This is a genomic window from Selenomonas sp. WCT3, assembly GCA_900100835.1.
Classification (GTDB): Bacteria; Bacillota; Negativicutes; order Selenomonadales; family Selenomonadaceae; genus Selenomonas_A; species Selenomonas_A ruminantium_E.
Genome location: FNCM01000004.1, coordinates 173,014 through 230,684, shown reverse-complemented (window position 1 = coordinate 230,684; position 57,671 = coordinate 173,014). Strand labels below are relative to the sequence as shown.

At 49.6% G+C, this 57,671-nt stretch carries 62 protein-coding genes and 2 tRNA genes (2 of these 64 only partly in view); 2 read left to right on the top strand and 62 right to left on the bottom strand.

Annotation, left to right across the window (positions count from 1 at the left end):
* The 4 genes from BLQ36_RS05610 to BLQ36_RS05595 form a co-directional block, all read right to left on the bottom strand.
* Positions 1-17, bottom strand: partial view of a cell division protein FtsL gene (locus BLQ36_RS05610; protein ID WP_074514485.1) — the 5' end (the start) only. It extends 358 nt beyond the left edge of the window; the window shows 17 of its 375 coding nt (coding positions 1-17); its start codon is at positions 15-17; the stop codon falls past the left edge of the window.
* The gene (rsmH, locus tag BLQ36_RS05605; protein WP_074514483.1) at positions 17-979 is read right to left on the bottom strand and encodes a 16S rRNA (cytosine(1402)-N(4))-methyltransferase RsmH; all 963 of its coding nucleotides are present in this window, start codon (positions 977-979) and stop codon (positions 17-19) included. Before rsmH ends, BLQ36_RS05610 begins: the two co-directional genes overlap by 1 nt.
* A gap of 42 nt (positions 980-1,021) precedes the next feature.
* A complete protein-coding gene (gene mraZ / locus BLQ36_RS05600) occupies positions 1,022-1,459 on the bottom strand; it encodes a division/cell wall cluster transcriptional repressor MraZ (RefSeq protein ID WP_074514482.1) in 438 nt (145 codons plus the stop codon).
* Positions 1,460-1,693: 234 nt separating this feature from the next.
* Entirely contained in the window at positions 1,694-2,521 is an 828-nt protein-coding gene (locus tag BLQ36_RS05595) for a polysaccharide deacetylase family protein (protein WP_074514521.1), read from the bottom strand.
* Positions 2,522-2,723: 202 nt separating this feature from the next.
* On the opposite strand from BLQ36_RS05595, the gene BLQ36_RS05590 reads away from it, so the two are divergent.
* Complete coding sequence (locus BLQ36_RS05590; protein WP_074514480.1) at positions 2,724-2,927, top strand: DUF1858 domain-containing protein; 204 nt, start codon at positions 2,724-2,726, stop codon at positions 2,925-2,927.
* 60 nt (positions 2,928-2,987) lie between these two features.
* Here BLQ36_RS05590 and BLQ36_RS05585 read toward each other — a convergent pair whose 3' ends face one another.
* From BLQ36_RS05585 to BLQ36_RS05440, 30 genes are all read right to left on the bottom strand, one after another.
* Positions 2,988-4,703 (bottom strand): proline--tRNA ligase, encoded by a 1,716-nt coding sequence (locus BLQ36_RS05585; protein ID WP_074514479.1) that lies wholly within the window; start codon positions 4,701-4,703, stop codon positions 2,988-2,990.
* Positions 4,700-5,773, bottom strand: coding sequence for a flavodoxin-dependent (E)-4-hydroxy-3-methylbut-2-enyl-diphosphate synthase (gene ispG, locus BLQ36_RS05580; protein ID WP_074514477.1), 1,074 nt, complete (start codon positions 5,771-5,773; stop codon positions 4,700-4,702). The genes BLQ36_RS05585 and ispG overlap by 4 nt, the downstream gene beginning before the upstream one ends.
* 3 nt (positions 5,774-5,776) lie before the next feature.
* A complete protein-coding gene (rseP, locus tag BLQ36_RS05575; protein WP_074514475.1) occupies positions 5,777-6,814 on the bottom strand; it encodes an RIP metalloprotease RseP in 1,038 nt (345 codons plus the stop codon).
* Between the two features lie 15 nt (positions 6,815-6,829).
* The gene (locus BLQ36_RS05570; RefSeq protein ID WP_074514473.1) at positions 6,830-7,978 is read right to left on the bottom strand and encodes a 1-deoxy-D-xylulose-5-phosphate reductoisomerase; all 1,149 of its coding nucleotides are present in this window, start codon (positions 7,976-7,978) and stop codon (positions 6,830-6,832) included.
* Positions 7,979-8,000: 22 nt separating this feature from the next.
* Positions 8,001-8,828, bottom strand: a complete 828-nt coding sequence (locus BLQ36_RS05565) for a phosphatidate cytidylyltransferase (RefSeq protein ID WP_074514472.1) — start codon at positions 8,826-8,828, stop codon at positions 8,001-8,003.
* Between the two features lie 14 nt (positions 8,829-8,842).
* Positions 8,843-9,661 carry an isoprenyl transferase gene (locus BLQ36_RS05560; protein ID WP_074514470.1) on the bottom strand — a complete coding sequence of 273 codons (819 nt, stop codon included), beginning with the start codon at positions 9,659-9,661 and terminating at the stop codon, positions 8,843-8,845.
* 117 nt (positions 9,662-9,778) lie between these two features.
* Entirely contained in the window at positions 9,779-9,949 is a 171-nt protein-coding gene (locus BLQ36_RS05555) for a DUF362 domain-containing protein (protein WP_005842915.1), read from the bottom strand.
* 1 nt (position 9,950) lies between these two features.
* On the bottom strand, positions 9,951-10,169 hold the full coding sequence (locus BLQ36_RS05550; protein ID WP_074514469.1) for a PASTA domain-containing protein: 219 nt from the start codon (positions 10,167-10,169) through the stop codon (positions 9,951-9,953).
* Position 10,170: 1 nt separating this feature from the next.
* A complete protein-coding gene (gene frr, locus BLQ36_RS05545; RefSeq protein WP_074514467.1) occupies positions 10,171-10,728 on the bottom strand; it encodes a ribosome recycling factor in 558 nt (185 codons plus the stop codon).
* Positions 10,728-11,477: a UMP kinase gene (gene pyrH, locus BLQ36_RS05540; protein ID WP_074514466.1), complete on the bottom strand. Its 750-nt coding sequence runs from the start codon at positions 11,475-11,477 to the stop codon at positions 10,728-10,730. The genes frr and pyrH overlap by 1 nt, the downstream gene beginning before the upstream one ends.
* Positions 11,478-11,636: 159 nt before the next feature.
* Complete coding sequence (gene tsf / locus BLQ36_RS05535) at positions 11,637-12,503, bottom strand: translation elongation factor Ts (protein ID WP_074514464.1); 867 nt, start codon at positions 12,501-12,503, stop codon at positions 11,637-11,639.
* Between the two features lie 101 nt (positions 12,504-12,604).
* Positions 12,605-13,324, bottom strand: coding sequence for a 30S ribosomal protein S2 (gene rpsB / locus BLQ36_RS05530; protein ID WP_074514463.1), 720 nt, complete (start codon positions 13,322-13,324; stop codon positions 12,605-12,607).
* A gap of 186 nt (positions 13,325-13,510) precedes the next feature.
* Positions 13,511-14,716, bottom strand: a complete 1,206-nt coding sequence (locus BLQ36_RS05525; protein WP_033169909.1) for a dicarboxylate/amino acid:cation symporter — start codon at positions 14,714-14,716, stop codon at positions 13,511-13,513.
* 192 nt (positions 14,717-14,908) lie between these two features.
* Positions 14,909-16,351: an Rne/Rng family ribonuclease gene (locus tag BLQ36_RS05520; RefSeq protein ID WP_074514461.1), complete on the bottom strand. Its 1,443-nt coding sequence runs from the start codon at positions 16,349-16,351 to the stop codon at positions 14,909-14,911.
* A 36-nt stretch (positions 16,352-16,387) separates the two neighbouring features.
* A complete protein-coding gene (locus BLQ36_RS05515) occupies positions 16,388-19,006 on the bottom strand; it encodes a TIGR03960 family B12-binding radical SAM protein (RefSeq protein ID WP_074514460.1) in 2,619 nt (872 codons plus the stop codon).
* A 99-nt stretch (positions 19,007-19,105) separates the two neighbouring features.
* A complete protein-coding gene (gene rodA, locus BLQ36_RS05510) occupies positions 19,106-20,209 on the bottom strand; it encodes a rod shape-determining protein RodA (RefSeq protein ID WP_074514458.1) in 1,104 nt (367 codons plus the stop codon).
* A gap of 17 nt (positions 20,210-20,226) precedes the next feature.
* Positions 20,227-20,499: a cell division topological specificity factor MinE gene (gene minE, locus BLQ36_RS05505; protein ID WP_033169905.1), complete on the bottom strand. Its 273-nt coding sequence runs from the start codon at positions 20,497-20,499 to the stop codon at positions 20,227-20,229.
* Between the two features lie 11 nt (positions 20,500-20,510).
* Complete coding sequence (minD, locus tag BLQ36_RS05500; protein WP_074514457.1) at positions 20,511-21,299, bottom strand: septum site-determining protein MinD; 789 nt, start codon at positions 21,297-21,299, stop codon at positions 20,511-20,513.
* 11 nt (positions 21,300-21,310) lie between these two features.
* Positions 21,311-21,967, bottom strand: coding sequence for a septum site-determining protein MinC (gene minC, locus BLQ36_RS05495; RefSeq protein WP_074514455.1), 657 nt, complete (start codon positions 21,965-21,967; stop codon positions 21,311-21,313).
* 74 nt (positions 21,968-22,041) lie between these two features.
* Positions 22,042-23,823 (bottom strand): penicillin-binding protein 2, encoded by a 1,782-nt coding sequence (gene mrdA / locus BLQ36_RS05490; protein WP_074514454.1) that lies wholly within the window; start codon positions 23,821-23,823, stop codon positions 22,042-22,044.
* A gap of 45 nt (positions 23,824-23,868) precedes the next feature.
* Positions 23,869-24,369 (bottom strand): rod shape-determining protein MreD, encoded by a 501-nt coding sequence (mreD, locus tag BLQ36_RS05485; protein WP_074514452.1) that lies wholly within the window; start codon positions 24,367-24,369, stop codon positions 23,869-23,871.
* On the bottom strand, positions 24,366-25,322 hold the full coding sequence (mreC, locus tag BLQ36_RS05480; RefSeq protein ID WP_074514451.1) for a rod shape-determining protein MreC: 957 nt from the start codon (positions 25,320-25,322) through the stop codon (positions 24,366-24,368). The genes mreD and mreC overlap by 4 nt, the downstream gene beginning before the upstream one ends.
* Complete coding sequence (locus BLQ36_RS05475; protein ID WP_074514449.1) at positions 25,319-26,359, bottom strand: rod shape-determining protein; 1,041 nt, start codon at positions 26,357-26,359, stop codon at positions 25,319-25,321. The genes mreC and BLQ36_RS05475 overlap by 4 nt, the downstream gene beginning before the upstream one ends.
* Positions 26,360-26,503: 144 nt before the next feature.
* The gene (gene radC, locus BLQ36_RS05470; RefSeq protein ID WP_074514448.1) at positions 26,504-27,193 is read right to left on the bottom strand and encodes a RadC family protein; all 690 of its coding nucleotides are present in this window, start codon (positions 27,191-27,193) and stop codon (positions 26,504-26,506) included.
* Positions 27,162-27,752, bottom strand: coding sequence for a Maf family protein (locus BLQ36_RS05465; RefSeq protein WP_074514446.1), 591 nt, complete (start codon positions 27,750-27,752; stop codon positions 27,162-27,164). Before BLQ36_RS05465 ends, radC begins: the two co-directional genes overlap by 32 nt.
* Before the next feature lie 12 nt (positions 27,753-27,764).
* Positions 27,765-28,037, bottom strand: a complete 273-nt coding sequence (locus tag BLQ36_RS05460) for a DUF4321 domain-containing protein (protein WP_074514445.1) — start codon at positions 28,035-28,037, stop codon at positions 27,765-27,767.
* A gap of 125 nt (positions 28,038-28,162) precedes the next feature.
* Positions 28,163-29,440 (bottom strand): SLC13 family permease, encoded by a 1,278-nt coding sequence (locus BLQ36_RS05455; RefSeq protein ID WP_074514443.1) that lies wholly within the window; start codon positions 29,438-29,440, stop codon positions 28,163-28,165.
* 150 nt (positions 29,441-29,590) lie between these two features.
* The gene (locus BLQ36_RS05450) at positions 29,591-31,345 is read right to left on the bottom strand and encodes a diguanylate cyclase (RefSeq protein WP_074514442.1); all 1,755 of its coding nucleotides are present in this window, start codon (positions 31,343-31,345) and stop codon (positions 29,591-29,593) included.
* Positions 31,346-31,600: 255 nt separating this feature from the next.
* Positions 31,601-31,677, bottom strand: a tRNA-Arg gene (locus tag BLQ36_RS05445).
* An 11-nt stretch (positions 31,678-31,688) separates the two neighbouring features.
* Positions 31,689-31,765 (bottom strand) — tRNA-Pro (locus BLQ36_RS05440).
* Between the two features lie 153 nt (positions 31,766-31,918).
* Here BLQ36_RS05440 and trpD point away from each other — a divergent pair.
* Positions 31,919-32,935, top strand: coding sequence for an anthranilate phosphoribosyltransferase (gene trpD, locus BLQ36_RS05435; protein WP_074514440.1), 1,017 nt, complete (start codon positions 31,919-31,921; stop codon positions 32,933-32,935).
* Between the two features lie 46 nt (positions 32,936-32,981).
* Here trpD and BLQ36_RS05430 read toward each other — a convergent pair whose 3' ends face one another.
* From BLQ36_RS05430 to BLQ36_RS05295, 28 genes are all read right to left on the bottom strand, one after another.
* Positions 32,982-33,767 (bottom strand): hypothetical protein, encoded by a 786-nt coding sequence (locus BLQ36_RS05430; RefSeq protein WP_074514439.1) that lies wholly within the window; start codon positions 33,765-33,767, stop codon positions 32,982-32,984.
* A gap of 18 nt (positions 33,768-33,785) precedes the next feature.
* Positions 33,786-34,121: a hypothetical protein gene (locus BLQ36_RS05425; RefSeq protein WP_074514437.1), complete on the bottom strand. Its 336-nt coding sequence runs from the start codon at positions 34,119-34,121 to the stop codon at positions 33,786-33,788.
* A 38-nt stretch (positions 34,122-34,159) separates the two neighbouring features.
* Positions 34,160-35,827: a DUF342 domain-containing protein gene (locus BLQ36_RS05420; RefSeq protein WP_074514436.1), complete on the bottom strand. Its 1,668-nt coding sequence runs from the start codon at positions 35,825-35,827 to the stop codon at positions 34,160-34,162.
* Positions 35,828-35,854: 27 nt separating this feature from the next.
* Positions 35,855-36,622, bottom strand: coding sequence for a FliA/WhiG family RNA polymerase sigma factor (locus BLQ36_RS05415; protein ID WP_074514434.1), 768 nt, complete (start codon positions 36,620-36,622; stop codon positions 35,855-35,857).
* A gap of 70 nt (positions 36,623-36,692) precedes the next feature.
* Positions 36,693-37,088 (bottom strand): hypothetical protein, encoded by a 396-nt coding sequence (locus tag BLQ36_RS05410; RefSeq protein ID WP_074514433.1) that lies wholly within the window; start codon positions 37,086-37,088, stop codon positions 36,693-36,695.
* Between the two features lie 31 nt (positions 37,089-37,119).
* The gene (locus BLQ36_RS05405) at positions 37,120-37,605 is read right to left on the bottom strand and encodes a chemotaxis protein CheD (protein ID WP_033169890.1); all 486 of its coding nucleotides are present in this window, start codon (positions 37,603-37,605) and stop codon (positions 37,120-37,122) included.
* Position 37,606: 1 nt separating this feature from the next.
* Positions 37,607-38,221 carry a chemotaxis protein CheC gene (locus BLQ36_RS05400; protein ID WP_033169889.1) on the bottom strand — a complete coding sequence of 205 codons (615 nt, stop codon included), beginning with the start codon at positions 38,219-38,221 and terminating at the stop codon, positions 37,607-37,609.
* A 68-nt stretch (positions 38,222-38,289) separates the two neighbouring features.
* Positions 38,290-38,757, bottom strand: a complete 468-nt coding sequence (locus tag BLQ36_RS05395) for a chemotaxis protein CheW (RefSeq protein ID WP_033169888.1) — start codon at positions 38,755-38,757, stop codon at positions 38,290-38,292.
* A gap of 15 nt (positions 38,758-38,772) precedes the next feature.
* Positions 38,773-40,827 (bottom strand): chemotaxis protein CheA, encoded by a 2,055-nt coding sequence (locus tag BLQ36_RS05390; protein WP_074514432.1) that lies wholly within the window; start codon positions 40,825-40,827, stop codon positions 38,773-38,775.
* Between the two features lie 22 nt (positions 40,828-40,849).
* The gene (locus BLQ36_RS05385) at positions 40,850-42,061 is read right to left on the bottom strand and encodes a protein-glutamate methylesterase/protein-glutamine glutaminase (RefSeq protein ID WP_074514430.1); all 1,212 of its coding nucleotides are present in this window, start codon (positions 42,059-42,061) and stop codon (positions 40,850-40,852) included.
* 25 nt (positions 42,062-42,086) lie between these two features.
* Positions 42,087-42,779 carry a flagellar brake protein gene (locus BLQ36_RS05380; RefSeq protein WP_074514429.1) on the bottom strand — a complete coding sequence of 231 codons (693 nt, stop codon included), beginning with the start codon at positions 42,777-42,779 and terminating at the stop codon, positions 42,087-42,089.
* Positions 42,780-42,797: 18 nt separating this feature from the next.
* Positions 42,798-43,703, bottom strand: a complete 906-nt coding sequence (locus BLQ36_RS05375) for a MinD/ParA family protein (RefSeq protein WP_074514427.1) — start codon at positions 43,701-43,703, stop codon at positions 42,798-42,800.
* A gap of 1 nt (position 43,704) precedes the next feature.
* The gene (gene flhF, locus BLQ36_RS05370) at positions 43,705-45,093 is read right to left on the bottom strand and encodes a flagellar biosynthesis protein FlhF (protein ID WP_074514425.1); all 1,389 of its coding nucleotides are present in this window, start codon (positions 45,091-45,093) and stop codon (positions 43,705-43,707) included.
* The gene (gene flhA, locus BLQ36_RS05365) at positions 45,094-47,181 is read right to left on the bottom strand and encodes a flagellar biosynthesis protein FlhA (RefSeq protein ID WP_074514424.1); all 2,088 of its coding nucleotides are present in this window, start codon (positions 47,179-47,181) and stop codon (positions 45,094-45,096) included.
* Between the two features lie 47 nt (positions 47,182-47,228).
* Positions 47,229-48,347: a flagellar biosynthesis protein FlhB gene (gene flhB, locus BLQ36_RS05360; protein WP_074514519.1), complete on the bottom strand. Its 1,119-nt coding sequence runs from the start codon at positions 48,345-48,347 to the stop codon at positions 47,229-47,231.
* On the bottom strand, positions 48,310-49,092 hold the full coding sequence (gene fliR / locus BLQ36_RS05355) for a flagellar biosynthetic protein FliR (RefSeq protein ID WP_074514422.1): 783 nt from the start codon (positions 49,090-49,092) through the stop codon (positions 48,310-48,312). Before fliR ends, flhB begins: the two co-directional genes overlap by 38 nt.
* Before the next feature lie 11 nt (positions 49,093-49,103).
* Positions 49,104-49,373, bottom strand: coding sequence for a flagellar biosynthesis protein FliQ (gene fliQ / locus BLQ36_RS05350; protein ID WP_033169880.1), 270 nt, complete (start codon positions 49,371-49,373; stop codon positions 49,104-49,106).
* A 30-nt stretch (positions 49,374-49,403) separates the two neighbouring features.
* The gene (gene fliP, locus BLQ36_RS05345) at positions 49,404-50,105 is read right to left on the bottom strand and encodes a flagellar type III secretion system pore protein FliP (RefSeq protein ID WP_051635210.1); all 702 of its coding nucleotides are present in this window, start codon (positions 50,103-50,105) and stop codon (positions 49,404-49,406) included.
* Positions 50,106-50,212: 107 nt separating this feature from the next.
* Positions 50,213-50,737, bottom strand: coding sequence for a flagellar biosynthetic protein FliO (gene fliO, locus BLQ36_RS05340; protein WP_074514420.1), 525 nt, complete (start codon positions 50,735-50,737; stop codon positions 50,213-50,215).
* Positions 50,737-51,099: a response regulator gene (locus BLQ36_RS05335; RefSeq protein WP_014423701.1), complete on the bottom strand. Its 363-nt coding sequence runs from the start codon at positions 51,097-51,099 to the stop codon at positions 50,737-50,739. Before BLQ36_RS05335 ends, fliO begins: the two co-directional genes overlap by 1 nt.
* Before the next feature lie 121 nt (positions 51,100-51,220).
* Positions 51,221-52,441: a flagellar motor switch phosphatase FliY gene (gene fliY, locus BLQ36_RS05330; protein ID WP_074514418.1), complete on the bottom strand. Its 1,221-nt coding sequence runs from the start codon at positions 52,439-52,441 to the stop codon at positions 51,221-51,223.
* The gene (gene fliM, locus BLQ36_RS05325; protein WP_074514417.1) at positions 52,434-53,438 is read right to left on the bottom strand and encodes a flagellar motor switch protein FliM; all 1,005 of its coding nucleotides are present in this window, start codon (positions 53,436-53,438) and stop codon (positions 52,434-52,436) included. Before fliM ends, fliY begins: the two co-directional genes overlap by 8 nt.
* Positions 53,439-53,472: 34 nt before the next feature.
* Entirely contained in the window at positions 53,473-53,979 is a 507-nt protein-coding gene (fliL, locus tag BLQ36_RS05320; RefSeq protein ID WP_074514415.1) for a flagellar basal body-associated FliL family protein, read from the bottom strand.
* Positions 53,980-54,041: 62 nt separating this feature from the next.
* Entirely contained in the window at positions 54,042-54,242 is a 201-nt protein-coding gene (locus BLQ36_RS05315) for a flagellar FlbD family protein (RefSeq protein WP_033169874.1), read from the bottom strand.
* 188 nt (positions 54,243-54,430) lie between these two features.
* Positions 54,431-56,170: a flagellar hook protein FlgE gene (locus BLQ36_RS05310; RefSeq protein ID WP_074514412.1), complete on the bottom strand. Its 1,740-nt coding sequence runs from the start codon at positions 56,168-56,170 to the stop codon at positions 54,431-54,433.
* Between the two features lie 108 nt (positions 56,171-56,278).
* Positions 56,279-56,662, bottom strand: coding sequence for a TIGR02530 family flagellar biosynthesis protein (locus tag BLQ36_RS05305; protein ID WP_074514411.1), 384 nt, complete (start codon positions 56,660-56,662; stop codon positions 56,279-56,281).
* Positions 56,663-56,694: 32 nt separating this feature from the next.
* Positions 56,695-57,216 carry a flagellar hook capping FlgD N-terminal domain-containing protein gene (locus BLQ36_RS05300; RefSeq protein ID WP_074514409.1) on the bottom strand — a complete coding sequence of 174 codons (522 nt, stop codon included), beginning with the start codon at positions 57,214-57,216 and terminating at the stop codon, positions 56,695-56,697.
* Between the two features lie 20 nt (positions 57,217-57,236).
* On the bottom strand, positions 57,237-57,671 hold the 3' end of the coding sequence (locus BLQ36_RS05295; protein ID WP_074514408.1) for a flagellar hook-length control protein FliK. Its footprint extends 1,116 nt past the window's final position; only the last 435 of its 1,551 coding nucleotides appear in the window; its start codon lies off the right edge, out of view; its stop codon occupies positions 57,237-57,239.

Genomic DNA, 57,671 nt, shown 5'->3' with positions numbered 1-57,671 from the left:
TCCTGTCTTGCGAGCATCAGCGATCCCCTCCTTTCTCTTGTTGCGGTAATTTCTCTGCGATTCTTAGCTTAGCGCTCTTCGAACGGGAATTGTTGGCCAATTCCTCACTGGTTGCCTGGATTGGCTTGCCAATCATGCGAATTTCTGGCTTATGGTTGCACATGCAGACGGGAAGCTCTGGCGGGCAAATGCAGCCACGGGCCATTTCCTTCAAGGTCGTCTTGGCAATGCGATCTTCCAGGGAATGGAAGGTGATGATGGCAATACGCCCCCCAGGCTTCAAATGCTTGACGGCCGTGCGGAAGGCATTCTCCAAAATGCCCAGTTCATCGTTGACTTCAATGCGAATGGCCTGAAAGATGCGCTTGGCCGGATGACCGTTTGCCGCTTGACGAACCGCTTTCGGCACGGCCTTGCAGATGATATCCACCAGCTCTCCAGTCGTCTCAACCGGTTTTGCCGCCCGCTCCTTGACGATAAACTGCGCGATGCGGCGTCCCCAGCGTTCCTCACCGTAATCATGGAAAATGCGGTCCAGATCTTTCTCACTATAGGTATTGACCACATCGTAAGCCGAAAATCCTGCTTCCGGGTCCATGCGCATATCAAGAGGCGCATCCTGCATATACGAAAACCCACGCTCCGCCGTATCAATCTGATGGGACGAAACACCAAGGTCGAACACCACACCATCCACCAGTGGAGCATTCTCTTCCTCAAGAATCGACTCCAGATTGCGGAAGTTGCTATGAACAATATCCACCTGACAGGGCGCGTCCTTCAACCGTTCCGTTGCCGCCGCAATGGCCTCTTCGTCTTGATCAATACCAATGAGACGCCCCTCCGGTTCCAACAATTCCGTAATCCTGCGGGAATGACCAGCTCCACCCAGGGTACAATCCACATAAGTTCCCTTTTTATTTGTCACGAGACCTTTTACCGTCTCCTCCAGCATCACGCTGATATGATGAAACTCCATGTTTCCTGCTCCTGACTTTTCTCTAACTTCATGAAAAATGGGTTATATTCCCAATTCCGAAAGGGAATCGGCAATCGCCGTCACATCCGGCTCCACCTCTTCATTATATTTCTGCCATTGCTCCTGACTCCATACTTCAATGCGATTATCGACACCGGTAAGCACAACATCCTGCTTTAAGGCAATCCCCGCATGGGAACGAAGATTAGCCGGAACCAGAAAACGGCCCTGCTTATCGCATTCCAGGGTTCTAGCACCAGCAAAGAAGAATCGATTGAGAGCACGGGCAGCCGGTTTCGCCATGGGCAAAGCGCGAAGTTTCGCCGCCCATTCTTCCCAGGCCTGCTGTCCATATAGGAACAAGCAGTTATCGAGACCACGGGTGATTACAAAGGTAACGCCAAGTTCCTGACGGAAATCAGCCGGCAGAATGATACGCCCTTTGGCATCGATGGAATGTACGTATTCCCCCATGAACATTCTGCCTCACCACCTTTCTGGTCTTTTAAACCACTTTCCCCCACAATTCACCACTTTTCTTCTCTCATTTATATCAAAAATCCGCCACTTTTGCAAGTCCTAGTTCACCGCCACCAGGATTTTTCCACAATTTTTTCCACAATTAATAAAAAAAACCTGTGAATAAACAGATTGATTTCACTGTTTATTCACAGGTTCTTCGTTGCCCAGCCAGTAGCCCCGCAACCATTTCTATTAGTTTTTCGTCCAGCCAAAGCGTTCAAATATGGGGGTATAACGGATGCGCTCCAGAAAATCCTTGCGCGTATCTTCGGTATGGAATATCGGCACACGCTCCAATGCATAGATATTGCTGGCTTTATCCACATTTCCATATTTGATGGTAAAGGCCGCTTTATAGCCTGCTTCCTTCACCATCTCCGCAATGTGAAGGTTATAGGTGCCCGTGGGATAAGCCATATAATCTACCGAATGGCCCAGCTCCTTTTCGGCCTTCTTCTTGGAGTCGACCAACTCCATACGAAGCTGTTCGTCCGTAAGGTCCGTCATGGATTTATGGTCAACGGTATGGGATTCGATGCTGATGCCATGCGCATCCATCTCTCTAGCCTGATCCCACGTCAAATAGTTCTTATCCTTTCCCAGGAAGCTCGTTATAACAAATATAGTTGCCTTAAACCCATATTTCTTCAAAATGGGGTACGCGTTGGTATAATTGTCTTCATAGCCATCATCAAAGGTAATCAGCACCGGATTTTCCGGAAGTTCCCCGTTTCCTGCTATGCTGTCATACAGTTCATCCGGGGAAATCGTATGATAGCCATTATCCCGAAGGTAACGCATCTGTTCATCGAAATCATCCGGGCGTACAGCCAGCGAGATAAAGGTATTGTCGATTTTATGATAATTGAGTACCATCACCTTGGTGCCCGTCTCACTGTCTGCCACCATAGTCGCCGTCATCGGCTTCTGGCCGGATATCAACACAGGAACCAGCAGCAAAAGCAAGATTGCCACCGCCCGCAGCCACCATTTTCCAGGAATTTTTCTTCTATGTTCCAACGACATCTTTCGATTCCTCACTTTCAAAGTCCTATTCATTTTAACCCGATTCAAAAGAAAATTCCAGTCCCCTTTCGATTTTTTGATGAATGTGGTTCATTATTCCTTGTATCGCCGAACCCATCTGTGCTATAATTCGGGTAATGGAAATTTCCCATCCTTGATGGGTTTTTACTAGGCTATATATAGGAGGTTATATATTATGGCAATTACCAAAGACATGAGCATTCTCGAAGTTGTTCAGAAGTACCCGGACACGGTTGATGTATTCGTTAACGCTGGTATGGGCTGCCTTGGCTGCGCTGCCGCTCATTTCGAAAACATCGAGCAGGGTGCTATGGCTCATGGCATCGATGTTGACGCTCTGGTTGAAGGTCTCAACGAGGCAGTCGGCTCTGCTGAATAATCATTCATAGCACAAAAAGCTCCATCTTACGATGGAGCTTTTTTATATGCTCGTATAACCTTAAAGGGTCTGCAAAAGTTCCTGAACTTTTGCCAGATACTCTTCCCGGCTGAAGGTAAATACTTCCCCGGTCTTACGTACCTTGACCTCAATCAAGCCTTCTTCCACAGCCTTCGGACCAACCACTACCCGCACCGGGTAGCCAATCAAATCGCAGTCTTTGAATTTGACGCCAGCGCGCTCTTTGCGGTCATCCAACAGCGTATCCATGCCAGCTTTGCGGCATTCTGCATAGATTTCTTCGGCATAGGCCAGCTGGTCATCTTTTTTCGCATTGACGGCAACGACAACCACTTCAAAGGGAGCAATGGCTCTTGGCCAAATGATGCCCTGCTCATCGTTGTTCTGCTCGATTGCCGCAGCCATGGTACGGCCAACGCCTATACCGTAGCAACCCATGTAGAGGGGCTGGGATTTCCCCTGCTCGTCCAAGAAAGTTGCCCCCATTGCTTTGGAATACTTCGTTCCCAGCGTAAATACCTGGCCAGCTTCGATACCACGAGTCATGGTCATCGGGGCTCCGCAGCGCGGGCACAGGTCGCCTTCTTTGACCATGCGCAAATCCGTAACCACTAGGCTCTGCTGCGTGAAATCCCGCTTCGGATTTACATTCTTGTAGTGGTAATCCGCTTCATTAGCACCAGCCACTGCATTGTACATGTTCATGACGGTCGGGTCCACCAGAATCAACGTGCCTTCTTTGATACCAATGGGGCTCATGAAGCCCGGGCATCCGCCCACAGCCTCGATGGCTTCGTCCTCAGCCATCCGGAGTTCCAGCGCACCTTCCACCTGATTGATGACCTTAACTTCGTTGACTTCATGGTCACCGCGAACAAAAGCCAATACCAGCTGGTCCGTATCCGTCTGATAGGCTACGGCCTTGATGGTTTTCTCCACCGGAACATTTAGATACTCCGCTACACTCTCGATGGTAGCAGCTGCCGGAGTTTCAACTTTTTCCAGCGCCAACGCTTCCTCAGAAGCGGCCTCAATCGGAGCCAGTTCAGCCTTTTCATCACTGGCGGCATAATCGCACTTCGTACAGTAGGCAATGTTGGACTCACCCGCCTCAGCCAATACGGTAAATTCATGGGAATGACCACCACCGATAGCACCGTTATCGGCTTCAACCGGACGGAATTTGAGTCCCATGCGGTTGTAGATGTTCGTATAGGCATCGTACATCTTCTGATAGGACACATTCATGCCCTCTACGTCCTTATCAAAAGAATACAAATCCTTCATGATAAATTCGCGGCTGCGCATAAGACCAAAACGCGGACGGCGTTCATCGCGGAATTTATCCTGAATCTGATAGAGCAGCAGCGGCAGCTGTTTATAACTGCTAACCTCATCCCGGACGAGGTCGGTAATCATTTCCTCATGAGTCGGGCCAAGGCAAAAATTACGGCCATGGCGGTCCTTGATGCGCATCATCTCATCGCCATAGGCAGCCCAACGGCCACTTTCTTCCCAAAGCTCCGAAGGCTGCAGAATCGGCATAGCTACTTCCTGACCGCCAGCTTCATCCATCTCCTCACGGATGATTTCCTCAATTTTGCGGATAACCCGCCAGCCCAAGGGCAGGAAAGTGTACATACCACCGGCAACCTTGCGGATCATCCCCGCACGGTACATCAGCTGATGGCTGACAATCTCGGCCTCAGCCGGCGTATTGCGAAGTGTTGGTGCATATAAATTACTTGCTCTCATTTCTGTTTACGCTCCTCCAATATTGCATCGATTTCCTTGAACAGTTCCTCCACCAGTATTTCTTCTGGTACCTTGCGGATGATTTCCCCCTTGCGGAAAATCAGGCCCTCGCCATTGCCGCCGGCAATGCCTACATCCGCTCCCCGTGCCTCGCCGGGGCCATTGACCACACAGCCCATAACAGCCACATCGATGGGATCTTTGATGGTTTCCAGCTTCTTTTCCACCTGGGCAGCAATAGCCGGCAAATCGATGCTAGTCCGGCCGCAGGTGGGGCAAGCTACCAGCGTGGGGCCATATTCTTTAAGCCCTAAGGATTTTAAAATCTCATTGGCCACCTTTACCTCAACCACCGGGTCTCCCGTCAGAGAAATCCGGAAGGTATCGCCGATGCCTTCCGCCAATAGTGCACCGATTCCTACCGCCGATTTGATAATCCCCGTATTGACCGTTCCCGCCTCGGTGATACCAAGATGCAACGGATAATCCACCGTCTCGCTCATCAAGCGATAAGCCGCTAAGGTAAGGGGCACATCGTGGGCTTTGAGGGATATTTTCATATCGTGGAAATCCAGGTCCTCCAGGATGCGAATATGCTGCATTGCCGATTCTACCAAGGCTTCTGGCGTAACCGCGCCGTACTTGGCCAGAATTTTCTTATCCAAGGAACCAGCATTGACGCCTATGCGAATGGGGATATGTTTGTTTTTGGCCGCCTGCACCACAGCCCTTACCTTCTCCTCACCGCCAATATTTCCTGGATTCAAACGCAAAGCTGAAATTCCCTGATTAATAGCCTCCAAGGCCAGCTTGTAATCAAAATGGATATCGGCTACCAGTGGCACATCAACCTGAGCAATGATATTCCCCAAATTCTTGGCCGCTTCCATATCTGGCACAGCCAGACGGACAATATCACAGCCCGCAGCCTGCAAAGCCTTAATCTGCGCCACCGTGGCCTCGGTATCCGTCGTCTTCGTATTGCACATGGACTGCACCGAAATCGGTGCGCCGCCGCCAATGGCCACGGGCCCAATATGAATCTGCCGGGTCTTTTTTCGTTTTATCATTTCTTAGCCTCCCGTAAAGACGCGTACGATATCATTCTTTGTCGCCAGCACCATAAGCAAGATCAGCAGGAAAATGCCAATCTTCTGGGTGTATTCCAGTGCCTTCGGACTCATGGGCTTCCCCCGTACTGCCTCAACGACCAGGCCAGCAAAATGGCCGCCATCCAGAGCCGGAATCGGGAACAGATTCACGATGCCAAGGTTGAGGCTCAAAAAAGCAGCAAAATTGAGCAACGGTACAAAGCCCATTTGCGCCACCTCGCCAGCCATCTGGGCTACGCCAATGGGGCCAGCCAATTCCGCCCCGGAAAGCTCCAGGATAATCTTATAGAGGGCATCCAGCATCATCAGGATAATCGCCACGGTCTTGCTTACAGCCAGCTGAGCTGCTTCCAAGACACCGGGGTGATGGGTCTCCACCGAACTCATTACTCCAACTACAGCCTTCTTCGCCTGATTATCATAAACCGGCGTCATGACCGTGGTAACTCTCTCGTCGCCACGCTGAACCACAACGGTAATCGGTTCTCCCGTATTGTCCTTCACGCCATTGACAAAATCGGCCCAAGAATTCGTGCCCACACCGTCAAGGCTGAGAACCCGGTCGCCATTTTTAAGGCCTGCTTCCGCCGCTGGCTTGCCTTCCATAACCGTTCCAAGGATTGGCTCGGGATTTGGGGTGCTGACACCAGCAAAGAAAAAGATGCCAAAGAACAGGAACACCGGCAAGATAAAATTCATAATGGACCCCGCCAGAATGACCACCATTCGGGAAAGAACCGGTTTGGCACAATAACCGCGCTCACCAGCATCGTTATCACTAGGGTCCATGCCCGCTATGTCGTTGAAACCGCCAAGGGGTATGGCACGAATCGAATAAACGGTTTCGCCCCACTGATGGCTTATGAGCTTCGGCCCAAAGCCGATGGCAAATTCATCCACGCGCATACCCGTTAGTTTTGCCGTAATAAAATGCCCCAGTTCATGAACCAGCACCAAAAGACCAAAAACAAAAATAGCTGCTGCTATCGTCAAAACCATAAAAACACCTGCCTGTTATTTCGTCAGCAGGGACGCCGCGAAGTCGCGGGCCCAGCGATCCTCCTCAAACAATTCCTCCAGCGTCGGTTCCATGATGCATTCACGTTTCAGCATCGTCTGCTCGATAATGTCATAAATATCGAGGAACTTGATGCCCCCCTTCAAGAAGGCACCAACAGCAATCTCATTGGCCGCATTGAAAATGCAAGGCATGCTGCCCCCCATCTCACCGGCCTCATAGGCAAATTTAAGTCCCTTGAAGGTATCCGTATCCGGTCTAGAAAAGGTTAAGTCCTTCATCTTCCAGAAATCCAGGCGCTCAAATTCCGAATCCGTACGGTCCGGATAGGTAAGGGCATACTGAATCGGCAGCTTCATATCCGTGGAACCCAATTGAGCAATAACCGCACCATCATGGAACTGTACCATGGAATGAACGATGCTCTGGGGGTGCACCACTACCTGAATCTGGTCATAGCGAACGCCATAGAGCCATTTGGCCTCGATGACTTCCAGCCCCTTATTGACTAGCGAGGCCGAATCAACGGTAATCTTTTTGCCCATATTCCAGGTCGGATGAGCTAGTACCTGCTCCACCGTCGCATCTTTCAAATCTTCGCGTTTTTTCCCGCGGAAAGGCCCTCCCGAACAAGTCAGCAGAAGCTTTTCGATGCTGGCCAGCTTTTCTCCCTGCAAGCACTGGAAAAACGCACAATGCTCACTATCCACCGGCAAAATCGCTACGCCCTGCTCCCTAGCCCGGCGGGTTACAATTTCACCAGCCACTACCAAGGTTTCCTTATTCGCCAACGCAATGTCTTTCTTGGCATCCAGAGCTTTCATCGTTGGTTCCAAACCAGCAAAGCCCATCATCGACGTAACCACCGTATCGACTTCATCCACGGCAGCTGCATCGATAAAAGCCTGGCGGCCTCCCGCCAGTTTTGTGGGACCACTATACCGGCTCTTCAGCCGGCTATAAGCAGCCTCATCCGAAAGAACTGCCAGCTCCGGTTCAAACTCGCGAATCTGCTGTTCCAAAAGTTCATCACTGGCATTAGCTGCCAGCACCGAAATATGAAATAAATCCGGATGACTGCGTACTACCTCTAAAGTCTGAGTCCCGATAGACCCCGTAGAGCCCAATACTGCTATATTTTTCATCGCCGCTTCACCTTACTTCCTTTTACATCGCCAATCCGACGAATTTTACAAAATAATACACCAACGGTGCTGTAAACAGGACACTGTCAAAGCGGTCCCAAACGCCACCATGTCCCGGAATAATATTTCCCGAGTCCTTGATGCCCGTGTAACGCTTCGCCACCGACTCAACCAAGTCGCCCAGCGTTGCCAGAATGGAAATTGCCAATCCCAACAGCGCCAGCTCCTTGACCGGCAACGAAAAGAATATTCCCAGGCCAGCTACGGACGCCGTCGTGCCCACTACCGAGCCTAAGAAGCCCTCTACCGTCTTGTTCGGGCTGATGCTGGGGCAGAGCTTATGCCGGCCAATTGCCGAACCGGTAAAATACGCAAAGGTATCACTGGCCCAAGTGCCGATAAACATAATCCAAATCAGGGCTGCACCGAACTCAAATGCCCCCAGTGACGTAAAAATCGTTACCCCCGGCTGCATATCCCGCAGCATAACCATATAGGCAAAAGGAAAACCAAAATAAAAAACCCCGGCGATGGAGGTCACCGCATCCATGATGCTGGTTGCGCTATGGCGCAGTACCGTTTCCAAGAGGATTACCAACAGGATAAGCGTACTAGCTGCCATCATCAATTCGGCATTGCCAAAGCGGCCTGCATACCAGAGCAGCGTAATGCCAGCTAATCCCGTGGCAAAGGTCAACCCCATGCCACGCTCTGAAAAGGCCCGGACATACTCAAACCATGCCAGCAGCGCCAGCACCAAGGCAAAACCGGCAAACAACATACCGCCGGTCTGGATTACCAGAGCCGCCAAGGCAATCCCGATAATCCCCGTAATAATTCTTGTAATCAATGAAAACGCCCCTATTATTTTTTTTCTTCCTTCGTAAGTCCACCAAATCGGCGGTCACGGCCGGCATAATCAATCATGGCCTTGACAAAACACTCCGGCGTGAAATCCGGCCAATTCGTATCCGTAAACCAAAATTCAGCATAAGCCGACTGCCAAAGCAAAAAGTTCGACAAACGCTGGTCGCCACTGGTACGAATCATCAGGTCAACGGGCAGATTCCCCTTCGTGTCCAGAGCCTCCTCAATCACTGAGGAATCAATATCCGCCACGGACAATTCCCCAGCATTAACCCGCTTGGACACCGTCTGCACAGCACGAATCAATTCATCCTGACCACCGTAGTTTGCCGCCACGTTAAATTTAACACCGGTATTATTCTTCATCAGTTCTTCGGCATCCCGCATCTGCTTTTGCAGCGATTCTGGCAACCCATCGATTCGCCCGATGAAATGAATCTGCACATTGTCCTCGTGCATTTCCTGAACTTCTTTCTTCAGATATTCCGAGAAGAGATTCATCAAGAAATCCACTTCCGCATGAGGGCGCTTCCAGTTCTCCGTCGAAAAGGCATAAACCGTAAGCGCATCGAGTTTTAAGCCGATTGCCGTTTTTAAAATGTTCTTGAGCGTCTTGACACCAGCGGTATGACCAGCCGTGCGAATCATTCCCTGGCCCTTCGCCCAGCGCCCATTGCCATCCATGATAATTGCTACATGACGAGGCAGTTTCTCCCAGTCAATTTTAGCAAAAAGCGGCGAATCGTGCTCCGGAATCTCAAAATTTCCACCTGACACCACCGATTTGCCAATGCTGCCTAAAATCTTCTTAATCATATCGAAATCCCTCGTTTACAGGATATTGTATGCTTCAATAATACAAGAACAAGCCCCTCTTCCGTCAAGCCGTAAGAGGGGCCTGTTCCCAAAGGAATCCTAGGATTCCCTCATGCGTCAGGGAGCCTCGATAGCAGATACCGGGCAGCCAGCAGCGCAAGCGCCGCACTCTACGCATTTGTCTGCATCAATTTCATAATGCTCAGCACCTTCGCTGATTGCCTCAACCGGGCAAGTAGCAGCACAGGAACCGCAAGAAATGCAGTCATCATTGATTTTGTAAGCCATGTCAGAACACCTCCTTCTCGAGTTTCTTCTGCTTCGCAACCAGCGTAATCAGCAGAGTGCCGTCGGCGATTCTACGTTCGCGAACGACATAAAGACAGTTGCTGTCTGTCTTGAAAAAATCACGCGAAGGGCGCGATATTTCCGTCTGAAACCCAATCCCTGCCGATTCCAGCAATGCTTTTGCTTCCTCCCAGGGACGGCCAACTACGTCATGAGCCATATCAGACTTCCATGACCTCTTTCTCTTTGGCTTCCTTCGTCGTATCAACCAGCTTGATATACTTATCTACCAGCTTCTGGACACTTTCCTGACCACGTTTGGACTCGTCCTCCGTGATTTCCTTAGCCTTTTCGAGTTTCTTCACCGCATCATTGCCGTCACGGCGAACATTGCGGATCGCCACTTTTGCCTCCTCGGCCTTTTTGTTGACCTGTTTTACGATTTCCTGGCGGCGCTCCTGGGTCAGAGCCGGAATAGCCAGGCGGATTGCCGTGCCATCCGAGTTCGGGGAAAGTCCGAGGTCCGACTTCATGATGGCAACCTCAATCTCATGGAGCATGGATTTCTCATAGGGCTGAATCAAAATCATGCGCGGCTCTGGAACAGCAACTTTGGCAATCTGGTTAACCGGCGTCGGTGAACCATAATAATCAACCATTACCTTATCCAGCAGAGCCGGCGTAGCCCGACCAGCACGCAGGGATGCGAACTCACGCTTCAGGGCCTCAATGGATTTCTGCATGCGTTCCTCATGGGAAGCAAGGATGTCTTTAATCATTATTCTTTACCTCCTACCGTCGTACCGATCTCTTCACCGAGAGCAGCCTTGACGATGTTTTTGTGATCATCGATATTGAATACAACCAAGGGAATCTTGTTATCCATGCAAAGGCTCGTTGCCGTAGTATCCATGACCTGCAAGCCCTTGTTCAGGATTTCAATATACGTCAGCGTATCGAACTTCTTAGCATCCGGATTTTTATTCGGGTCCGAATCATAGATACCGTCCGTTCCCTTCTTGGCCATGAGAATAACATCGGCTTCCGTCTCAGCGGCACGAAGTGCTGCCGTCGTATCCGTCGAGAAATACGGATTGCCAGTGCCGGCACCAAAGATGACAACACGGCCCTTTTCCATATGACGGATGGCCTTACGGCGGATGTAAGGTTCAGCAACCTGGCGCATTTCGATAGCCGTCTGTACACGGGTATCCACATCGAGCTTCTCCAGTGCATCCTGAAGAGCCAACGCATTCATAACCGTAGCCATCATGCCCATGTAGTCCGCGGTAGCCCGCTCCATGCCCTTTGCCGAACCAGAAAGTCCACGCCAGATATTTCCGCCACCAACGACAACGGCAACATCAACGCCATGATCACGAACCTTCTTAATCTGAGCAGCAATATCCTCGACAACGGCTGGGTTGATACCAAATCCCTGGTCACCAGCCAGCGACTCACCGCTAAGTTTAAGGACTACACGTTTATACTTTGCTGTTTCCAAAACTATTACCCTCCATCCAGGCATCACTGTACCCGATTCAAACTCATACTTAGTATATTATACCTTAAAACGCAGCGCGAAACAACGCTTCCAAGGCTATTTCCTCGTTTCATCGGCACATCTATGGGATAAATCAAAAAAATCCGTTGACTCATCTTGAGTCAACGGACCTTTTGAAAAATCTTATTTCATCTGTGCAGCAACTTCAGCAGCGAAGTTTTCTTCTTTCTTCTCGATACCTTCGCCGAGCTGGAAGCGCGTGAATGCCGTAACTTTGACATCGCCGAGAACGTCAGCAACCGTCTTCTCGGAATCTTTAACGAAAATCTGCTCGTTGAGGCAAACTTCTTTGTAGAATTTGTTGATACGGCCTTCTACCATACGCTCGATGATGTTAGCCGGTTTGCCCTCTTCCTCAGCCTGTTTGCGGAGAACTTCCTTCTCATGCTCGAGGTCAGCAGCGTCAACGCCAGCACGGTCAATAGCCGTCGGAGCAGCAGCAGCAATCTGCATAGCAACATCTTTGCCCAGAGCCTCGTCACCAGCCGTCATGTCAACGAGGACACCGATCTTGCCGCCCATGTGGATGTAGGTAGCAACGCGGCCAGCGGACTCATAGCAAGCGAAACGGCGCAGGGAGATTTTCTCACCAATCGTTGCCGTAGCTTCCGTAATGAGGTCGGAAACTTTTTTGCCATCGATAACGCTGTCATTGAGTGCATCGAGGTCAGCCGGTTTCGTGTCAGCGATGTGCTTAGCGATTTTAGCCGTCAGCTCTTTGAACTGGTCATTGCCAGCAGCGAAGTCCGTCTCGCAGTTGATTTCAACAACAACACCAACTTTTGCATCGTCGCTGACGTAAGCAGCAACTGCACCCTCAGCAGCAACACGGCCAGCTTTTTTCTCAGCTTTAGCGATGCCCTTCTCGCGCAGGAAATCGATTGCTTTTTCCATGTCACCATCGACAGCCGTCAGTGCTTTTTTGCAGTCCATCATGCCTGCGCCCGTCTTTTCGCGCAGCTCTTTTACCAGTGCAGCAGTAATTGCCATTTACTTCTTCCTCCTAAAAATCGTTTTGATTTTCATAATAAATAACGGGGTAAGGGATAATTATTCCCTTACCCCGTCATGACTTTCTTGTGTGAGTACTATTACTCAGCAGCTTTCGTATCAGCTGCCTCGCCATCCTGGCCCTGACGGCCTTCGAGGACAGCATCAGCCATACGGCCCGTCAGCAGTTTGACGGCACGGATAGCATCATCATTGCCCGGAATGACATAATCGATCTCGTCCGGATCGCAGTTCGTATCAACGATAGCAACGATAGGAATGTTGAGTTTGCGTGCCTCAGCAACAGCAATGCGCTCTTTGCGCGGATCAACGATGAACAGTGCGCCCGGAAGCTTGTTCATTTCTTTGATACCGCCGAGGTACTTCTCGAGTTTCTCCATCTCATGACGGAGCCCCTGAACCTCTTTCTTCGTGAGGACTTCGAACGTGCCATCAGCTTCCATAGCCTCGAGCTCTTTCAGGCGAGCAACGCGCTTCTGGATCGTCTGGAAGTTCGTCATCATACCACCGAGCCAACGCTCGTTGATGTAGAACATGTTAGCACGCAGAGCCTCTTCTTTGATAGCTTCCTGTGCCTGTTTCTTCGTACCAACGAAGAGAATGCTCTTGCCTTCTTCAGCAACGCTGCGAAGGAATGCATAAGCCTCGTCAACTTTCTTGACGGTCTTCTGCAGGTCGATGATGTAGATGCCATTGCGCTCCGTGAAGATGTATTTAGCCATCTTCGGGTTCCAACGGCGGGTCTGATGTCCGAAGTGGACACCTGCTTCAAGTAACTGTTTCATGGAAATAACTGCCATGTTGGTGCACCTCCTGTTTTTTCTTCTGAGCTCCTCATCTTCTGCACCACCCCATACCGGGGCACAGGGCAGATATCGGATACTCATGCTTTTTATTACACCGTCAAGTATTATAGCATAGAAATACCGGGAAACGCAATCCATAAATTGCAATTTCCCGGTATTTTTTTTGCGATATTTTAACCTTTATGCCGCAGCGTGTTTTTTCTCTTCCTGGTCCATGACAATGGTCACGGCACCATCACCCGTGATATTCAGGCAGGTACGGAACATGTCGAGGACACGGTCGATACCAGCGACAAGTGCCAGTCCCTCGATGGGAAGGCCAACAGCCTGCAGTACCATAGCCAGCATGATAAGGCCAGCGCCCGGTACACCTGCCGTACCAATGGATGCCAACGTACCAGTCAGGATAACCATCATCATCTGTCCCATGGTCAGGTCAACGCCAAAGACGTTGGCAATGAACAGCGTGCAGACACCCATATAAAGTGCTGTACCATCCATATTGATGGTTGCGCCAAGTGGCAGTACGAAAGAGGAAACCTCACGCGATACACCAAGTTTCTCCTGGCAGTTCTTCATATTGACCGGCAGGGAAGCTGCACTAGAGCAAGTCGTGAACGCGATGAGCATCTGCTCACTCATACCACGGAAGAACTGCATCGGCGTATGACCACCCCAGAGTTTTGCCAGCGTAGAATATACTGCCACTGCATGGATTGCACAGCCAACAGCTACGCAGGCAATGACCGACATCAAAGGCAGCAGAACTTTCGGGCCGTTCTTAGCAACGACCGGCAGCAGGAGCGCAAATACACCATAAGGAGCAAAGCTCATAACGATACCAATGATTTTATAGGATACTTCCGCAGCAGCATCAAAGAATTTGACGAGAAGTTCCGCCCGCTCGCCGCCTACCTGAAGGATGCCGACACCTACAAACAACGAGAAGATGATAACTGGCAAAATCTGCGCTTTGGCCATGGCCTCAATCGGATTTGCCGGAACCATTGCCACGAATACCTGCATGATAGAAGGTGCTTCTTTTACCTTCACCGCTGCATCACTGGCAATCTGCAGGCCAACGCCCGGATGGATAAGGCCAGCAATGCCAAAGCCGATGACGATGGCAATTGCCGTCGTAAACAGATACAGGACAATGGTTTTTAAGCCAATGCGTCCCAGTTTCTTCGTATCGCCAAGACTGGTCATACCGACTACGAGGGAGAAGAATACCACCGGTACGATCATCATCTTGATGAGATTGATGAAAATGGTGCCAATCGGGGCAATCCACCAGTTGATGAACGGCAGTGCCGGTTCACCAGCTATAAGCCCCACAACAACGGAGAGGATCAGTGCAATAAAGATCTTGATTGAGAGGTTCATAACAATCACTCCTTTTTTAATAAATTTTAATAATAATTACGGTATCCCTCGTTTACATATATTATACTTTAAATTTTCAGACACGTCTACAATCTGTATACATAACTCCGCAATGTGTACTGTATACATAAATAAAGCGCCCTCATAACAGACATTTGTCCTCATGAAGACGCTTTATACTTTATCGGATTGTTAATTTTGCTGCAAAATGGAATAATTCTCCGGGTGCATTCCTGACTTCACCGTCACTTTAATATCCGTCCCGAACTCAGCAGCCAGATTCATCATCAGTTGATTCTGGCGCAGCTCCTCGGCTACGGTTTCATGGACTTCAATCTCATAGCCTTCACTGGCATGAGATGAATGTTCCATGCGGCGTATGGCGGTGGCAATGCGAATGCTGACCGTCTCCGGGGATTCTACCCGTCCGCGGCCATGACAGACTGGACATTCACTGTAGATAATGCTGTCGAGATTCTGGCGGGATTTTTTGCGGGTGATTTCCACAAGTCCCAAACTGGTAATATCCACGATATTCGTCTTGGTGCGATCGTGTTTGACATTTTCCCGCATGAAGTTCAGCAGGTGTTCCTTCTGCTCTTCTTTCTCCATGTCGATGAAATCAACAACGATGATACCGCCGATATCACGCAGGCGTAATTGACGCAGGATTTCCCTGGCCGCCTCTAGATTCGTCTGGTACACCGTATCCCCCAGATTGGATTTGCCCACGTATTTTCCGGTGTTGACATCAATGACCGTCAAAGCCTCCGTCTTATCGATGACGAGGAATCCACCAGATTTTAGTTCTACCTCCCGGGCTCCTAGCTTTTCCAGCTCCTCTTCAATGCCGTATTTGCGGAATAAGGGCTCTTTGCCTTCATAGAATTTTACCCGATCCAGCAGCTCCGGCGACAGGAACTGTACCAATTCCCTAACCCGCTGCCAAACCTCGTGGTCATCGATGACCATCTCATCGATTTCCTCAGTCAGCGAATCCCGAACAATCCGGATGATGAGGTCCGCATCCCGAAACAAGAGATTCGTTCCCTTACTCTTGAGCTTGAACCGCGCCATGATGGACTGCCAAAGTTTCACCAGATAATCCACGTCTGCTTTGAGCACCGCTTCGCTCTGGCCAGCAGCTGCCGTCCGAATGATAAGCCCCATTCCTTCCGGGCATATCTGGCTGGCAATCTCATGAAGACGATTCCGTTCCTCCTCATCTTCAATCCGCCTTGACATCCCAATATAAGCGGCAGTGGGCATCAAGACCACATTGCGCCCCGGTAAGGAAATGTGGGTAGTAGCCCGCGGCCCCTTGGTGCCAATCGCATCTTTTATGATTTGCACCGGCAATCGCTGGCCAATGTGGATATGCTGGGCTTTCGGCAGCGCCTTTACCATATCCTGGGGCATGCCATCGCCGATATAGAGAAAGGCGTTTTTCTCCGTTCCAATATCCACAAAAGCCGCCTGCATTCCCGGCAGGACATTCTGTATCTGTCCCTTGTAGATGTTGCCCACCAGATGTGAGTGGGATGAGCGCTCCATCTCTATGGTCTCAAGCACACCATCCTCTATCATTGCCACCCGATTTTCCTCAGGCGTACTGGTTACCAATATGGATTTCATAAGCTCCCCCCTTCCCTATCTTATTTCTAATAGTTATTATACCAGTTCAATCAGCCGCTTGCCATGCCCGAAAAGCCCATTGCGGGTAATCAAGGCCTTTCCCGCATCTACCGGCAGGGCAAACTGCTCGGCAATGGCCCGCAGTACCTCCACTGGCTTGACACTGCCCGACTGGGTAATGACGATATCCATGACCAATTTCAGGCCATCCTTTGTCACTTCCGCCTTCACAGGCTGTTTCATATACTGTTTCGTTTCAATTTCCCGTTTTTTCTTCGGCGTAACCCGATGGAAGATGACCTCAGCAGCATCGTTATAAGCCTTCACCGCCCGCTGGGCCGAAGCCTCATCTCCCTCATAGGGAACCAGCAAAGTATAGCGGGCTTCATCCGCCTGGGCCATCAATGCCGGCTGTTTACCATGAACCTCGCGCAGCTCCTTAAGTTTTGCCCCCGGTGGCAGCTGTGCATTCAGCCGGTCAAAGACCTCAGGCTGACACACGGGCTTTAACAGTTCAAAGTCCATATACTCCGCGTCACTAGTAACGCCCAAGGACAGGGCCGAAGCAAAGGCCACCTTCATATGGGGATTGAACCCCTCGGAATAGGCCATGGGCAATTTTGCCCGGTCAAAGGCCCGCAGGAAAAGATTCGCATAATCCAAATGGGATACATAGCGAAGTTCTTCCCCCTTGGTGATTTCGGCACGGTATTTGTACAACGTGCGCGGCTTTCCAGGGCCCTTCGGGTCCTTTTCCGGATTTTTCGGGGCTGAAACTTTGGCAATCTGCTCAGCAACGGTGGGATTTTCCTTTGCATAATCGATAACATGAACCCCAAGGTTCGGACAAATTCCGCAGGCACTGCATTTACCACGGCGGCAGTCTTCCGTCAAGGCTCCTTCCATGGCCTTTTTCCACTCCCGGAGCAAAAATTCCTTATTTACTCCGGGCGAAGTAATCTCCCAGGGCAGAGGCTCATTGAAATCACGCGTACGCTCGTTGTAAACCTTCATGTCGACACCGCATTTTTCAAAGGCCTGGAGCCAGGTGTCGTGCTGGTAGAGATCCGACCAGCCGTCAAACTTTGCACCGTCCTGCCACGCCTGATACAAAACTTTTCCCAACCGGCGGTCACCCCGGGCAAAAACGCCCTCGATAACCGAGAGCCGGGCATCGTGGTAGTTAAAGGTAATCGCCCGATCGGTGATATTTTCCTTCAGCAGCTGCTGGCGGCGTTCAAATTCAGCAATGGGAAGCTGACCAAACCATTGGAAGGGCGTATAGGGTTTCGGCACAAAGCAGGCAACAGAAATCGTCACCTTAACGCCACGGCGTCCCTTGATTTCCGTGTAAAGGTCAACGACCTTCTTTGCCAGTTTAGCGATGCCGATGATGTCTTCATCCGTTTCCGTCGGCAGCCCCATCATGAAGTACAGTTTAACCTGTTTCCATCCCTGACGGAAAGCCGAGCCGCAGGCATTCATAAGATTTTCTTCGGTAACTCCCTTATTGATGACATCGCGAAGACGCTGGGTACCAGCCTCCGGGGCAAAGGTCAGGCCAGATTTTCTCACCTGCTGCATTTTATGGGCCAACTCAATGGAGAAACTGTCAATACGCAGCGAAGGCAGCGAGAAACTTACCTTTTCATTTTTGAAATCCTCCATCAAATCATTGACCAAATTGCCAAGACACGAATAATCCGCCGAGGACAGCGAAGTAAGACTCATTTCATCGTAACCGGATTTATCCACCAGCTGCCGTGCCATCGCCTTGAGGTTCTTCTCCGTACGCTCACGCGCCGGCCGATAGCAGATACCAGCCTGGCAGAACCGGCAGCCCCGGGAACAGCCACGGAACAATTCCAGCATGATGCGGTTATGAACGATGTCCATGAAGGGAACAATTGGATTCTCCACAGATGGGATTTCATCCATATCGCGGCAAACCCGTTTGAAAATAAGAGGCTTTGCCTTTTCATCCAGCGCCTTAAGGCTCAGATAATTTCCCGCCCCGTCGTACTGCGGTTCGTAAAAGGAAGGTACATAAATTCCGTCCATGGTGAGCAGCCGTTTCAAGAAACCACGGCGTCCCCCCTGGCGGCCGGCTTTTTTCCATTCCGCCATTGCCTGGGCGATTTCCACCACGGCCTCCTCAGCTTCGCCCACAATGAAGAAGTCAAAGAAGTCCGCAATAGGCTCCACATTGTAAACACAGGGGCCGCCACCGACGATAAAGGGCATGGTATCGTCACGGTCTTTGGCGAAAAGCGGGATGCCTGCCAAATCCAACATATTGAGCACGTTGGAATAAATCATCTCATACTGCAGCGAAAAGCCCCACAAGTCAAAGGCCGAAAGCTCGGTATGGGTCTCCAGGGAAAACAGGGGGATGTTCCGCTGGCGCATTTCCTTTTCCATATCGGTCCAAGGCGCATATACTCGTTCTGCCGCCACATTTTCCTGGCGGTTTAAGGCATCATAAAGAATGGCCAAGCCCAAATTGCTCATACCTACTTCATAGACATCCGGCAAGGACAAGGCAAAGGTGCAACCTACATTATCCCAATCTTTTTTCACGGCATTCCACTCACCGCCAGTATAGCGGGACGGCTTCAAGACGTTCTGAAGCACTTCGTGGTCAAGTCGTATCATTTGTTCATTCCTCCATCATTTCATTCCGAATCATTGTTTAGATAGAAATAGCCCTCCCCATAAATGGGGAGGAGCCACTTCAATTTCGCGTGAAACCTGCTAAAACAGCAGCTTTTGCTTTCGTAATTGGATATTCATCAATATCGTAATCGACAAGATATTGGTAGTCAGGGAGCTGACACCATAACTCATCAGCGGCAGCGGTATACCGGTAACCGGCATAATGCCAAGGGTCATGCCCACGTTGACCAGCACATGGAAAGCCAGCATGGAAGTGATGCCTACCGCCAGCAGGCGGCCGAACATATCACTGGCATCCCGGGCAATGCACATCCCGCGCCATAGTACCACCAGGTAAAGCAGCAGCAGGAAGGTGACGCCGATAAAACCCAGTTCTTCGCCCACCACGGCAAAAATAAAGTCCGTGTGATTCTCAGGCAAAAAGTTCAGCTGGCTCTGGGTGCCTTCGAAAAGCCCCTTGCCAAAGAGCAGCCCCGAACCGATGGCAATCTTCGACTGGATGATATGATAACCAGACCCCAACGGATCCACATTCGGATCCATAAAGACCATGATGCGCATCTTTTGGTAATCCTTGAGCACATGCCATAAAATCGGCATCATGGCGATTCCCGTGGCAAATATTCCCCCGAGTATCCGCAAATTGATACCGCAGGCAAAAACCATGCCGAAAAAGATGGCCATGAATACCAGCGAAGTTCCCAAGTCCGGCTGCTTCATGACCAGCAGGAAGGGCAAGCCCACATAGGCAGCCACCGGCAATAAATCATGGAGTGTATTTAGCTTGCCCACCCGGTCTTCCAACATGGTTGCCAAGGACACAATCATGATAATCTTGGAAAACTCCGATGGCTGGATGCTGATTGGTCCAATGGAAATCCAGCGCTGGGCTCCCAATGCCGACTGCCCCACAAACATGACGGCCAGCAGCATAATGAGATTAAACACGTAGAGCTTGTTGCCATATCCCTGCAGCAGTTTATAGTCAAAGTTCAGCAGGAAGGCGGCAAAGCCAACATTTACCAGAGCAAAGATGCCCTGCCGGGCAACGAACCAATAGCGATCATCGCTGGGCGTATTGATATGGGTGGCACTGCCGATGATGACAAGACTCATGAGGACAATCCCCACCGTTGCCGCCAGCAGCGCCAAATCCATACGCCGTAATATACTTTTCGTCATTTCTTCTTATTCATCTCTCAGTGATTTCCCTTATCATGCTTCATGCGAGCGACGGGGATATTGGCAACCAGCGCAACGGAATCATCATCGTTAGCCAGGGAAATTTCCATATCCGTCTGGTTGATTTCCATGTAGTTGGAAATCACTTTGATGATATCGTTTTTGAGGTTATCCATGACTTCAGGAGAAATGTTGGCACGGTCATGGATGAGCACAACCTTCAGGCGGTCGCGGGCAATCTTACCAGACTGCTCTTTCTTGCCGAAAATCTTCATCAATGCGTCTAACATAAAACCCCTCCTTACTTACGGAAAACGTGCTTCAGACGAGTCCAGAAGCCTTCTTTTTCAAAGGTCATGAACGGAATATCTTCGCCACACATACGTCCAACGATGTTGCGGTAAGCAGTACCAGCCTGAGAGTCATCCATCGTAATGCAAGGCTCACCCTTATTGGTGCTGGTAACGACTTTAATGTCATCCGGAACCTGACCGATGCATTCCAGGGAAAGAATGTCGTCAATATCTTCCATATCGAGCATGTCGCCGTTTTCCACCATCTGCGGACGAATACGGTTTACAATCAGTTTGATGTTATCCTTGTCCGCCCGACCGAGCTCACCGATGATCTTATCGGCATCGCGGACAGCCGAGATCTCCGGCATCGTCACAACCAGTGCCGTATCCGCAGCAGCGATTGCCGTTTTAAAGCCCTGCTCAATACCTGCGGGGCAGTCAATCAGGATGTAGTCAAATTCCTTGCGAAGTTCGTCACATAACGTGATGAGCTGTTCCGGGTTGACTGCCATCTTGTCCTTTACCTGGGAAGTCGGCAGCAGGAACAGGGAATCATATTTCTTATGACGAACCAATGCTTTCTTGTAAGGAACCCGGCCTTCGGTAACGTCAATCAAATCGTACATGATACGGTTCTCAAGGCCCAGCAGCAGATCCAGATTCCGAAGCCCGGTATCCGTATCCACCAATACAACTTTCTTGCCACGCATGGCAAGGCCCACACCAAGATTTGCCGTCGTTGTGGTCTTACCAACGCCGCCTTTACCGGAGGTAATTACATAGATTTCACTCATGTTTTCAGTTCCTACCTTTCTATTGGTTCAATCACAATACGGCCTTCTTTGATGGAAGCCCGTTCTGCACGCTCAGTTTTCTCCATCTCATCCGGCGACCGGGCAATGAGATTGGAGATGCGAATCTGCGTCGGCATCAGATGGTCAGCAATGATAAAAGCTGTACTGTCCCCAAATGCGCCTGCATGTACCATGCCACGGCAAGTACCGCGGATGTCGATACTGCCCCCCGCAATTATCTGGGCACCGGGATTTACATTGCCACAGACCATGACCGAGCTTTCCGTCCGAATTTCCTGGCCCCCCCGCAAGGTGCGGTTGACCACCACCATCTCCTGGACTTTCTCTTTCTCAGCCTTTGCCTTTTTCACTGCTTCCTGATGCTGTTTGCTTTCCTCCCGCACCTTTTCCGACGGAGTCTGCTGCTCCGCCTTCATGGTGCGGCAAATCAAGCCATGCTCATGGAATAGCTTCTGGAGCTTTCCACGTTCCCCTTCGGTAAACGCATCATTAGGAAGAAGTACCAGTGTTCCACGCAGGAAAAAACCTGTCCCGGAGACGAGTTTCTCTTCGATATCCTGGCGAACATCATCAAAGGTAGCACCATCTGCGAAACTAAGCTGCAGACCGGACTTACTGCCCTTGATCTTTACAATTTCTTCACTCATGGCTGCCCTCACTTCTTAAAAATTTTATCTTCATCTGCCGCTATATGTGGCGGCAGAATGGATTACGGATTTTGCTACTGTGCAGCTTTTTGCTGATTGATACCAAAGGCCGCTTCCAAAATCTTACGGCCGATCGGTACCGCCGACTGGGCACCAAAACCACCCTGCTCGACGATGACTGCTACCACGATATTGGGATTATTAAAAGGCCCATAGGCAACGAACCAACCATGGTCTCTACCATGGGAGTTCTCCGCCGTACCGGTCTTACCCGCAATATCGATGGTAAATCCCTGGAAGGCCGAAGCCGCCGTACCGTATTTCGTAACATCGTGCAGACCATCCTGAACCAGCTTGATGACGTTGGGGTCAACGTCCAAAGTCGACAGGAGTTCCGGCTGGAAGTCCTTGATGACCTTGCCATCCGGCCCCACAATGCGCTTGACTACATGCGGGCGATACCGTTTTCCATCGGCAGCGATTTCTCCCATTACCATGGCAGCCTGCAAGGGTGTCACCAGATTGAATCCCTGACCAATTGCTGCATCAAAGGTCTCGGACAAGTACCATTCGCCGTCCTCGAAGTTCAGTTCCTTATAGCGGCGGTTGGCCACCAGTCCCGATGCTTCATAGGGAAGGTCGATGCCCGTCCGCTTGCCCAAGCCAAACATCCGGGCGTATTTCTCCAGTCGGTCAATGCCCAGGCGATTGCCCATCTCATAGAAGTAGACGTTATCCGAATGAGCCATTGCCTGACGGAAGTTAATGAGTCCCAAGGCCTCCCCCTCCGAGTTCCCCTTCGGAATAATCCAATGGCGGCCAGTATCGTTAATGAGTTCCTCCGGCGATACTACCCCTTCCGTCAGAGCTGCCGTACCAGTAACAATCTTAAAGGTGGACCCCGGCGGATATTCACCGGAAATGGCCTTGTTATCCATGGGATGATAAGGATTGTTGTTCAGGGCATTCCAATCCTTCGTGGAAATGCCATGAGCAAACAAATTCGGGTCAAAAGCCGGACGGCTTACGATGGCCAATATCTCCCCCGTCTGTGGATTAAGGGCGACAGCAGCTGCCGCATGGGCGTTGATGGCCTTGAGCTGTTCATCCACGGCCTTTTCCGCAGCTGCCTGCAGGTTTTTATCGATAGTAAGGTAGAGGTCATCACCAGGAACCGGGTCCTTTTTGCCAAGGATTTCTACCGGACGTCCGGATACATCTACTTCCACCTGCTGGCCGCCATTTTCGCCCCGCAGTTCCTTATCATAGATTTTTTCCAAGCCGAACTTGCCGATGATGTCGCCGGTCTTATAGCCGTCGTCCTTCATCTTCTCCAATTCCATGTCATTGATTTCACTGACATAGCCATAAGTATGTGCAGCTTCCTGCTTATTCATGTAATCGCGAATCGGCAGGACTTCGATAACAACCCCCGGATAATTTTCCTTCTGCTCTTCAATGATGGTAACGATATCCGGAGTGACATCCGCCTTGATGCGAATGGGATCAAACCCGCTATGCATGGCGATTTTTTTCTTGATGTCCTCCACCGGCACCTTTATAAGTTCTGACAAGCGCTCAATGACATCCTCCGAAATCGGCGCCGTCAACGGCAACAAGGACACCGTAAAGCCCGGGCGATTCTGTACCAAAAGTTCCCCATTGCAGTCATAAAACGTTCCCCGAGGAGCCATTGAGGGAATGATGCGGATGCGATTGCCTTCGGCCAGCTCCGAATAGTATTCCCCCTGATAGATTTGCAGGTAACCTGCCCGCCCGATGAGTACGGCAATGACTAGCACGCAAAGCCAGCCCAGGACTTTTAATCTGCCGCCAAATTCATCATTTTCGACCAAGAATTATCTCTCCCATAACGAAAGGCACCCCGGAAGGTGCCTTAATCAGTGTTTTTCTTTTTTGCTGAGTTTCTTATCCAAGGCATAGGTAAGACGATGCACCGGATAGGCAAAAGCCAGCTGATAGATGAGCATGGGAACCAGCATGGATTCCATATTGCCCACCAGATTAAAGCGATAACCTAATAATACCATAAGCAACGCCAAAATAAAATAGTTTGCCACAATTGCTGCCACCGATGCAAATACCGGCAGGAAAAACTGCTCCTTAAATACCCGATCGGAAAAGCGGCCAAAGAACATACCAATAAGCAGCTGCGAAAAGGCATGAATTCCCAGGAACGTTCCCATCGCCAAGTCTTGCAGCAGGCCAGTGCTAAATCCCATCAGCCCACCGTGCCGCATCCCCCGCAAAAATGCATAAGAAACGGTAAGCAGCAGCATGAGGTCTGGACCGATTCCACGATAAGCAATAAGGGTCAGTAACGACGATTGCATCACATAAAGCAGAATGACAAAAAGCGCCAGTTTTCCAAACTTATTCATTTCTGATTCTCCCCAGCTGCCGCAGCTTTTGCCTCAGCAGCCTGTGCAGCCGGATCCGTCTCCGTCCCCGGGGTCTGCACCGGCGGTTTAATCGGTTCCGGAGGAGCCTCACGGGAAGCTGTGATTACCATGACATCTTCTAATTTCTGGAAATCCACCGCCGTCTCTAACAGGCCGATTTTCAGCAGACCGCCAGCATCATTTTCGATGGAAGAAATCCGTCCTACCACAATTCCCTTGGGATAGATACCGCCAAATCCTGACGTTACGATAACATCGTCTTCCACCACATCCGCATTCTTCGCAATATTTACCATTTGCGGCATCATGGGGTTGTTCATGTCCCCCTGGACGATTCCGGCCACCCGGGACTCAGCCCGCTGAACGATGGTTCCCACCGAGGAACGCGGGTCCAAAATCAGCTGAACCTTTGAGGTATTCCAGCCAGCCTCAACGATATGGCCTACCAACCCTTCGGAGGTTACGACAACCATGTCCACATCCACGCCGTCCTTCTGGCCCCGATTGATGACAATCATCCGTGACCAAGTAGCCGACTCACGGCCAATAACCCGGGCAGCGACCATATCAAACTGCGTGGTCATCTGACGATAGCCCAGAAGCGTCCGCAGTCTCTCATTCTCCGCCATTGCCTCGCTTGCCTCAAGATTCTGTATGCGAAGCTGCTCCACCTCATTGCGCAGCAACTTATTCTGCTCGTGGGCCGTAGCGATGTCCCAAACCGTACTGGTCACATAATCCAACTGTCCGCCAATCCACGACACTGCCTGCTGGAACGGCGACAGCACCAGCGCCACAGCCTGGCTGTTTGCTGGTGCCTGAAAGCGCCCCTTGGCAGCAAAGAAAATGATGCAGAACAAGCTCACAATGACAAACAGCACAGCCCATGTCTTGCGATGCGGATTCTTATCTTTTCTTACTCTGCTGCTCATTGTCTCAACTTCTTCGAGGTCATTACTACACGTTTCAAGAGCTCAATATTCTCCAGGGATTTGCCGGTACCTTCGCCGACACAGGAGAGTGCATCTTCCGATACCAGAACCGGCATACCCGTTTCCTGGGATAAGAGCTTATCCAGGTTCGTCAGCAGTGCGCCGCCGCCCGTCATCATAATGCCGTGATCCATAACATCTGCTGCCAGCTCTGGCGGGGTCTTCTCCAAGGTTCCCTTAACCGCATCGATAATCTTATAAATCGGTTCATTGAGGGCATCGCGAATTTCACGAGCCTGGATGTTCAGGGTTTTCGGCAAACCGCTGACCAGATCACGGCCACGGATATCCATGGTCTTGTCCGTCTCCGGAGTGACAATAGCCGTACCGATGTTGATCTTAATTTCCTCAGCGGTGCGCTCGCCAATCATGAGATTGTACATGCGTTTGATATACTGCACGATAGCCGAATCCATCTCATCGCCACCGATGCGAATGGAACGGCTCGTAACGATACCACCCAAAGAGATGACAGCGATTTCCGTCGTACCACCGCCGATATCGACCACCATGCTGCCCGTTGCTTCCTCAACCGGCAGACCGGCACCAATTGCCGCTGCCATCGGCTCCTCAATAAGGTAAGCCTCGCGGGCGCCAGCCTGCTGGGCTGCATCGATAACTGCACGCTTCTCCACTTCCGTAACCCCAGAAGGAACGCCGACGACAACGCGGGGACGAACAAAGGACTTCGAATTCATGGCCTTGCGAATGAAGTATTTCAGCATGGCCTGGGTTACATCAAAGTCAGCAATAACGCCGTCTTTCATCGGGCGGATAGCTACGATGTTGCCCGGCGTACGGCCAATCATCTGCTTAGCTTCCTCACCAACAGCCAGTACATCGCCCGTATCACTCTTAATGGCAACAACCGACGGCTCACGCAGGACAATACCTCTGCCTTTTACATGCACCAGGGTATTTGCCGTACCAAGGTCAATGCCCATATCGTGAGATAAACCACCAAAAAGACTCCACATTTTACCGAAAAACTCCCTTCGAAATAAAACAAGCCAATACGATATCGCACCGGCGAAATTTACCATAAAATAAAACAGTACTCTTATTGTAGCACAAATCCTAGCTGTTTGTAACGGAAAAATTCCAGAAATAACAATTTTCTCCTAGGACATCAGCCCTTTGTCCTTGAGGCTGACATACCGGTTGCGCCCAATAATGACATGGTCTAACACTGGTATATCCATAATTTTTCCCGCTTTGACCAGCCGGGTCGTCACTGTGATATCCTCGTGACTAGGTGTCGGGTCGCCACTGGGGTGATTGTGCAACAAAATCATGGAAGCTGCTGCATAGTCCACCGCCGTCCGGAACACCTCCCGGGGATGTACCACGGCAGCCTGCAGGCTTCCCACTGATACATCGTGCAGTCCCAAAATGTGATTCTTGGTATCCAGCAGCATGACCGCAAAATGTTCCCGCTGTTCAAACCGGAACCGCGGCATGGCAAAATGCGCCACATCCTCAGGGCCATTTACCACCTCCGCGCTTTCGGCCTCCGCTATTGCCAGCCGACGGCCCAGCTCCACCGCCGCTAGGATAGTGGCGGCTTTCGCCTGCCCTACACCATGAATTGCCGCCAGCTCCGCAGCGGGAATGTGGGCAATGGCCAAAAGCCCCCGCTCTTTGTAATAAGCCAAGACTTCCTCGGCAATCCGCAGAGCTGACTTCTCATGGGTTCCCGTGCGAAGCAGCACCGCCAAGAGCTCCGTATTGCTTAGCCCCGCTGCACCAGCCGCCAATAATTTCTCCCGAGGACGTTCGTTAATCGGTAAATCCCTCACCATGATTGTCATACAAATCGACGCCTGCCTTTCTTGCAAGCTGTGTGACTGCATGCAGCGGCAACCCCACCACGTTGGAGTAGGAACCATCGATTTTCTCGATAAAGCGCGCCGCTATTCCCTGCACCGCATAAGCTCCCGCCTTATCTAGCGGCTCTCCGGTCTCTACGTAACGGGAAATCTCTGCTTTGGACATGGGCCCGAAGGTGACTTTTGTCGTCACAACATCCGTGTAAATCTTTCCCTTTACCGCAAACGCTATGCCCGTAGATACCTGATGGGTACGGCCAGAAAAGGTCTCCAACATGCGGCAAGCCTCCGCCGCATCACACGGCTTCCCATATGTATGCCCGTCAAGCGAAACCACCGTATCTGCTCCCAGCACCGGGCTGTCCGGATGCTCGGACGCCACGGCCTTTGCTTTCGCCACAGCATTTATTCTCACCAGTTCTTCCGGCTCGAGCAAGTCGCTGCTTTCCTCCGAAGCCTCGCTTACCAAGACCTTAAAACTGGCTCCGATCTGTTCTAAGAGTTCTTTTCGGCGTGGTGAACCAGACGCTAAAATAATCATGACTTCCCCCTCTCAATACCGGCGGAACAAGATAATTGCCAGCACAATCCCGAAAATGCTCATGAGATTGGGGGCAAAGGCCAGTCCCAGCGTCAGCTGAATCACATAAAGATTAATCGTAAAAGGCTGCACGTCAAACACCGGGTACGTCGCCACCAAATAGGGCATCAACCCCGAAAGGGCATCCACATTCATCAACAGCTGACCAATAATTCCGCCCAGGATTGCACCTACCACCACAAATAGGAAACATATCCCCGTACTGCGTCCACTAAACTTTGCCAAAAGAACCCCTCCAAACCATTATCATCCTTACTATTCTTGTCCTGCTCCCGGATTCCTGCCGGCAAAAGCAAAATCCAGACAAAAAAACAGCTGCGGAATTTGATTCCGCAGCTGTCATCAGCAGATTAAATCAAGTACCGGATATAAACATACACCGTTGACAGTATAATCGTCAAGAGCATGACAGGAAATCCGATTTTAAAATAATTGATAAAGGTAATTTTAACGCCGCGTTCCGCTGCCAAGCCAGCTACAATGAGGTTAGCCGAAGCACCGACCAGCGTTCCGTTGCCGCCCAGGCAGGCCCCTAGTGCCAAACTCCACCAAATAGGTTCCAGGTTGCTGACTCCCATATTTCCCATATCCTGAATCAGCGGAATCATGGTAGCGACAAAGGGGATATTATCCAGTACTGAAGAGACCAAGGCACTGAGCCACAGCACCAGCAGCGAAGTTTTCGTCACATCGCCCCCCGTAAGTTCCACAGCCTGTTTGGCCAGGCTGCCGATAATGCCCGTCTCGATGAGACCGCCAACGGCGATAAAGAGACCAATGAAGAAGAAGATGGTCGCCCACTCTACCGATTTCATCGTCTTCTCTACCAGATGGTGGCTGCCACCTGCCAACAGCAGCAGCAGGAAACCGCCAGCCAAGGCAATCATGGAAGACTCAATATGGGTAATGGAATGGGTGAAGAACCCCAAAATAACCAGCGTCAGCACGAACAGCGAGCGAACCAACAGTCCCCGGTCCTTGAGGGCTTTTTTCTCATCCATCTGCATGAGTTCTGCCTGCAGTTCCGGCTTCGTGTTCATCTTGTTGCGGTAAATGACCTCCACCAGGAAAATTACCACGATGAGGTTGATAAGAGCAATCGGTGCCAGATTCTCAATAAATGCCATAAAGGTCAATTCTTTGATTGCACTGCCAATCATGATATTCGGGGGGTCACCGATAAGGGTTGCCGTACCGCCCACATTGGACGCAATAATCTGCGTCAGCAAGAAGGGAATCGGATTGATATGAAGCTTCTGCGTGATGCTGAACGTAACGGGAACCATCAACAGAACCGTCGTAACATTATCCAGGAAGGCCGAAAAAACTGCCGTAATGAGTCCAAGATATACCAAAATGCGTTTTGGTTCCGCCTTGGCTACTTTCGCTGCTTTAATGGCCACGTAGTCAAACAAGCCCGTATGACTCGTCACACCCACTAACACCATCATGCCCACCAGCAAGCCCAGCGTGTTAAAATCCACATGGTGCAATGCCGTCTCCTGGCTCAAGATGCCCAGCAAAACCATCAGCGTTGCGCCAAGCATAGCGGCAACCGTACGGTGTATCTTTTCCGATACAATCACCACATACATCAAAACAAAAATAATACCTGCTAAAACTTCCATTTTATGCCTCCTTTTTGCCCTTGGCAGTACCACAGGCTTCCTAAAAAAACAGACGGAGCCCATGGTGACCAGACTCCGCCAAGATTCAAATTTAATTGCAGAAATATCTTACCATATGGAATGCAGCCATGGCAAGTCCATTCCTACGCGTTATATCATGACCACCGTATTTTTTCCCACAGTGCGCTTTGCCTCATACAAGGCACGATCCACCCGACGGCAAAGGCTGTCGACGGTATCCTCAGGATTAGCTGTAACCACACCGATACTAGTCGTTACCTTTCCTCCCTCGGTCAAAACATCCAATTCTGCAACTTTCCGGCGGATGCGTTCCGCAACCTCCTGCAGGACTTTTTGATCCATGTCGTAGAACACCACAAAGAATTCGTCGCCCCCCCATCTTCCCGGAGCATCGTCGTCTTTGCGGGTCGAGGCCCGCAAGATATCCGCAATGGCCTTGATAGTCGCGTCCCCGGCTGCATGGCCATAGGTATCGTTGATTCCCTTGAAATCATCCACATCCATCATGAGAACGGACAAGGGATGGTCGTTAAGCCTTGCGGCCTTCATCATGCGCCGCAGCCGCAGCTCCGTCTCCCCGCGGTTATAAAGTCCCGTGAGCCGGTCGAGCTGTGCCAGACGCTTCAGCTTAGAATTGGACGCCTCCAGCTCCTGGGTAGTCGTCTCAATAAAATGCACCAAATGGGCCATAATAGACCGATGCTTTTTGAGCTTCGGCGGCGTTACCACCAGCTGGGGGCTCTCTCCAGTCTTGAGTCCCTCACGCATGCCAATGGTCATCAGTGTCATATTGGAGACCATAATTTCCCCATTTTTAATGCGCATGAACTCACCATAGGCATAAAAGCCAGATGAAGGTGCCAAATCCCGCGTGATGGACAATTCCTGCTCGGTATCACTGCCCAGCAGCATCCAGCGGGCCACACAGCTTACGACAAAAATCGCTTCTGGCTGAAACGATGCCAGTTTGCCCTGCAGCACCAAGGCATTTTCGATAATATCCCCTGGGTCGCCATAAGCCAGGCGCACTTCCTCCCCTTGACGAATATCCGCCCCAAAGACTATACCGCCATCTTCGCGGCATCTACGCGGATGACGCGCCAATACCACGCCATGGCGCTCAAAATAAAAGGGAAAGGTCAGCGCCTCCACCAAGAATTTTTCATCGTTGGCAATGCCCAGATAGCGGCTGAAAATATCCAGCGCCGGCTGTCCATCCAATTCCTGCAGACAGTATTCTCCATCCATCTTCGTTACCGACATACTGCGCCCCAAAGGCTTCCAGCCGAAACTGGAGCTGGCCTCCACGCGAAGCTTATCACCACTAAACACCGCCACCGCTACACCGTGACGAAGATTCGTATTCTGGGCAAAAACCATTCCGTTTTGTCCTAAGCTGCCATCGTCCGCTAAGCCGCCAAAGAAGACAATCTCCTCCCGTGATTTGGAAACCTCCCGAAAAAAGGGATTGATATCAAGATGGAATCCTGCTGAGATTACCTCAACCGCAGCAACGTTTTTATCCGCGTTCAATATGGCCAGCAATTCCTTGCCCGCCTGTTCACTGGACATCTGCCGGAAATCGTACGACATGACGCGGACCTCCGAGCATTCAAACAACGTGAAATTAACCACGATATTATGCTCGATTAACCGTCCGTTTACAATTTCTCCCGTGGACACGGCACCAACAATCTGCGCTTCCGGAAAGGATGCCGAAATTGTCCGCTGCATCTCCATCAACATTCGCTCATTAGCCGTATCCATGAAAATAGAGACCATCACACAGGATACCCGCCGCATCGATCGGGCTTCTTGTTTTACTTTTTCAATACAGTCCTGAAGTTCCTGACGCTTTTGAATCGAAAAAGGAATCTGTTTCATTTTATTTCAACCCTTAACCATTAACAAAAACACTTACTTTATTCACTCTCATGTTATGATACGTCAATATCATATTACCGTTTACGGTTGGGATTAGCAAGTTGTTTTTCCACAGATATCCAAGCACATGTTTTTCTCGCAGCCTATGGAAAAAAGCTCGAATACAACGAGGTACCCGGGCTTTGGCAAACACTTGCTGGACTTCAACACCTATAATACAAAAAACTCCGAGGACCCCTCGGAGCAATTATCCATTGGTGCGTCAGGAGGGATTCGAACCCCCGACCCACGGCTTAGAAGGCCGTTGCTCTATCCAACTGAGCTACTGACGCAATAAAATAAATGGTCGGGATGACAGGATTCGAACCTGCGACATCCTGCTCCCAAAGCAGGCGCGCTACCAAACTGCGCTACATCCCGTAGACCACTCATATAGTATAGCCAAAACTCCTATTCTTGTCAATGTTTATTTAAATTTTATTTCCTTTTTGCAGAACTAAGTTGACAATATTACAGTTAAATGATAGTGTTTATTTTAATAATGTAATAAATTTGTATTTGAGGTGAATACGCATGATTAAAGAAGCCATTGAAAAAATAGTCAGCAAAAAAGACCTTTCCTATCAGGAAGCCTACGACGTCATGAATGAAATCATGAACGGGGAAACGTCTCAGATTCAGAATGCTGCCTATCTTTCTGCGCTTTCGACCAAAAGCACCAAGGCAGAGACTATTGAAGAAATTTCCGGTTCCGCAGCGGCCATGCGTGACCATGCCCTGGCGGTAACCCACGATATGGATGTCTTGGATATCGTCGGCACTGGCGGCGACCATGCGCACAGTATCAATATCTCCACCACAGCGGCGATGATTATCGCTGCCGCCGGCGTAAAAGTTGCCAAACACGGCAACCGGGCTGCCTCTTCCAAATGTGGTGCCGCCGATTGTCTTGAAGCTTTGGGAGTCAATCTGGACCAGCCGCCAGAGAAAGTGGTGCGGGAATTAAAAGAAATTGGCCTTTGCTTCATGTTCGCCCAGAAATATCACAGTTCCATGAAATACGTAGGCGCCATTCGCAAAGAACTGGGAATCCGTACCGTATTTAACATTCTTGGCCCACTGACCAATCCAGCCCATCCAACCCATATGATTTTAGGTGTTTACGACGAATACCTACTCGAACCTCTGGCTAAGGTCATGTTATCCTTAGGGGTAAAAACCGGTATGGTAATCTTCGGCCAGGACTGCTTGGATGAATTCTCCCTAAGTGCTCCCACCAGCGTCTGCGAGTTCCGTGACGGCTGGTTCCGCCGCTATGAAGTAACACCAGAGGAATTTGGCTTTACCCGTTGCCAAAAAGCCGATATCCGTGGCGGTGCCCCCGCTGAAAATGCCCAGGTTACCTTGGCTATCTTAAAGGGCGCTGCTGGCCCCAAAACCGATATCGTACTGTTAAATGCCGGTGCTGCCATCTACGTTGGCGGCAAAGCCGACAGCATAAAAGCTGGCATCGAAAAAGCCCGTGAGCTCATCGCTTCCGGCGCCGCTATGAAAAAACTTGAGGAATTTCGTCAGCTCTCCAATGCCTAACATACGAAAACAGGCTATGACAAGCGCTTTTGTCATAGCCTGTTTTTTATTCCAATTCTCGACGATTCATCTCACGAAGAAGTTCAATGGCCCCTTTGCCGATTCCCGTCTCGCGAGCTGTTTCTTCTACCGAATAGCCGCTAAGCAGCAAAGCCCTTGCCTTAGCGGCATTCTGGGACATCCCCTCTTCCGGCTCTTCCACATCAGAAACATCTTCTGTCTTAACAGGCTCTTCTTCTGCCTCAGTCACACGATGGTTCATAGCCTCAGCTAAACCGACAGCCTGATGTTCCCCCATAACATGGGGAGCATGAAGTTCCTGCTCCTCCCGCTGGATGGATTTTTGCAGAACAGCGGCAAAATCCTGTGCATCGACACGTTCAACGGCTGCAGCTGGCGGCTGCATCATCGACGGCTGTTGTGCCATAGCCGCTGGCGCCATCGGCGCCGGTGCCATCATCGGCATAACCGGCGGATTCTGCCAACGTACCGGCAACTCCTGGGCCATCTGTTTAGCGGCCATAATCCGATCATCGAGCTGACGCCCCTGCTGCTCTAACGACAGGGAAAGCTGACGAGCTTCCGATAGCTGCGCCTCTAGCTCACGGTTACGGGCTTCAGCCTGCTGCAACAGCTGCTCCAAATGACTGATATGACTTCCCATCCGCTTGATTACTGCATCAGCTGACCGCTCGATTTCGGCTTTAAGCTGATTCGCAGAATCCACCAGTTCCTCTTCATCCCAGGAACCCTGCTGCCGCCTAGAAAGCCATCTAGCCCCCATCACCAGGATAAAACCAACTATAATAAGTGAACCTAACGTATTGACCATAGTGGAAAAAAATGCCTCCTAAAAGCTAATATCCAAAAGATTCCCCCTGGAGGGATCCTTGGCATATTTAACAGGCTCCGGCGCTTTTTCTTCTTCAGAGGAACTGGCCTGATGCTTAGAACCATACCCCTGTCCGCCGTGTTTTTGCTGGCGCTCCGGGTCGTCCTTGATGCGGCCGTCTTCCGGATTATCCTTTGCCCGTACCTGTTCCTGTTTCAGCTTGTCGTCTTCTTTTTGTTGTATTGCCTGAAAATCAGACTGCATGGCATTAGCCTGATTGAGATTATGCTGTACCTGCGCCGCATCAGCAGCACGCGGCACCATCATTTGCAGGCTCATCGGCGTTATATCCATGAGGAATCCTTCTTTCTCAATACCGCCACTTATATCTCTTAATAGGGCCCAATATCTACACGATCGTTTTTCACCGCCAGGGTTGCCCGCTTAATTTCCGACTGTACATTCATCATAACTGAATTGATAGATATCCTTACCCCCGGATAAACGGTATCACTGACGCGAATTTTACCATTCTGCATCATATTGAGTTCTGTCTCGATAGCTAAAATCTCTTTTTCATCGCGCTTAATTTTGCCAGCTAAGGGGAACTGGGAACGAGTCAACGCATTGATTTGATTGATGCGCTCCTGAGGCAAGCGGCTAATATCAATCTTCCCCAGGGTGTTGAGCATCTGGGTGATTTGCTTGAGCCGCTGTTTGGAATCTTTGTATTCCTGACAGAGTTCCCGATAGCGCTTTTGCAGCTGCGGATTGACCCCCACGGCCAAGCGAGTTACCACAAATGCCGTATTGCCGACAATCTTGCAACGAATCTCTTCGCCAGCCTCCACCAAGCCGCCTGTAATCATCCCGCGTTTATCTTCAAGGAAAATACGTTTCCCCGCACTGATATTGGAATGAAGTGCCACATCCTGGATATAAATATCCCGCTCACTTTCTATCACAGCATTTTCCGCAAAAGCAGCCCGGACATCCTCCCGAGCCTTGACTTTTCCGCGATTCATCCCGTTTACGCCGCCCTGGATATAGACGTTACGGCCCTCGACATCACCGCCACTGACCATACCACCAATCTCGATGTCACCAGTAGCTTTGACGACAAAGCCGGCTTCAACATTGCCCTTGATTTCTACACTGCCCATGAAGTCGATATTTCCGGTTCCCACATCAACACTGCCTTGAATTAGCAAATGGGGGTCAATAGTAATCTTCTTGCCACTATCCACAATCTGACCATCAATAGAGGCAATCAAATCATTCTCACCGGAAATTTCCGTATTCTTCCCCTGGGGGATAGGAATTGGCTTGCCGTTTTTCGCTGGCACTTCCATGCCATAAACATCACGGCCTGCCTCTCCTTCCGTCTGAGGAATACGCACCGCCAGCAAGTCACCTTTCTTAGCCAGTACGAATAGATTCATATCTTTGAAATCAACCCGATCGTATTGGTCGACCTTGGGGCGTCCTTTAACCCCCAAATCGAAATGGCGCTCAATCCGGGCATTTTCCCCATTTTTCGGCGGTTTCCCCGTTGCGGCTACAAAGGGGTTCAAACTCTCTACACCAACACGAATCGCTTCATCGTCAATGCCAAAGACGATATTGTGGTCGGCCAACGCAGCCCGTACCGTGTCAACGGATGGAAGCCTCTTGCCAATCTTCGTGTCGTAGCGAATGGTTACCGTCATGCGGTCCCGGCTGACATCAACAATAAGACCGGCTTCAGCCTCTGCCTCGTTCTCTTCCTGAGTGATTCCTTCATCCTGAAGCGATAGATTCGCCGCTTCCTCCGATGATATATAACAGTCTGCTAATTTTTTCGACTCTCCTGAAGCCTCTCGTACAATCTGTGAAAGCGTGATGATATCATAATCGATAACACCATTATCGTGCAAAATCTGGCGGATATCCGAAAGTTCAAATAAAAGGCCATCAGCAGCATCAGGATAAATCGTCAAATAGACACCATCTTCCCGAAATTCACACAGGTAGCCTGCTTCTTTGCTGCCTACTGCCGGGCGCAATGTCTGGTCATCCATGATACGTCCCCCCCAGGCTGAAAATCGCTATACCAAGCTTGCCTTCATGCGAGCCAAGTAACCGCGTAAACGAAAAACTGCTTTTGTGTGCAGCTGCGATATTCTGGCCTCTGATAATTGAAGGATCAAACTGATTTCTTTCAAAGTCATTTCTTCGTAGTAGTAAAGTGCTACAACCTTTTTTTCTTTTTCCGGCAGCCGGTCTATCGCCGCTGCCAAAGTATCCCTAAGTTCGGCCTTTTCCAGCCGTTCTGTCGGACCTGCCTCACTTGATGCAGGAGTATCTGTCCGCAGATAATCATCTAGTGGAATCACAGTGGCTACACTGATTTGACTCTCCAGGCTTTGCAATTCTTTTGCACTAACCCCTAGTTCTTCCGCTAACTCCTCATCATTTGCCGGACGTCCCAGACGATTCTCAAGTTCATAAACCGTCTGCTCATAGCGACGGATTTTTTGCCGTATCGCCACCGGCAGCCAATCCTTGGACCGCAAATAATCGAGCATCGCGCCCCGGATTCGAACACCAGCGTAGGTCTCAAACTTGTTTTTCCGCTCCATGTCATAACGGTCGATTGCATCAAGCAAACCAAAAAATCCACTTGATAGCAAATCGTCCCGATCCACATGGGACGGAAGACTGATTGCCAGACGCCCTGCCACCATCTTTACCAGTGGAAGATAATGCTCTGCCAACTGGTTGCGAAGCTCGATTGATTTATTGTCCAAATAACTATGCCAAAGGGAAGTAATATCGGCCAAATTTTCATCTTGGTTCTGTCCCCTAGAATCCATTGGAACGACCTCCTCCCATCCTAAGTAATTCCGATTCGATGTTTATTGATTGAGAACAGGAGCTGCGCCATCAATTATCCGATGGCGCCTCCATATGTTTGAGGTTATTTGATGTCAGCGGCTGAAAATCCGCATTATCTTCATCACTTGTTTGCATTTCCGCCGACGGGGCTTCTGCCTCTGCTGCCTCTGCTGCCGCCGCTTCATCCTCAGCTTCGTATTCCTCCGGACTCTTTGGTTCTTCTCCTTCCGGATTTTCCATGAGCTCCAGATTTTTATCAAAGCCTACCAGTTCTTTAGCTTCTAAAACAAAAGCCACCAACCAGACGACGGCACCAGCAACCAGAAAGCCTACCAGACTGCGTAGCAGCACCGTCATCAGGCGTACGTCACTGACTAATCCCGCCAAAGCAATAACCATAGCGGAAATAAATGCAAAAACTAACGACATACCTAATTTGAACAAGCTGCTTCACCTACTAATTGCATAAACATGATTAAATTTCTTTTTCACCTTTATCAATGGTCTTGACCTTATAGACACCGTCTTCCATATTGATGGAAACCGTGCGTCCATAAGTACCTCCTGTATCCTCAGCAATCAACCGGATATTGAGATCCTTGAGGATTTTCTTGGCGGCTTCGGCATTGCGTGCACCAACTCTCATGATATCCGTAGCATTCGCAAAAGCAAACATCTGCGCTCCACCAGCAATTTTCGCTACCAAACGGGAACGGGATGCTCCTAATGCCAATACATCCTTGAGCATCAGCGGAAGTCCCGTGTCTGCAAACTTTGCCGGATTATCCGTTGGACGCGCTTGTGTGCTGTCCGGCAGCATGATATGCAGAAGCCCCCCTACTTTAGCCTGTGGATCATACAGAGAAATGCCGATACAGGAGCCGAGACCATAGCTGATGATTGTGGACGGCGCCTGGCCTACTTTGTAATCAGCCATGCCGACTCGGATAAGATCTGCCATTTTACTCAACTCCCACCGCGTCAATAATCGTATTCAGGGAACCCGGATCCGGAACCAGGAAGAACTGACCATTAATCCCATCGTCCTCGGAAAGGAATTCCGTCTCGATAACCAGAGCCTGGTCACCCATCTGCCCCAACTGAGCCAATACAACATTCAGGATTGCCCCTGCCATATCCATTGCCAAGGCGGGAATAGACGGCAGCATGGTAATCTTGGTGAACGTGAAAAATGCATTCAGATAGGCACCGGATAAAATGTTGCCGATTTCCATGAGCGCAGACTCATCCATAAAATCGAGACTTGTGGTTGAGCCATGCGGTTTGCCCATGAGCGTGTCAACCAGATAGAAAGCACTTTTCTGTGGAAGCAGGAATAAGATGTTGCTTGGTGCTTTACCGTATACACGCAAAAAGATACCAACAACTACAGCATCCGGTCCACCAACCAGATCTGGTACAGCTTCCAACGGAACCAACGCCACTTTCGGCACATTCATGTCAATCCGGCGATTGATTACCTGCGACAGAGCCGTGGCTGAGTTGCCGGCACCAACATTGCCGATTTCCCGCAGAGCGTCAAGCTGGTTCGCGGAAAGATTCAATTCATCTGTCATAGTTGGACCCCTCTTTTTACAGGAATGGGACGTGCCTAGGCACGCCCTATTACCCTGATATACTCAAATTATTTGCCGTCACCAACGTTGCCAATAATCTCTTCTAGATTCAGCATGATAATCAGACGGCCATCAACATTGCCAATCCCACTTAGGAAACGAGAACCGCTCTTGTCATTGATTGCCTTTTTCGTATCTACCGGCTTACTGTCAATGGTCAGAACTTCCGTTACGGCATCTACCAGCATTCCCACATGAAGGTCATCGATATTCACGGTTACAATACGCGTATCATCCGTATAGGGAGTCTCCGCTAAGCCAAGGCGTTTCTTCAAATCAATAACCGGCAGCACGGAGCCGCGGAGATTGATAACACCTTTGATGAAGTCAGCGGAAAAGGGAACGCGCGTAATATCCGTGAGGTTACGAATTTCCTGGACATTCAGGATGCTTACACCATACTCCTCATCGCGAAGTTTGAAGGCTACTACCTGTCTGCCTTCATCCATCTCATTCATATTCTCTTCATTTGCCATCTCAGCTACCTCCTCTTACTGCTGCATCATCGTAGCGACATCCAGGATCAAAGCCACACGGCCATCGCCGAGAACCGTCGCACCGGAGAACATCTTGAGACCTGCAAACAGGTTGCCAAGCGTCTTGATAACGATTTCTTGCTGTCCAATCAGATTGTCAACCACAATACCTGCTTTAGCCTCGCCGGCATGGACAACTACGACAAAAATTTCATCCGAATCCTTGACGTGCGGTACCTGCAACGTCTCTTCCATGCGGATAATTGGGATGATTTCCCCGCGCAGGACGATAACTTCCTTATTCCTTACCGTCTTAATATCCTCTGGCTGAATGTTAATCGTACTATCAATCGAGCCAAGAGGAATTGCATACATCTCTTCCTGTACTTTAACCAGCATAGCCTGGATGATAGCCAGCGTCAGCGGCAGTTTAATCTTGAATACCGAACCTTCATCGACCTTCGTCTCAACATCGACATGTCCCGAAAGGGATTCAATCTTGCTGCGAACAACGTCCATCCCTACGCCACGGCCGGAAATATCCGTAATTTGCTCTGCCGTTGAGAAACCTGGCAGGAAAATCAGGCGAACTGCATCTGCATCATCAAGCTTGTCAGCCTCTTCCTGGGTAATCATGCCCTTCTCAACTGCTTTTTTACGAATCTTCTCAGCCGGAATACCTGCACCATCGTCGGTAACCATGATAACCACGTTGTTACCTTCATGACGAGCAATGAGTCCGACCTCACCAGTACGCGGTTTGCCTTTGGCTTCACGCTCATCCGGATGCTCAACACCATGGTCAAGAGAGTTGCGCAGCAAATGCATGATCGGATCGCCGATTTCGTCGATAACCGTACGGTCAAGCTCTGTCTCCTCACCTTCGATGGTAAGATTGATTTCTTTGTTGAGTTCCTTCGATACATCGCGTACCATACGCGGGAAACGGTTAAAGACTGCACTAACCGGGACCATGCGGACCTTCATGACGATGTTCTGCAAGTCCGTGGTTACGCGGTCCATCTGCTCCAAGGTTTCCGTAAGTTCTGCCAAGCGATGAGTCTGACCAATCTGCTCCAGACGTACTTTATTGATAACCAGCTCACCCATGAGGTTCATCAGCGTATCGAGTTTGTCGATATCAACGCGAACGGACTGACTCTGATGCGCTTTTTTCGGTGCCGCCGGTTTTGCCGGTGCTTTCTTGGCTGCTGCCGTTTTTGCAGCAGCTGGTGCAGCTGCTGGAGCCGGCGCCGGAGCTGCCTTCTTCTCCTCAGCTGCTGGTTTTGCTGCAGCTGGTGCATCCGGATCAATGAGCTCAACAACCAGCTTGTCAATTTCCGAAATGCTGCTCAAAGCTTCCTCAACTGCCTTGGTGTCAGAAGCCGTTACCACCAATACATCAAAGGAATGATCAAATTTTTCCTGTTCCAAAGCTTCTGCCGGCGGATCGGATTTGATTACATCACCGAGCTCATCGAGAGCATTCATAACCATATAGGAGCGTGCTGATTTCAACAGGCAGGTTTCCGACAGGGTAACCTGTACATGAATCCCCAGCAAGCCACCTTCCTTAGCCTGACGCAGCACGTCGCGGTCTACGTCGGTTAGCTCAATTCCCGCACTCGGCGCTGCTGCCGTTTTTTCAGCGGCAGCCGGTGCTGCTGATGCAGCTGCCGGTGCTGGCTCTCCTTTGGAGATAGCACTGAGTTTTGCCACCAAATCGGAAACATCGACAACATCCTCCGATTCACCATCCGCAACGCTGTTAATCATCTGTTCCAGGGAATCCAAACATTTAAACAATGTATCAATGATGTCCTCATCCAGCTTTAACTGCTCTTTGCGAATCAGATCAAGAACATCTTCCATTTCATGGGTAAGTTCGGCAATTTTATTGTATCCCATAGTTGCCGACATACCTTTTAGCGTATGTGCATTACGGAAAATATCATTGACAACTGATACATCCTCTGAATTTTCTTCCAAACTCAGCAAGCCTTCATTCAAAGACTGTAAATGTTCATGTGATTCATCCAAAAACATTTCCATATACTGATTTGTTTCCATTTGTATTCCCCCTATATCCTTTCTATCTCTTTACAGCCTCGACGATTGCCCCGGCAATATCCTGCAATGGGCGGACCTCATCAGCCAGTCCAGCGTCAACCACCGCCTTGGGCATACCATAGACCACACAGGTTGGTTCGTCCTGCGCGATACTGTAGCCTCCTGAAGCCTTGATTTTCTTCATGCCCTCACAACCATCCGAGCCCATACCTGTCATAATGACCGCTATGAGCTTGCGGCCTAACGGTGCTACCGAATCGTACATTACATTTACCGCTGGGCGATGATTTCCCACACGCGCTTCCTGACTCAACTTGATTCTACGTATCCCGCCATCGTCCTTGACCCGCAAATGAAAATCTCCCGGCGCAATATATACATGACCTGCCCGGATTTCCTCTCCATCCTCAGCTTCCTTAACCGAAATCTGAGCAATTGAATCCAACCGGTCAGCCAATGCCTTGGTAAATCCAGCTGGCATATGCTGGACAATCACGACCCCACAGGGAAGATTTCCCGGCAGCCGCGTGATTACATTTTGTAGTGCCTGCGGGCCACCAGTAGATGTCCCAATCACTACCAGCTTATTGCAGCGCCCAAGGTTTCCCACCACCATGGGAGTAGGTTTCCCAATAGAAGCTGGTACACTGCTTCGGCCTTGCAAGAGGGGATTGTTTCTCTTGCTGCCAAAAACGGGTTTCTGCGCTACTGGCTCGGCAGAAGGTGTCCCTCCCAGTTTCAGCCCTTGGCGCTTTGGCATCTCCACCCGCTTCATTACCGGGGTACCTGGATGCCCAGCTGCCCCATCTGTCTTTTTGGTAACTAAAGCTGTTTTCTGCACGCGCGCCTTGGCAGCCGCACGGCATTTTTGCAGGATTTCCTGCTCAATGCTGTCGATTCGCGAAATCGAACCTCCAGCTTTGCTGATAAAGTCAACAGCTCCTGAACCCAAAGCCCGGACGGTCGCGTCCGTTCCCTTTTGCGTCAGGCTGCTGAGCATAACCACTGGGATGGGGCACTCTTCCATAATGATTGACAACGCCTCCAGCCCATCCATTACCGGCATATTGACATCCAAGGTCAATAAATCCGGTTTTAGCTGCTTTACCTTGCTGACTGCCTCCTTGCCGTTCATTGCCGTTCCCAGCACCTCAAAATCCGGCTGTTTCCGAAATAAATCGGCTAAGACTTGGCGCATGAATGCTGAATCATCAGCAATTAAGACACGAATCATTCTGATCACCCCATTTAGTGGTTCATCATTCGTCATCCATTTTGATGCCCTTAGCGATTTTTTTCCGCTGAACATCAAATAAATAGTGAACGAGCTTATTGCTCACTTCACGAGAAAGATGTTGGAAAGATGCCCCGATATGATAGACCGTTGTACCGTCCTCACGGGAAATCGGCGTGCACCGAGCTACCAAACTCATTTGTTCAACCGGTCCCACGCCAGGAATGCCCTCTAGCGATAAAGCGGCCTTCGTTCCTGGCACCACTGGGTGGTCCAGCGCAAAACAAATGCCATTGCCACTGAGATCGACAATTTTTGCCGTCACAGTCGGCTTAATCGTGCCATCCCCCTCAATGAGCCGCACCCCAACTAAAAGATTTACCTTCACCCGGACAAACTCACGATTTTGATAACGCTCTACCTGTTCCGGCCAGGAAATATGCCATACCGGAATCCGCGCATCCATGCGGTCTGTATTATGGAAGGTAGTGAAAAAGCGATAACGGCATTGCCGCCCTACCGCCAATGCATAGAGCTTCTCACCAGTCCGTGGGATAATCGGCACACGTTTGATACTCATAGGCATTGCCACGATAAGCTCATCTTCTGTTAGTTCTTCAATTCGGCTTGCATAGCGTTCCTCACTGTCTTCGACATAAAACTCTACGCGCTGGCCAATCTTTAAGACTTCCCTTGCTTTTATTAATTCGCCCGCCATAGTAAAGTTCCTCCATGTTTAACGCGAAAAATCAAAAATTTGTCGCAAAAATCCCTTCCAACCTCTTTTTACCTTCATTCTGCTTCCGTAAAGGACACTGTTTGCCATTGCCTGGATACAACGAGCAGCCACGCTGCCTGGCTGTGCCGCCAAAAAAGGAGTCTGCCGTCGCACGGAACGCATCACCGCGGTATCTTCAAAAATATATCCCAGGCAGTCAATCGGCATATTCAAAAACCGCTCGGAGGTCTGCTGCAATTTCGCCACTACCTCACGGCTTTCGGCTTCATCGTAAACACGATTTACGACTAAACGGAGATTTTGCTGGGTAGCATACATGCTGTAGGCCTTCATAACCGCATAAGCATCCGTCAAAGCAGTGGGTTCCGGCGTCGTAACCAGCAATACCTCATCGGCAGCCAAGATGAAATCCATGACATTTTTGCCAAGACCTGCTCCCGTATCAATCAAGATTATATCAGCCAATTGGCCACAGCGGGAAAGTTTTTGCATAAGCCGCTGGCGTTCCTCATAGGTAAAGTCCGCCGCCTTCTCGATTCCTGAACCACCAGAAATATAATTGACTCCATAGGGTCCATACATCAAGACGTCTTCAAGCTCGGTACCATCCTCCAGCAGATTCAGCAAATGTTTTTTGGACCGGCTGCCCAAAATGACATCGACATTGGCCATCCCCAAATCCGCATCAAGAACCAAAACCCGCTGACCGGCCATGCCTAAAGCTATGGCCATGTTCACAGTGAGATTTGTCTTGCCAACGCCGCCCTTACCACTGGTCACGGCAATGACTCTTGCCCCCAAAAGGCTGCCAGACTGCAGATTCAAATTATCGCTTTTACGGGATATATTATATTCTGTTTTTCCGCCAACTAATTGGCGAAGACTCTGAGCCTGATCTCCCATATTATTCCCTCAATAATAGTTCAGCCAATTTTCGCGGCGTTGCCGGAACAATGTCGTCCGGCACGCTCTGGCCATTTGTCAGGAATGACAAAGCAATCTCTTTTTCCGCCAGCAGATTAAGAATCAAACCAACGCTGCTGGTTTCATCAGCCTTGGTGAAAATAACGCGGTCTGGATTGCAAACCGAGAATTTATCCAAAATTTCTGCGGCATCGCTATTTTTGGTTGTTGCACTCATTACCAGATGACGTTCGATATGGGAATTCACTGCCAGGAAATCCTGCAGCTCCTTCATCTGATAATCGTTGTGCTGGCTCCGGCCAGCTGTATCAATCAAAATCAAATCCTTATCCCGATGTTTGTGGATAGCTACTTTAAGTTCATCGGGGGTATAGACAATCTCCAAGGGTAAACCAATGATATCCGAATAAGTCTTTAACTGGTCAACAGCCGAAATACGATAGGTATCTGCCGTAATCAGCGCCGCCTTGATATTTTTCTCTAAGACAAACCGCGCTGCAATTTTGGCCAGGGTTGTGGTTTTTCCCACACCAGTAGCACCAATCAAGGCAACAATGCGAACCCCATGCTTATTCAGCGCAATTCCCTCGGAAAAATTCATGGTCTTACCCAGGTAATCAGCCAACACATCGGGGGCCTTTGCATCCAATCGATCCAAAAGCGTATCGCCAGCAGGAACCGACGCCGCCATATTTTTAACGATGTCCTCATCTACTTCCTGAAGACGCAGAGCTTCCTGGATGGAAACCTTTCCCTTCGGCTGTTCTTTCCCCATGACCTGAGCCAGCATTGCCTTCATCTGGGCCAGTTCATCTTCCAATTTCTGGATTTTTTCCGTATCTTCCGGATTTGATGTCGTTGAAGCCATTCCAAACTGTGCCATATCTTGTACTTCATCCTTTTGCTCAATCTTATGAACTGACGATCCCCCCATGGCCGCACCGTAATCGGATGCGGGAAAAGCCTGAGCAGGCTGCACCGGCTGTACTGGGGAAATATGCTGAAAGTTCGGGGCAGGAATTGGCGATTCTGCCATCTTCACTCCTACTTCGGTGCCATTCGTCTTATATTGCGATAATACCGAAGACGGCATAACCGGAGCTGCCGGAGAAACAATATCCAAGGTGCTTCCACTATTGACTGCCTTTTGTTTCGTTGTCACATTGCGTTTTGCCCGTTTTTTCAGAGCTGCATCCTCTTGGTCTTCAATCGCTGCTGTCACTTCTACGACCTCCGTGCTATGATATCCCAAGAAACCGCCTTCCCGATATTTTTTGGTATGGAGTATGACGGCATCAGGCCCAAGTTCTTCTTTAACCTGTTGCATTGCTTCTTTCATTGTTGGTGCTTTGACTACTTTTATTTGCACTTAGATCTTCACCACCCCAAGGATCTGAATTTCAACACTCTGTTCAATCTCAGCCTGGGACAATACAATCAATCCCGGCACAGAGCGCTCTACCAATTTGCGGAAATACAAACGAACTGCCGGACTGGTCAGCACAATTGGCTGATAGCCCATATTGGTAAGTTTCGGCAGCTCGTTGTTGAGTGCATTGACAAGATTCTGCAACGAATCCGGGTCCAGGCTGACATAGGAGCCATGGTCTGTGCGCTGTACGCCGCCAGCAATTCGGTTTTCCAAAGCCGGATCCAGCGTAATGCAAGGCAACGTGCCATTCTGTACATTTTGCTGGGTAATCTGACGCGCCATTGCATGTCGAACATACTCCGTAAGGATTTCCGTATCTTTGGTTGCCCGGGCATAATCGGACAACACCTCAAGAATGGTCGCCATATCGCGAATCGAGATGCGCTCACGCAGCAAGTTGGCCAATACCTTCTGGATTTCGCCCACACTCATGAGGTCTGGAACGACTTCGTCCACCAGGGCCTGATTGGTCTTCTTGAGATTGTCCACAAGGTTCTGGGTTTCCTGACGTCCCAGGATTTCATCGGCATGTTGCTTGATGACCTCTGTCAGATGGGTTGCCAAAACCGATACGGCATCGACTACCGTGTAACCATTGAGCTCCGCCTGTTCGCGTTCATTCTCGGGAATCCAGAGTGCTGGCAGGCCAAAGGCTGGTTCCGTCGTCTCGATGCCCGGAACCTCTTCAAATACGGTGCCGGAGTTCATAGCCAAATAATGGTCCAGCATCAGCTCACCCTTGGCAATTTCAATGCCCTTGAGCTTGATGATATAGGCATTCGGTTTAATCTGAATGTTATCGCGAATGCGAATCGTCGGCACCACGAGACCGAGTTCCAGAGCACATTGCCGACGAATCATAACGATACGGTCAAGCAAGTCACCGCCCTGCCCGGTATCAACCAAGGGAATCAGCGAGTAACCAATTTCCAATTCCATTGGGTCCACCTGCAAAAGGGAAACGATATTTTCCGGCGTCGTCGCCTTCTTCTTTTCCTGTACCTTCTTCTCTTCCTTCTGGGTTTCCGCCTTTACCTCGGTTCCCTGCCGCAGGAGTCGACCAATAAAGAGGCAGGCAATCGACAAGGACAAAAACGGGATTCCCGGTAAACCAGGGATAATCGCAAAGAACAGCAAAACGCCCGTCAAGATGAAAAAGATACGGTCATTGCGAAACAGCTGCCCCACCATGTCGCTGCCGATGTTGCCTTCAGCACCTGCGCGCGTAACGATAAGGCCCGTTGCAGTCGAAATGAGCAGGGCTGGAATCTGGCTTACCAGGCCCTCACCAACGGTCAGCAGGGTATAAGTCTGCAATGCCTGGGCAGCATCCAGATTACGCTGCATCATACCGATGATAAAACCACCAGCGATATTGATGAACATGATGAGAATTGCCGCAATGGCATCACCTTTTACAAACTTTGAAGCACCATCCATGGCACCAAAGAAATCAGCCTCATGCTGAATCTTTTCGCGGCGAATCTTCGCCTCGGCATCGGTGATGGCCCCCTGATTGAGGTCAGCATCGATAGACATCTGCTTACCGGGCATAGCATCGAGGGTGAAGCGTGCGGATACCTCTGCGACACGCTCAGAACCCTTCGTGATAACGATAAAGTTGATGGCAACCAGGATGACGAACATGATAAAACCGACAACTGGATTACCACCGACGACGAAATTACCAAACGCCGTAATAACCTCACCGGCATAACCATCCAACAGGATAAGTCGCGTAGAAGAAATGTTGAGTGCCAACCGGAATAATGTCGTAATAAGCAACAAGGATGGGAATATCGATAAGTCCAATGCTTCCTTGTTATAAATAACTGCCATCACCAGTAGTAACGCAATGGTGATGTTCAAGCAAATCAACATATCCAGCAGCAGCGTCGGCAGCGGAATAATCATCATGACAACGATCGTAATGATAGCCACCGCAATCATTACGTCACTGTATTTTTGAATAAAACTGCCCTGTCCAAAAACATTGGAAGGGGCAGCTGCCTGTGGTGCAGCCATAAACGACTCTCCTTATATCTAATCAACTAAAAACAAATGGTATCCGTTTACGCCCGGCGGCGGTGTTTCAAGCGGTATACATACGCCAGCACTTCGGCCACCGCTTGATAAAGCTCCGAAGGAACCATATCCCCCACTTCAGCGCCTGCATAGAGGGCACGAGCCAACGGGCGATTTTCCACAATGGGTACCTTAGCATCCCGGGCAATTTCCTTGATGCGCTTCGCCACCAGGTCTTGTCCCTTTGCTACAATAATCGGAGCAATCATGCCTTTCTGATATTGTAAAGCTACCGCGAAGTGAGTCGGGTTGGTGACAATGACATCTGCCTTGGGAACCTCTTGCATCATGCGGCTCATGGCCATCTGACGCTGTTTTTGCTTTATCTTACCCTTAATCTGCGGGTCACCTTCGGTCTGCTTCATTTCATCTTTTACTTCCTGCTTGGTCATTTTGAGGTCCTGGGTTGTCTGCCATTTCTGATAACCGTAATCCAAAATACCAAGAACAATGATAACGCCAATAACCTGAAACGCCATCTTAAAGACAATGTTGGCCACCTGTCCCAGACTGGTGGCTAAGTCAAAGTAAATAAACTGAGGCATAGCCAGCAGCTGTTCGGATAAAAAGCGAACCAAAAAGTAACCGATAATGGCAATCTTGAACAAGGATTTGACCAGCTCAACCAAGGAACGCTTAGAAAAAATACGGCCAAAGCCATTGATGGGATTGAGTTTATCCGGCTTGAAGCCTATGGATTCCGTATTGAAATTCAGCCCGACCTGGAAGACATTGACTGCCAGACCGACCAGCAGAATCGCAAACATAATGGGCAAAGCCGTTTGCGCCATCAACTCAATGATGCCGATGAATATACGAACGATATTTTCCGTATCTACCGGCTGATTGGGATGCGTAAACACATAGGTCGTATAGGCGGCAATCGCATGGTAAATATGTTCCCATAATACCTTGATGACGAAAAATCCCACCAAAAGGACAAAGGCGGTATTGAGTTCGGTACTTCGACCGACTTGGCCCTTTTTCTTCGCGTCTGCCCGCTTCTTAGAAGTCGGTTCCTCAGTCTTATCGCCAGCAAAGCGCTGAAGGTCAAATACGAAGGAACTTCTATTGTAATGCCTGTAATGCAATTGTGATATTTCCATACATTTCATTGAACAGCACATCCAGGAATAACACATAAAATGGCAGTACCATCGATAAAATAAGAATACCAACAGTAAGCTGCATCGGAATACCGACGACAAAAATGTTCATCTGCGGCATCGTGCGGGCCAAAATACCCAGCCCGACATTTGTCAGCAAAATCGCAAAGGTCACGGGCATGGCAATCTTCATGCCCGTCAGGAATATGCCAGTAGTGAAATTCGCAATAATCAACGGCAAGGATAAGGATGGTTCCATGGATAGCAGCGGAACCATCTTAAAACTCTCAAACAAGGCATCAATAAGCATATGATGCCCATTTACCACCAAGAACACAATGACGGTTAAATTATAAAGAAAACTTCCGATAAGCGGCATCTGCTGACCGGAAGTTGGATCCATTACATTTACAATGGCAAAACCGACCTGCATATCCATTACCTTACCGGCCATCGTAATGGCCGCAAAGGAAATATAAGCCACAAAACCAATAAGCCAGCCGATAAACAGCTCGGATAAAACCGCAAAGGAATAGGCCCATATTGATGCTGGTGCATGAATATCCGAAAAATTGTCGATTACCGGAAACAGTACAATAGCAAAGGCCAAAGATGCTGCGGCACGAAAATACACAGGGATATTCAGGCTGCCAAAGAACGGAGAAATAACGAATATCCCGCTGACCCGGGTCATCAGAAGCATAAAAACCGCTGCATGCCCCTCTAAAAGATCATAGAAATCCATTATTCACTCCTTCAGCCAATATAGGATGGCAAATTGACCAAAACATTCGTCAAGTATTCCACCATAATACGAAGCATCCACGGGCCAAATATCAAGATAGCCACAAAAACAGCAATGATTTTGGGGATAAAGGCCAGCGTCTGCTCCTGAATGGAAGTCGTTGCCTGAAACACACTGACCAAGAGACCAACAATCAAGCCTAGTCCAAGCATAGGTGCGGAAACCAGCATAACGATAAACAAGGCCTCCTGTCCAAGCTGGACCACCAGATCTCCCGACATTGCAACAAACCTCCTCATGCATCTCCTCAGCTACTTAAAGCTGACAATAAGAGACTTAATCAATAAATGCCAGCCATCCACCATGACAAACAGCAAAATCTTAAACGGCAGCGATATCATAACTGGTGGCAGCATCATCATGCCCATAGACATCAAGGTACTTGCTACAATCATATCGATGACGATAAAGGGCACATAAATCATAAAGCCAATCTGAAATGCCGTCTTTAGCTCACTGATGATAAAAGCCGGAATCAACGTAAACGTTGAAACATCTTCCGGCCCATCGGGGCGCTCGGCATCGGATAAATTGACAAACAGCGCTAAGTCCGATTCACGTGTCTGCTTAAACATGAACTCGCGGATTGGCGCCGCCACATTGTCCAACGCCTCTTCCTGGGTAATCTGCCCAGCCATATAAGGTTGGAGTCCATTTTCATTTGCCTGCCCCCAATAAGGAGCCATGATATAAAAGGTCAAAAACAATGACAAAGCAATTACCACCTGATTAGGCGGCACATTCTGTGTTGACAGTGCATTGCGCAAAAACCCAATAACGACGACAATTCGCACAAAGGAGGTCGTCATAATGAGGATTCCTGGCGCAAGTGTCAATATCGTCAGCAGTGCCATAACCTGCAGCGTCACAGCGACATCCTGCGGTTTATTCGACGATCCCACATCCACATTGACTGCAGGAATCAAAGGCGCTGCCAAAGCGTCATTGGTCATAAATAGCAGGAGGAACAAGCCCCCCAACAGGATAAGAACATCCCGACGTTTCAAGCGCCTACAACCCCTTCTCGTTTCTTTTCATACATTCAGAATCAACCATACCGTTACTTGCGGAAAATCGGTGGAACCTTCTGGACAAAATCCGAAAGGGCACCAAATTGCTGGGAAAACATCTCGGGAACCTTCAGGCCGTTCTGCTCCTCACGATGAAGGCGGTCAATCTCATCCATGTCGGTAATTTCGGTCAAGAGCGTTATCGAATGTTCCGTAACCCCCAGCATGAACACACGGCCGGCCATCTCCATAATGCAAACGGAGCGATTCGGCCCCAATGGCAAATGGGATAAAATTTTCCCGCCATACCCCATTTTCTGCTGGGCAAAATGCCCACCGAGAAAACGAGCAGCAAAATAAGCCAGCCCCACCACAAAAATAAATATGGCAAAAAGGCTGACCAAATAAGCAATTGTCGACCACCAGGAAATCGACGATGGCTTAGGGTCGGTATTCTCATATCCAGACAGATACCCGCCCTTGGCTACTTCTTCCGCAGCCAGGGCAGGATCCATCGTGAACAGAGTAACCAGTATCCCTACGACACACGCCAATAGAATATATTTTCTCTCCATTAGCCTACTGCTTTACGGACAGCCTCCAGAACACGATCTGCCTGGAAGGGCTTAACGATAAAGTCACGGGCACCGGCCTGAATTGCTTCAATAACCATTGCCTGCTGGCCCATAGCACTGCACATAACGATCTTGGCATTCGGGTCAACTTTTTTAATCTCTTTAACGGCACTGATGCCATCCATCTCCGGCATCGTAATATCCATGGTAACAAGATCTGGTTTAAGCTCCTGATACTTCTCCAGTGCTTTCATCCCATTCTCTGCCTCGCCAACAACTTCATAGCCATTCTTCGAGAGAATGTCCTTAACCATCATTCTCATGAATGCCGCATCGTCAACGACCAAAACTCGTACTGCCATGTTTCATCTCTCCTCATCTTTAAAGAAATCATTCGACTTGGTTCAACTTTAACTTAATTATATAAGAAAGTCCATTGGTAGGCAAGAGCACCTCTTGGCCTAGCTTCAGCTCCTCAACAGATTACTGAAGTTTTGCAGCTCGCTCTGCCGGACTTGCTATCTCGGTAATACGAACACCAAAGTTCTCGTCGATGACAACAACTTCGCCCTTCGCCAGGAATTTACCGTTGACTTGAATGTCCACTGGCTCGCCAGCCAATTTCTCGAGTTCTACGATTGAACCGTTCGTAAGCTCGAGAATCTCTTTGATTGATTTTTTCGTGCGTCCCAGCTCTACTGTTACGGAAAGCGGCACATCCAGGATTAAGCCGATATTAGCGTCATTTACCTGAACAGGCTGCATATTAAGCGGCGTGAACTGTGCCGACTGTACTGGGACATTGGTTGCCACATGCGGCTGCATTGCCATGCCATAACCAGCGGCTGGAGCTGCTGCCATCGGCGGTGGTGCCGCAGCTGGTGCTGCCGGAGCAGGTGCCGGAGCCGCAGCCGGTGCAGCTGGCGCTGGCGCAGGTGCTGGTGCTGGAGCTGGCTCTGGTTCTTCTTCTGCCGAACCATTTGTCAGCGACTCAACCATTTCCTTCGCCACCGATACCGGAAGGATTTGCATAATTTCGCTGTCAATCAGTCCATCGACTTCCATGCGGAAAGACGTACGAACTACCGGCTCATCTTTGCCTACTAATTCCGTAATCTTATCCTCACTGCCAAAGTCAATGAGATTTACCTTTGGCGGGGAAATATCGATTTTCTTGTTGAACATCGTAGAAAGCGACGTTGCGACGGTGCCCATCATCTGATTCATGGACTCGCCAACAGCGCTCATTGCGATTTCATTGATTTCCGTATCGGGATTCGTACCATCGCCGCCCATCATGAGGTCCGCGATGATAGCCGCATCCTGTGCCTGAATGGCCAGAACATTGTTGCCATCTATACCAATCGTATATCCGACCTCCACAATGAGGTACGGCATTGGATACTGCTCCTGAATGATGCTCATGGTCGCAACCGACACCGTCGGCGTCGTGATGCTTACCTTGTGCCCCAGTAATACCGAAAGGGTTGTTGCAGCACTCCCCATCGATATATTACCGATTTCCCCTAACGCATCCTTTTCGACATCTGTGAGTACATCATCGAGCTGAGATGAACTACTGTCTGCGGCAGGTTCAGCTGCTGCCTCCGACTCTCCCGCGGGGGCTGCATCGCCTGCGTCCGGTATAGCGCCGCCGTTCAGCAGGGCGTCAATCTCCTCTTGCGAGATCATATCGTCACTCATCAGTATCTTCATCTCCTTCGTTAATTATTTTTGTAATCTGTACTGCCATTTTCTTGCCGGAAGTACCCGGTCGACAGTAGAATTTGGGCTTATGCCCCACCATGCAGAGTAAGTTGTCATCCACCTTGGCATCCATTTGCAGGACATCTCCAAATCCAAGTGTTAAGAACTCATTTATTGTGATGTCGACACTGCCCAATTGGACTACAAAGGGCACTTCGGTGCGCTCAATCTTTTTCTGCAGTATTTTGACCTGTTCCGGGTCATCATCTTTGGATACCGATGAGGCCACCCAGAAGGTTGTGGTCAACTTGGACATGACCGGTTCCAATACCAGATACGGAATACAAATATTCATCATGCCCTCAACATCGCCAACCTTCATTTGAATCGTGACGATAACGACCATGTCGCTTGGCGGCACGATCTGGGTAAACTGAGGATTAGATTCTGTTGCTTCCAAACTTGGGCGGAACTCCACCACATTGGACCAGGCCTCCTTTAAATGCCCCATGGCGGTGTCGATGAAGCGTTTCATAACGACTTCCTCAATTTCCGTCAGGACGCGAGGCTTTATTCCCGTCTTGCCTTCACCACCGAAAACACGGTCGATAAAGGCAAAAGCGATTTCCGTATTGACTTCCAGGATGATATTTCCCTTTAGCGGCGGAACCGCCAGAATGCTGATAACCGATGGATTTGCCAGGGATTGAACGAACTCCTGATAGGTGAGCTGTTCGACCGACGCTACCTCAACATTTACCAAAGTACGCAGGTGCGTAGACAAATAGGTATTCAGTAATCTGGAAAAACTCTCGTGAAGCATGAACAAGGTTCGAATCTGATCCTTGGAGAACTTGTCCGGCCGCTTGAAATCATAGGTCTTTATTTTCTTTTGTTCTTCGTCTGCTTTGACTTCTTCTGCGGATACTGTTCCGTCTGACAGTGCTGAAAGCAGTTTATCTATCTCAGATTGGGATAGTACGTCATCTGCCAACCTTCGTCCTCCTTCCTGCTATACTTTTCTCGTCTTACTGGAGCAGGAAGCTTGTGATATATACATCGTAGACCGAACCTGCGCCGAGCTTCGTATTGAGTTCATCTTTGATTTTCTTTTTAAGCTCGTCCTGTTTATTCGCATCAAACTCATCGAGTTTGGCGCTTCTAAGGATTTGCATCGTAGTATCAAGGATTTTCGTCTCAGCCATCGGCTGGAGCTTTCCTTCAAGAATATTATCCTTCTTGCCAGGGTTCATCTCAAGGACGATACCTGCCTTTAAGAACTTACCTGCTTTCTGGCCACCTACGTTGACCATGATTCCCTCTTTTGCATCTCCCAGTTTGATGAAAACCCCCGGGTCATGATGCTCACTGACTGACTCCGTGGCAGTATCCTTCATCATCTTTGTAGTAATAACAAACGAGATACCTGCTGCCAGCACAAGACCAACCAGAACCAGAATTACCACTAAGATAATCGGTGATTTTTTCTTCTTTTCTTCTGGCGCAGCTTCTGTTTCCTTCTGTTCGTCTGCCATCTGATACTCCTCCCATAAAAAGCTACTTTCTCATTATACCAAGAGTTTATAATTTGTCTACATCAAAATTGATGCAAGGCACGGCGATACTTCATAACTCTACGCACGATTTCATCCATCGGCTCATCAACGATGAACTTTTTGCCGTTTGTCAAAGTGACAACAGTATCAGGCGTTTCCTCTATTGTCTCTATTATTTCGGCGTTCAGTACAAATTCTCCTTTTTTATTTGTACGGGAATTAAATTTTGTGAGTTTAATCATGAATGATCCATCTCCTTGCCTTTCTGCAATACATCTTCATTCTCTTAAAATTCGTCATTCATTCCTATTTTCCCTTTTATTTTTTTCTCTTTCTCTAAAAATCCTGCAATATTTTTCAGCAAACACTAATCAATGAACAAAGGCCGATGTATTTTCATACATCAGCCTTTTTCTAAATCACTTCGTTATCAGCGTTTCATATTAATCATGGTCTCAAGCATCTCATCGCCCACCGTGATAATCTTGGAATTGGACTGGAACCCGCGCTGGGTAACAATCATATCCGAGAATTCGTTGGCGATATCGACGTTGGACATTTCCAGTGCCGACGGCGTAATCGTTACACCTAAGTCAGCAGCCGTCTTGATGTTAGCCGTACCAGAGTTGTTGGACTCCTGATACAAGCTATTGCCAGTTTTGAGCAAGCCCGAAGCATTCGTGAACTGAGCGATAGCTACCTGTGCCTCAGCCTGCTTGACACCATTGGTATAGGTACCCGTGATGATACCCGAGCTGTCAACCGAAACACTGGAAAGCGTACCGGCAGCATTACCGTTAGCCTTGCCATTGATCGTGCTGTTACCAGCATACTGGGTAAGGGAATCCATAACCAGCGTAATGCTCTGGGAAGCCTGGGCACCATTCTGCAGCGTCAGGTCGACACTGCTAGAACCACTATCCAACTTGCCATCTGTAGTAAACTGAAGGATCGTATCCGGCATGGTGATAACCGTTTCACTGCCATCCTCTTCTTTAATCGTAGCTTTACCCGAACCATCCGTTGCCACCGATACGGTCCACTGGTTGCCTGTGGTGCTGTCAGTTTTCGTCTTGGTAAAGTAAACCGGAATGCTGTGTGCATTGCCCAGCGTATCATAAGCCGTCAGAGTCGTCGTCACCGGCAGGCTGTTGCCTACCGCATACTTTCCAGAGGTTTCGGTAACCTTCGAGCCATCACTCATCGTAAGGGTAACTGGGTTGCCAGAAGATGCGGTAGAATCCTTCACATACGTCTTACTGATTTTCGTGATAGCAGTCTCCAGACTCATCGATGTAATGGTGGGTGCCGGCGTTGCCGTGCCATAAGAATCACCAACTGTAAACGAACCAGATGAAGGAGTCACGGTCGAACCATCACTCAATGTCAATGTGACCGTGTTGCCCGCAGCTACTGTAGCTGCGCCATCGGCAGCCGTCGTATAATTCTTCTTATAATTGCCACCGACAATGTACGAACCCGACTTCAAATCAACCGGATTGCTTCCGTCTGCCGTCTCTAAGGAAACAGGCCCCTCGTCCGTTGCCGTGACACTTCCCTGCGAAGCCGTCGTATATTCCGTCGTTCCCGTAGTTTTGTTTTCTCCACCACTAATCGATTTAATGGTTAAAGCTGCTGCATTAAGGTTATTGGCATACGTAGCAATACTAGAAGCAGCTGCCGCCATGCTCTTGCCGGCAGCAATCTGGATATTGCCAGCTGCACCGGAAGTATTGATGGTACCATTTTCGCCCATCCAGCCCTGTACAAACAAGCCAGAACCTGGCAGAACGTAGTTGCCTTCTGCATCGAATTCAAAAGCGCCATCACGCGTATAGTAACGCTGGTTGCCATTATTTACCACAAAGAGGCCATTGCCCGAAAGGCACAGGTCCGTATTCTTACCGGTGGACTGTACCGAACCATCCGTAAAAATCATGTCAATAGATGCCACACCAGTACCAAGTCCAATCTGCTTCGGGTTCGTACCACCAAGATTACCATTTGGCGAAGAGGCTCCTGTCATCGTCTGCGACAGGGTATCAGCAAAGGTGGTACGACTGGATTTGAAGCCAGTCGTATTTACATTGGCAATATTATTGCCGATGGTATCCATACGGGTCTGATGAGATTTAAGTCCGGATACACCGGAAAAAAGCGAACGCATCATAATGAATTACTTCCTTTCCTTACATTGAAAGTCATCGTCATTCATTGATAATGCAATCCTAGGCAGCGTCTGTCATTCGGCTGCCTGAAGTCTCCGTTAGGTCCAACTTCAAAGAATTGCTGCACTATCAATATTCGTTATTATATTTTCATTTCCACGCGTGCCATCCATGGCTGTTATCACGGTCCGGTTCGTCACACTGACCACCAGTGCCACATCTTTCATATAGACGAGCGATTCCCGTGCTCCCTTTTGAGCCAGTTTGTCGACGGTGTTATCAAGTTTTTCTAAATCTGTATCACTGAGATTGATATTCCGTTCCTGCAGCCGATTCCAGGCATGGTGGGAAAAACTCACCTTCTTTTGGGCCTCACTGAGAATATCCCCAAAGGTGATATTTCCACTACCATGCTGAATCTTCTGCTTGCCGGCCGTTATTGGATTTAGGGAGAGGATAGGCTGCGTGTTGAAGTATATCCTTGAATCAGCCATTGTCCGATTCCTCCCATTCAAAACGCCTTGAATTATTTGCTATCCTGGATACCTTCACCAATGCGGGTGATATCCCCGATAGCAACCTTATAAATCTTGTCACCGCTCTTGGCAATGACAGTCGGCGAACCATCCGAAATGCTTACGCCGGAAACCTTACCCTCAAGCTTTGTGGTAGTCTTCGTCTCTTTGCCATCGGCGTCCGTAGTAGTCGTAGTGACTGCCCACTGAACATCCTTACCAATCATGCTGCTGAGCTGACCGACGAGAACCGATGTGTCAATGTTGCTAACCAAATCCGACACATTCTTGAGTCCATCCGATACATTGGTCATCTGCTCCAATGCCGAGAACTGCGCCAATTGGGCAAGGTACTCGCCGTTATCCTGCGGATCGAGCGGGTCCTGATATTTCATCTGGGTAACCAACAGCTGCAGAAATGCATCTTTTCCCAAGGCGGAATTATCCGTTTTATTGGCAGCCTGGGATGCCTCATAGGCCTCAGCCGTCATGGTTACGCCACCCTTAGTAACGGTGTTGAGTACGTTTGACATAGTTATTTCACTTCCTATCTTTAAATGCGATAATCTACGCCATCCGTAGCGTTTGCAGCAGCTCCCTGAATAGCTGCTGCCGAAAGGTTATCCGCCTCATCGGCATAATCCTCTGCATCCATGGAAAGGATTCGAACATTGCCGCTATGATTTCCCTGCTGATTCTGCCAAGCCTGCTGTCCCTGGTCTTGTGGAAGCTGTCCATCAGCCAGACCAGCATAAACTTCCACACTGTCCACTTTAAGTCCCTGATTGTTTAACTCCTGACGGAGCTGAACAAGGGAATTTTCGATGACTGCACGAACTTGTGCATTATCGCTGTGGAAAGATGCATTAACGGAACCATTCTGGGTAACCGAAACCTTCAGCGTAAGTTCGCCCAGATGTTCCGGATTCAGCTTGATTACCATTTGCGTATCCGCTGCTCGGCGAATCAAGCGGGCCTGGTCAACAAT

Coding starts and splice junctions, on each gene's coding strand:
- ispG (WP_074514477.1), bottom strand. CDS start 5,773: ATGATAAAACGAAAAAAGACCCGGCAGATTCATATTGGGCCCGTGGCC.
- BLQ36_RS05420 (WP_074514436.1), bottom strand. CDS start 35,827: ATGGATGACCAGACATTGCGCCCGGCAGTAGGCAGCAAAGAAGCAGGC.
- mreC (WP_074514451.1), bottom strand. CDS start 25,322: ATGAGCAGCAGAGTAAGAAAAGATAAGAATCCGCATCGCAAGACATGG.
- BLQ36_RS05315 (WP_033169874.1), bottom strand. CDS start 54,242: ATGATTAAACTCACAAAATTTAATTCCCGTACAAATAAAAAAGGAGAA.
- BLQ36_RS05525 (WP_033169909.1), bottom strand. CDS start 14,716: ATGAACCTCTCAATCAAGATCTTTATTGCACTGATCCTCTCCGTTGTT.
- BLQ36_RS05390 (WP_074514432.1), bottom strand. CDS start 40,827: ATGGAAACAAATCAGTATATGGAAATGTTTTTGGATGAATCACATGAA.
- BLQ36_RS05570 (WP_074514473.1), bottom strand. CDS start 7,978: ATGAAAAATATAGCAGTATTGGGCTCTACGGGGTCTATCGGGACTCAG.
- mraZ (WP_074514482.1), bottom strand. CDS start 1,459: ATGTTCATGGGGGAATACGTACATTCCATCGATGCCAAAGGGCGTATC.
- BLQ36_RS05515 (WP_074514460.1), bottom strand. CDS start 19,006: ATGATACGACTTGACCACGAAGTGCTTCAGAACGTCTTGAAGCCGTCC.
- BLQ36_RS05585 (WP_074514479.1), bottom strand. CDS start 4,703: ATGAGAGCAAGTAATTTATATGCACCAACACTTCGCAATACGCCGGCT.
- BLQ36_RS05590 (WP_074514480.1), top strand. CDS start 2,724: ATGGCAATTACCAAAGACATGAGCATTCTCGAAGTTGTTCAGAAGTAC.
- frr (WP_074514467.1), bottom strand. CDS start 10,728: ATGATTAAAGACATCCTTGCTTCCCATGAGGAACGCATGCAGAAATCC.
- BLQ36_RS05310 (WP_074514412.1), bottom strand. CDS start 56,170: ATGATGCGTTCGCTTTTTTCCGGTGTATCCGGACTTAAATCTCATCAG.
- mreD (WP_074514452.1), bottom strand. CDS start 24,369: ATGAATAAGTTTGGAAAACTGGCGCTTTTTGTCATTCTGCTTTATGTG.
- BLQ36_RS05430 (WP_074514439.1), bottom strand. CDS start 33,767: ATGGTCAATACGTTAGGTTCACTTATTATAGTTGGTTTTATCCTGGTG.
- BLQ36_RS05375 (WP_074514427.1), bottom strand. CDS start 43,703: ATGGGAGATCAGGCTCAGAGTCTTCGCCAATTAGTTGGCGGAAAAACA.
- pyrH (WP_074514466.1), bottom strand. CDS start 11,477: ATGCCTGGATGGAGGGTAATAGTTTTGGAAACAGCAAAGTATAAACGT.
- BLQ36_RS05380 (WP_074514429.1), bottom strand. CDS start 42,779: ATGGCGGGCGAATTAATAAAAGCAAGGGAAGTCTTAAAGATTGGCCAG.
- BLQ36_RS05415 (WP_074514434.1), bottom strand. CDS start 36,622: ATGGATTCTAGGGGACAGAACCAAGATGAAAATTTGGCCGATATTACT.
- BLQ36_RS05465 (WP_074514446.1), bottom strand. CDS start 27,752: ATGATTATTTTAGCGTCTGGTTCACCACGCCGAAAAGAACTCTTAGAA.
- fliQ (WP_033169880.1), bottom strand. CDS start 49,373: ATGTCGGGAGATCTGGTGGTCCAGCTTGGACAGGAGGCCTTGTTTATC.
- BLQ36_RS05300 (WP_074514409.1), bottom strand. CDS start 57,216: ATGTCAAACGTACTCAACACCGTTACTAAGGGTGGCGTAACCATGACG.
- BLQ36_RS05385 (WP_074514430.1), bottom strand. CDS start 42,061: ATGATTCGTGTCTTAATTGCTGATGATTCAGCATTCATGCGCCAAGTC.
- minE (WP_033169905.1), bottom strand. CDS start 20,499: ATGTTAGACGCATTGATGAAGATTTTCGGCAAGAAAGAGCAGTCTGGT.
- fliP (WP_051635210.1), bottom strand. CDS start 50,105: ATGACCAATGACGCTTTGGCAGCGCCTTTGATTCCTGCAGTCAATGTG.
- BLQ36_RS05450 (WP_074514442.1), bottom strand. CDS start 31,345: ATGAAACAGATTCCTTTTTCGATTCAAAAGCGTCAGGAACTTCAGGAC.
- radC (WP_074514448.1), bottom strand. CDS start 27,193: ATGACAATCATGGTGAGGGATTTACCGATTAACGAACGTCCTCGGGAG.
- rodA (WP_074514458.1), bottom strand. CDS start 20,209: ATGACGAAAAGTATATTACGGCGTATGGATTTGGCGCTGCTGGCGGCA.
- trpD (WP_074514440.1), top strand. CDS start 31,919: ATGATTAAAGAAGCCATTGAAAAAATAGTCAGCAAAAAAGACCTTTCC.
- BLQ36_RS05405 (WP_033169890.1), bottom strand. CDS start 37,605: ATGGCAGATCTTATCCGAGTCGGCATGGCTGATTACAAAGTAGGCCAG.
- BLQ36_RS05475 (WP_074514449.1), bottom strand. CDS start 26,359: ATGTGGAGTCTTTTTGGTGGTTTATCTCACGATATGGGCATTGACCTT.
- fliR (WP_074514422.1), bottom strand. CDS start 49,092: ATGGATTTCTATGATCTTTTAGAGGGGCATGCAGCGGTTTTTATGCTT.
- rsmH (WP_074514483.1), bottom strand. CDS start 979: ATGGAGTTTCATCATATCAGCGTGATGCTGGAGGAGACGGTAAAAGGT.
- BLQ36_RS05555 (WP_005842915.1), bottom strand. CDS start 9,949: ATGGCTTACAAAATCAATGATGACTGCATTTCTTGCGGTTCCTGTGCT.
- BLQ36_RS05425 (WP_074514437.1), bottom strand. CDS start 34,121: ATGGATATAACGCCGATGAGCCTGCAAATGATGGTGCCGCGTGCTGCT.
- fliL (WP_074514415.1), bottom strand. CDS start 53,979: ATGGCAGACGAACAGAAGGAAACAGAAGCTGCGCCAGAAGAAAAGAAG.
- flhA (WP_074514424.1), bottom strand. CDS start 47,181: ATGGCTGCACCACAGGCAGCTGCCCCTTCCAATGTTTTTGGACAGGGC.
- BLQ36_RS05305 (WP_074514411.1), bottom strand. CDS start 56,662: ATGGCTGATTCAAGGATATACTTCAACACGCAGCCTATCCTCTCCCTA.
- fliY (WP_074514418.1), bottom strand. CDS start 52,441: ATGAGTGACGATATGATCTCGCAAGAGGAGATTGACGCCCTGCTGAAC.
- tsf (WP_074514464.1), bottom strand. CDS start 12,503: ATGGCAATTACTGCTGCACTGGTAAAAGAGCTGCGCGAAAAGACGGGC.
- rpsB (WP_074514463.1), bottom strand. CDS start 13,324: ATGGCAGTTATTTCCATGAAACAGTTACTTGAAGCAGGTGTCCACTTC.
- BLQ36_RS05560 (WP_074514470.1), bottom strand. CDS start 9,661: ATGATTAAGAAGATTTTAGGCAGCATTGGCAAATCGGTGGTGTCAGGT.
- BLQ36_RS05335 (WP_014423701.1), bottom strand. CDS start 51,099: ATGGCAGTACGAGTTTTGGTCGTTGACGATGCGGCATTCATGAGAATG.
- BLQ36_RS05520 (WP_074514461.1), bottom strand. CDS start 16,351: ATGAAATCCATATTGGTAACCAGTACGCCTGAGGAAAATCGGGTGGCA.
- minC (WP_074514455.1), bottom strand. CDS start 21,967: ATGAGTGAAGAAATTGTAAAGATCAAGGGCAGTAAGTCCGGTCTGCAG.
- BLQ36_RS05550 (WP_074514469.1), bottom strand. CDS start 10,169: ATGGCTCATGACGTAGTTGGCCGTCCCTGGGAGGAAGCAAAAGCATTG.
- BLQ36_RS05400 (WP_033169889.1), bottom strand. CDS start 38,221: ATGACAGATGAATTGAATCTTTCCGCGAACCAGCTTGACGCTCTGCGG.
- BLQ36_RS05455 (WP_074514443.1), bottom strand. CDS start 29,440: ATGGAAGTTTTAGCAGGTATTATTTTTGTTTTGATGTATGTGGTGATT.
- rseP (WP_074514475.1), bottom strand. CDS start 6,814: ATGGTTTTGACGATAGCAGCAGCTATTTTTGTTTTTGGTCTTTTGGTG.
- fliO (WP_074514420.1), bottom strand. CDS start 50,737: ATGGAGAGAAAATATATTCTATTGGCGTGTGTCGTAGGGATACTGGTT.
- flhB (WP_074514519.1), bottom strand. CDS start 48,347: ATGGAAATATCACAATTGCATTACAGGCATTACAATAGAAGTTCCTTC.
- minD (WP_074514457.1), bottom strand. CDS start 21,299: ATGAGTGAAATCTATGTAATTACCTCCGGTAAAGGCGGCGTTGGTAAG.
- BLQ36_RS05395 (WP_033169888.1), bottom strand. CDS start 38,757: ATGGCAAATGAAGAGAATATGAATGAGATGGATGAAGGCAGACAGGTA.